This is a genomic window from Neorhizobium sp. S3-V5DH (genome assembly GCF_004343065.1).
Taxonomy (GTDB): Bacteria; Pseudomonadota; Alphaproteobacteria; order Rhizobiales; family Rhizobiaceae; genus Neorhizobium; species Neorhizobium huautlense.
This window is the reverse complement of record NZ_SMCL01000011.1, coordinates 57,672-115,194: the sequence shown is the minus strand read 5'-3', so window position 1 is coordinate 115,194 and position 57,523 is coordinate 57,672. Positions and strand designations below refer to the sequence as shown.

The 57,523-nt window shown below is 59.0% G+C and carries 55 protein-coding genes and 3 pseudogenes (2 of these 58 only partly in view); 24 read left to right on the top strand and 34 right to left on the bottom strand.

Features of this window, described 5'->3' with window-relative positions; all coding sequences use genetic code 11:
- The 4 genes from EDE09_RS16545 to EDE09_RS16530 all read right to left on the bottom strand — a co-directional run.
- Nucleotides 1–265: the 5' end (the start) of an SDR family NAD(P)-dependent oxidoreductase gene (locus EDE09_RS16545; RefSeq protein WP_132411796.1), read on the bottom strand. The gene continues 629 nt to the left of window position 1, outside the view; only the first 265 of its 894 coding nucleotides appear in the window; the start codon lies at nt 263–265; its stop codon lies beyond the left edge, outside the window.
- Between the two features lie 132 nt (nt 266–397).
- Nucleotides 398–1,084: a TetR/AcrR family transcriptional regulator gene (locus EDE09_RS16540; RefSeq protein ID WP_245505170.1), complete on the bottom strand. Its 687-nt coding sequence runs from the start codon at nt 1,082–1,084 to the stop codon at nt 398–400.
- Nucleotides 1,085–1,181: 97 nt separating this feature from the next.
- Complete coding sequence (locus EDE09_RS16535) at nt 1,182–2,369, bottom strand: acetyl-CoA C-acyltransferase (protein WP_132411794.1); 1,188 nt, start codon at nt 2,367–2,369, stop codon at nt 1,182–1,184.
- Between the two features lie 24 nt (nt 2,370–2,393).
- Nucleotides 2,394–3,986, bottom strand: coding sequence for an AMP-binding protein (locus tag EDE09_RS16530; RefSeq protein ID WP_132411792.1), 1,593 nt, complete (start codon nt 3,984–3,986; stop codon nt 2,394–2,396).
- Between the two features lie 495 nt (nt 3,987–4,481).
- On the opposite strand from EDE09_RS16530, the gene EDE09_RS16525 reads away from it, so the two are divergent.
- From EDE09_RS16525 to EDE09_RS16470, 12 genes are all read left to right on the top strand, one after another.
- The gene (locus EDE09_RS16525) at nt 4,482–5,489 is read left to right on the top strand and encodes an ABC transporter permease (protein ID WP_165924200.1); all 1,008 of its coding nucleotides are present in this window, start codon (nt 4,482–4,484) and stop codon (nt 5,487–5,489) included.
- 54 nt (nt 5,490–5,543) lie between these two features.
- Nucleotides 5,544–6,533 (top strand): sugar ABC transporter substrate-binding protein, encoded by a 990-nt coding sequence (locus tag EDE09_RS16520; RefSeq protein ID WP_165924199.1) that lies wholly within the window; start codon nt 5,544–5,546, stop codon nt 6,531–6,533.
- 69 nt (nt 6,534–6,602) lie between these two features.
- Nucleotides 6,603–8,732 (top strand): SMP-30/gluconolactonase/LRE family protein, encoded by a 2,130-nt coding sequence (locus EDE09_RS16515; protein ID WP_132411786.1) that lies wholly within the window; start codon nt 6,603–6,605, stop codon nt 8,730–8,732.
- Nucleotides 8,729–9,772 carry a hypothetical protein gene (locus EDE09_RS16510; protein WP_132411784.1) on the top strand — a complete coding sequence of 348 codons (1,044 nt, stop codon included), beginning with the start codon at nt 8,729–8,731 and terminating at the stop codon, nt 9,770–9,772. The genes EDE09_RS16515 and EDE09_RS16510 overlap by 4 nt, the downstream gene beginning before the upstream one ends.
- A gap of 5 nt (nt 9,773–9,777) precedes the next feature.
- Nucleotides 9,778–11,277: a sugar ABC transporter ATP-binding protein gene (locus EDE09_RS16505; protein WP_132411908.1), complete on the top strand. Its 1,500-nt coding sequence runs from the start codon at nt 9,778–9,780 to the stop codon at nt 11,275–11,277.
- Between the two features lie 698 nt (nt 11,278–11,975).
- Nucleotides 11,976–12,905 carry a LysR family transcriptional regulator gene (locus EDE09_RS16500; RefSeq protein ID WP_165924198.1) on the top strand — a complete coding sequence of 310 codons (930 nt, stop codon included), beginning with the start codon at nt 11,976–11,978 and terminating at the stop codon, nt 12,903–12,905.
- A gap of 118 nt (nt 12,906–13,023) precedes the next feature.
- Entirely contained in the window at nt 13,024–14,313 is a 1,290-nt protein-coding gene (locus EDE09_RS16495) for an extracellular solute-binding protein (protein ID WP_132411780.1), read from the top strand.
- Between the two features lie 2 nt (nt 14,314–14,315).
- A complete protein-coding gene (locus EDE09_RS16490) occupies nt 14,316–15,263 on the top strand; it encodes a sugar ABC transporter permease (RefSeq protein ID WP_132411778.1) in 948 nt (315 codons plus the stop codon).
- The gene (locus EDE09_RS16485) at nt 15,256–16,119 is read left to right on the top strand and encodes a carbohydrate ABC transporter permease (protein WP_245505169.1); all 864 of its coding nucleotides are present in this window, start codon (nt 15,256–15,258) and stop codon (nt 16,117–16,119) included. The genes EDE09_RS16490 and EDE09_RS16485 overlap by 8 nt, the downstream gene beginning before the upstream one ends.
- Before the next feature lie 72 nt (nt 16,120–16,191).
- Entirely contained in the window at nt 16,192–17,250 is a 1,059-nt protein-coding gene (gene ugpC / locus EDE09_RS16480) for a sn-glycerol-3-phosphate ABC transporter ATP-binding protein UgpC (RefSeq protein WP_132411774.1), read from the top strand.
- A 77-nt stretch (nt 17,251–17,327) separates the two neighbouring features.
- Nucleotides 17,328–18,335 carry a Gfo/Idh/MocA family oxidoreductase gene (locus tag EDE09_RS16475; RefSeq protein WP_132411906.1) on the top strand — a complete coding sequence of 336 codons (1,008 nt, stop codon included), beginning with the start codon at nt 17,328–17,330 and terminating at the stop codon, nt 18,333–18,335.
- 15 nt (nt 18,336–18,350) lie between these two features.
- Complete coding sequence (locus EDE09_RS16470) at nt 18,351–19,469, top strand: Gfo/Idh/MocA family oxidoreductase (protein WP_132411772.1); 1,119 nt, start codon at nt 18,351–18,353, stop codon at nt 19,467–19,469.
- Nucleotides 19,470–19,625: 156 nt separating this feature from the next.
- Here EDE09_RS16470 and EDE09_RS16465 read toward each other — a convergent pair whose 3' ends face one another.
- From EDE09_RS16465 to EDE09_RS16450, 4 genes are all read right to left on the bottom strand, one after another.
- Complete coding sequence (locus EDE09_RS16465) at nt 19,626–20,624, bottom strand: helix-turn-helix domain-containing protein (protein WP_245505178.1); 999 nt, start codon at nt 20,622–20,624, stop codon at nt 19,626–19,628.
- 200 nt (nt 20,625–20,824) lie between these two features.
- Nucleotides 20,825–21,538: an SDR family oxidoreductase gene (locus tag EDE09_RS16460; protein ID WP_132411768.1), complete on the bottom strand. Its 714-nt coding sequence runs from the start codon at nt 21,536–21,538 to the stop codon at nt 20,825–20,827.
- A gap of 49 nt (nt 21,539–21,587) precedes the next feature.
- Nucleotides 21,588–22,643 carry a 2,3-butanediol dehydrogenase gene (locus EDE09_RS16455; protein ID WP_207914857.1) on the bottom strand — a complete coding sequence of 352 codons (1,056 nt, stop codon included), beginning with the start codon at nt 22,641–22,643 and terminating at the stop codon, nt 21,588–21,590.
- Nucleotides 22,643–23,176, bottom strand: coding sequence for a 2,4'-dihydroxyacetophenone dioxygenase family protein (locus EDE09_RS16450; protein WP_132411766.1), 534 nt, complete (start codon nt 23,174–23,176; stop codon nt 22,643–22,645). Before EDE09_RS16450 ends, EDE09_RS16455 begins: the two co-directional genes overlap by 1 nt.
- 279 nt (nt 23,177–23,455) lie before the next feature.
- Between EDE09_RS16450 and EDE09_RS16445 the strand changes: the two genes are divergently transcribed.
- The 5 genes from EDE09_RS16445 to EDE09_RS16425 are packed head-to-tail and all read left to right on the top strand — an operon-like array spanning nt 23,456 to nt 28,107.
- Nucleotides 23,456–24,754, top strand: a complete 1,299-nt coding sequence (locus tag EDE09_RS16445) for an ABC transporter substrate-binding protein (protein ID WP_132411764.1) — start codon at nt 23,456–23,458, stop codon at nt 24,752–24,754.
- A complete protein-coding gene (locus EDE09_RS16440; RefSeq protein WP_245505168.1) occupies nt 24,748–25,509 on the top strand; it encodes an ABC transporter ATP-binding protein in 762 nt (253 codons plus the stop codon). The genes EDE09_RS16445 and EDE09_RS16440 overlap by 7 nt, the downstream gene beginning before the upstream one ends.
- A complete protein-coding gene (locus EDE09_RS16435) occupies nt 25,506–26,243 on the top strand; it encodes an ABC transporter ATP-binding protein (RefSeq protein ID WP_132411762.1) in 738 nt (245 codons plus the stop codon). Before EDE09_RS16440 ends, EDE09_RS16435 begins: the two co-directional genes overlap by 4 nt.
- Nucleotides 26,230–27,087: a branched-chain amino acid ABC transporter permease gene (locus EDE09_RS16430; protein ID WP_132411760.1), complete on the top strand. Its 858-nt coding sequence runs from the start codon at nt 26,230–26,232 to the stop codon at nt 27,085–27,087. Before EDE09_RS16435 ends, EDE09_RS16430 begins: the two co-directional genes overlap by 14 nt.
- Nucleotides 27,088–27,096: 9 nt before the next feature.
- Nucleotides 27,097–28,107, top strand: coding sequence for a branched-chain amino acid ABC transporter permease (locus EDE09_RS16425; protein WP_245505167.1), 1,011 nt, complete (start codon nt 27,097–27,099; stop codon nt 28,105–28,107).
- Nucleotides 28,108–28,285: 178 nt separating this feature from the next.
- Here EDE09_RS16425 and EDE09_RS16420 read toward each other — a convergent pair whose 3' ends face one another.
- Entirely contained in the window at nt 28,286–28,816 is a 531-nt protein-coding gene (locus EDE09_RS16420; RefSeq protein WP_245505166.1) for a hypothetical protein, read from the bottom strand.
- Between the two features lies 1 nt (nt 28,817).
- Between EDE09_RS16420 and EDE09_RS16415 the strand changes: the two are divergent.
- Nucleotides 28,818–29,072, top strand: a pseudogene (locus EDE09_RS16415) (carbohydrate ABC transporter permease); the annotation flags it as partial.
- A 294-nt stretch (nt 29,073–29,366) separates the two neighbouring features.
- Nucleotides 29,367–29,471, top strand: a pseudogene (locus tag EDE09_RS28215) (ATP-binding cassette domain-containing protein); the annotation flags it as partial.
- Between the two features lie 58 nt (nt 29,472–29,529).
- On the opposite strand, the gene EDE09_RS16405 reads toward EDE09_RS28215, so the two are convergent.
- From EDE09_RS16405 to EDE09_RS16340, 14 genes are all read right to left on the bottom strand, one after another.
- Entirely contained in the window at nt 29,530–30,777 is a 1,248-nt protein-coding gene (locus EDE09_RS16405) for an MFS transporter (RefSeq protein ID WP_245505177.1), read from the bottom strand.
- Nucleotides 30,778–30,858: 81 nt separating this feature from the next.
- On the bottom strand, nt 30,859–31,659 hold the full coding sequence (locus EDE09_RS16400; RefSeq protein WP_132411756.1) for a xanthine dehydrogenase family protein subunit M: 801 nt from the start codon (nt 31,657–31,659) through the stop codon (nt 30,859–30,861).
- A 16-nt stretch (nt 31,660–31,675) separates the two neighbouring features.
- On the bottom strand, nt 31,676–32,164 hold the full coding sequence (locus tag EDE09_RS16395; protein WP_132411754.1) for a (2Fe-2S)-binding protein: 489 nt from the start codon (nt 32,162–32,164) through the stop codon (nt 31,676–31,678).
- Nucleotides 32,165–32,190: 26 nt separating this feature from the next.
- On the bottom strand, nt 32,191–32,631 hold the full coding sequence (locus tag EDE09_RS16390; protein ID WP_132411752.1) for a carbon monoxide dehydrogenase subunit G: 441 nt from the start codon (nt 32,629–32,631) through the stop codon (nt 32,191–32,193).
- Complete coding sequence (locus EDE09_RS16385; RefSeq protein ID WP_132411750.1) at nt 32,628–34,964, bottom strand: xanthine dehydrogenase family protein molybdopterin-binding subunit; 2,337 nt, start codon at nt 34,962–34,964, stop codon at nt 32,628–32,630. Before EDE09_RS16385 ends, EDE09_RS16390 begins: the two co-directional genes overlap by 4 nt.
- A 51-nt stretch (nt 34,965–35,015) precedes the next feature.
- Nucleotides 35,016–35,792, bottom strand: coding sequence for an alpha/beta fold hydrolase (locus EDE09_RS16380; protein WP_132411748.1), 777 nt, complete (start codon nt 35,790–35,792; stop codon nt 35,016–35,018).
- 3 nt (nt 35,793–35,795) lie between these two features.
- Nucleotides 35,796–36,920 carry an FAD-dependent monooxygenase gene (locus EDE09_RS16375; RefSeq protein ID WP_132411746.1) on the bottom strand — a complete coding sequence of 375 codons (1,125 nt, stop codon included), beginning with the start codon at nt 36,918–36,920 and terminating at the stop codon, nt 35,796–35,798.
- The gene (locus EDE09_RS16370) at nt 36,913–37,767 is read right to left on the bottom strand and encodes a 2,3-dihydroxyphenylpropionate 1,2-dioxygenase (protein ID WP_132411744.1); all 855 of its coding nucleotides are present in this window, start codon (nt 37,765–37,767) and stop codon (nt 36,913–36,915) included. The genes EDE09_RS16375 and EDE09_RS16370 overlap by 8 nt, the downstream gene beginning before the upstream one ends.
- Nucleotides 37,755–38,066, bottom strand: coding sequence for a subunit of meta cleavage enzyme (locus EDE09_RS16365; RefSeq protein ID WP_132411742.1), 312 nt, complete (start codon nt 38,064–38,066; stop codon nt 37,755–37,757). Before EDE09_RS16365 ends, EDE09_RS16370 begins: the two co-directional genes overlap by 13 nt.
- A gap of 16 nt (nt 38,067–38,082) precedes the next feature.
- Nucleotides 38,083–39,216, bottom strand: coding sequence for an alpha/beta hydrolase (locus EDE09_RS16360; RefSeq protein WP_245505165.1), 1,134 nt, complete (start codon nt 39,214–39,216; stop codon nt 38,083–38,085).
- 34 nt (nt 39,217–39,250) lie between these two features.
- Nucleotides 39,251–40,096: a 3-keto-5-aminohexanoate cleavage protein gene (locus EDE09_RS16355; RefSeq protein ID WP_132411738.1), complete on the bottom strand. Its 846-nt coding sequence runs from the start codon at nt 40,094–40,096 to the stop codon at nt 39,251–39,253.
- Between the two features lie 180 nt (nt 40,097–40,276).
- Nucleotides 40,277–40,915, bottom strand: coding sequence for a TetR/AcrR family transcriptional regulator (locus EDE09_RS16350; RefSeq protein ID WP_245505164.1), 639 nt, complete (start codon nt 40,913–40,915; stop codon nt 40,277–40,279).
- Between the two features lie 553 nt (nt 40,916–41,468).
- Nucleotides 41,469–41,942 (bottom strand): hypothetical protein, encoded by a 474-nt coding sequence (locus EDE09_RS16345; RefSeq protein ID WP_132411734.1) that lies wholly within the window; start codon nt 41,940–41,942, stop codon nt 41,469–41,471.
- A 39-nt stretch (nt 41,943–41,981) separates the two neighbouring features.
- The gene (locus EDE09_RS16340) at nt 41,982–42,323 is read right to left on the bottom strand and encodes a hypothetical protein (RefSeq protein WP_132411732.1); all 342 of its coding nucleotides are present in this window, start codon (nt 42,321–42,323) and stop codon (nt 41,982–41,984) included.
- 157 nt (nt 42,324–42,480) lie between these two features.
- Between EDE09_RS16340 and EDE09_RS16335 the strand changes: the two are divergent.
- A pseudogene (locus EDE09_RS16335) lies at nt 42,481–42,622 on the top strand (IS3 family transposase); the annotation flags it as partial.
- A gap of 908 nt (nt 42,623–43,530) precedes the next feature.
- Here the strand turns inward: EDE09_RS16335 and EDE09_RS16330 are convergent.
- Nucleotides 43,531–43,890 carry a hypothetical protein gene (locus EDE09_RS16330; protein WP_132411730.1) on the bottom strand — a complete coding sequence of 120 codons (360 nt, stop codon included), beginning with the start codon at nt 43,888–43,890 and terminating at the stop codon, nt 43,531–43,533.
- A gap of 155 nt (nt 43,891–44,045) precedes the next feature.
- On the opposite strand from EDE09_RS16330, the gene EDE09_RS16325 reads away from it, so the two are divergent.
- The gene (locus EDE09_RS16325; protein ID WP_132411728.1) at nt 44,046–44,477 is read left to right on the top strand and encodes a hypothetical protein; all 432 of its coding nucleotides are present in this window, start codon (nt 44,046–44,048) and stop codon (nt 44,475–44,477) included.
- Nucleotides 44,478–44,575: 98 nt separating this feature from the next.
- A complete protein-coding gene (locus tag EDE09_RS16320) occupies nt 44,576–45,043 on the top strand; it encodes a DUF4375 domain-containing protein (RefSeq protein ID WP_165924197.1) in 468 nt (155 codons plus the stop codon).
- 92 nt (nt 45,044–45,135) lie between these two features.
- Here the strand turns inward: EDE09_RS16320 and EDE09_RS16315 are convergent, their stop codons facing one another.
- The gene (locus EDE09_RS16315) at nt 45,136–45,552 is read right to left on the bottom strand and encodes a hypothetical protein (protein WP_132411724.1); all 417 of its coding nucleotides are present in this window, start codon (nt 45,550–45,552) and stop codon (nt 45,136–45,138) included.
- A gap of 442 nt (nt 45,553–45,994) precedes the next feature.
- Between EDE09_RS16315 and EDE09_RS16310 the strand changes: the two genes are divergently transcribed.
- Nucleotides 45,995–46,963 carry a calcium-binding protein gene (locus EDE09_RS16310; RefSeq protein WP_132411722.1) on the top strand — a complete coding sequence of 323 codons (969 nt, stop codon included), beginning with the start codon at nt 45,995–45,997 and terminating at the stop codon, nt 46,961–46,963.
- A gap of 43 nt (nt 46,964–47,006) precedes the next feature.
- Here the strand turns inward: EDE09_RS16310 and EDE09_RS16305 are convergent, their stop codons facing one another.
- From EDE09_RS16305 to EDE09_RS16270, 8 genes are all read right to left on the bottom strand, one after another.
- Entirely contained in the window at nt 47,007–48,116 is a 1,110-nt protein-coding gene (locus EDE09_RS16305; protein ID WP_132411720.1) for a hypothetical protein, read from the bottom strand.
- 368 nt (nt 48,117–48,484) lie between these two features.
- The gene (locus EDE09_RS16300; protein ID WP_132411718.1) at nt 48,485–48,871 is read right to left on the bottom strand and encodes a transposase; all 387 of its coding nucleotides are present in this window, start codon (nt 48,869–48,871) and stop codon (nt 48,485–48,487) included.
- Nucleotides 48,872–48,950: 79 nt separating this feature from the next.
- Nucleotides 48,951–49,448 (bottom strand): N-terminal phage integrase SAM-like domain-containing protein, encoded by a 498-nt coding sequence (locus EDE09_RS16295; RefSeq protein WP_245505181.1) that lies wholly within the window; start codon nt 49,446–49,448, stop codon nt 48,951–48,953.
- A 559-nt stretch (nt 49,449–50,007) separates the two neighbouring features.
- The gene (locus EDE09_RS16290) at nt 50,008–52,017 is read right to left on the bottom strand and encodes an aldo/keto reductase (RefSeq protein WP_132411716.1); all 2,010 of its coding nucleotides are present in this window, start codon (nt 52,015–52,017) and stop codon (nt 50,008–50,010) included.
- Between the two features lie 30 nt (nt 52,018–52,047).
- Nucleotides 52,048–53,130: a sn-glycerol-3-phosphate ABC transporter ATP-binding protein UgpC gene (ugpC, locus tag EDE09_RS16285; RefSeq protein WP_132411714.1), complete on the bottom strand. Its 1,083-nt coding sequence runs from the start codon at nt 53,128–53,130 to the stop codon at nt 52,048–52,050.
- 13 nt (nt 53,131–53,143) lie between these two features.
- A complete protein-coding gene (locus EDE09_RS16280) occupies nt 53,144–53,980 on the bottom strand; it encodes a carbohydrate ABC transporter permease (protein ID WP_132411712.1) in 837 nt (278 codons plus the stop codon).
- The gene (locus EDE09_RS16275) at nt 53,977–54,840 is read right to left on the bottom strand and encodes a sugar ABC transporter permease (RefSeq protein WP_132411710.1); all 864 of its coding nucleotides are present in this window, start codon (nt 54,838–54,840) and stop codon (nt 53,977–53,979) included. Before EDE09_RS16275 ends, EDE09_RS16280 begins: the two co-directional genes overlap by 4 nt.
- Before the next feature lie 64 nt (nt 54,841–54,904).
- Nucleotides 54,905–56,179 (bottom strand): ABC transporter substrate-binding protein, encoded by a 1,275-nt coding sequence (locus EDE09_RS16270; protein ID WP_132411708.1) that lies wholly within the window; start codon nt 56,177–56,179, stop codon nt 54,905–54,907.
- An 85-nt stretch (nt 56,180–56,264) separates the two neighbouring features.
- Between EDE09_RS16270 and EDE09_RS16265 the strand changes: the two genes are divergently transcribed.
- Entirely contained in the window at nt 56,265–57,176 is a 912-nt protein-coding gene (locus EDE09_RS16265) for a helix-turn-helix domain-containing protein (protein ID WP_132411706.1), read from the top strand.
- A 31-nt stretch (nt 57,177–57,207) separates the two neighbouring features.
- Here EDE09_RS16265 and EDE09_RS16260 read toward each other — a convergent pair whose 3' ends face one another.
- Nucleotides 57,208–57,523, bottom strand: the end of a protein-coding gene (locus EDE09_RS16260) for an AraC family transcriptional regulator (RefSeq protein WP_245505163.1). 527 nt of this gene lie beyond the right edge of the window; the window shows 316 of its 843 coding nt (coding positions 528–843); its start codon lies beyond the right edge, outside the window; its stop codon occupies nt 57,208–57,210.

Genomic DNA, 57,523 nt, shown 5'->3' with positions numbered 1-57,523 from the left:
TGTTAACAAGAATGTCGATGCGGCCGAAGCGCGCCATCGCCTCATCCACCATAACCGCCACCCGCGCCTCGTCCGTCACCGATCCTTCAAAAGCCAGCGCTTCGCCGCCCCCGGCAACAATTTCCTCCACCACGGCCTTGGCCGCGGCTTCGTTGAGATCGTTGACCACAACACGCGCGCCAAGCCGAGCCAGTTGCAAGGCATGGCAACGGCCAAGCCCTCCACCCGCGCCCGTCACAATCGCAGTCCGACCAGCCTGCTCCATATCGCTCCTCCAAAGATCTATCATAGTTTATTCACTCATTAGTGAGTTAAGGAAATGGTTGCAAGAGCGCCAGCCGGTGATGACAGTTGACGTTGTTGCAAAATGCCGTCGCCACAGGCGACCTGACCCACCTTATCGGCAGGCCTTTTTGCAGATGGCTTCGAAGCCCGCAGCCATGAAAGTGGCCATACGCTGCTTCACCGCGAGAAAATCATCGGAGCGGCACAGGCCGCCGGACAGTTTGTCGATGCGGCCCGTGCGGGCAAGCGTCAGCATCAGCGCGCCGGTGACGAAGTGATAGCCCCAGAAAATATCCTCCTCCGCGCAATCGGGCAGCGCCTTCTTCAAAATACCTATCAGTCGAAGCACGACCGGATCGAAATGCTGATCCATCATGTCCGCGCCCCATTCGGGCGTGTTCGCCACCTGAGCACCGAGTGCTGCGTAGTTTTTCCAGTTTTCGCCGCCTTCGATATAAAGGTCGAGGTCGGTATCCAGAAATGCGCGCAACGCGCCTTCGACGGTCGGCTTTCCCTTTGCGGCCAGTTCGTATTCATCGAGCATCTTCATGCGCCGCTCGCTCGTCACCGAGGCGCGACGGGAGAAGACAGCGTCGAAAAGCTGCTTCTTGTCCTTGAAGTAGTAATTGATCAGCGTGTGATGCACGCCGACGCTCTTGGCGACATCCTTGAGCGTGACGCCATAAAGCCCGTGTCTGGAAAACAGATACTCGGCCGTATCGAGGATCTGCTCGATCATTTCAGCGCGTCGTTCGGCCTTCACGGACTTCTTCGGCGCAGCTTTGCGTTCTGCAGGCAAAAATGGACACCTCTCTTCTGTGAAGGCGAGTCATGGCGTAGCGCAAGATGAAGGTCAATTGCCGATGCGCCTGTCGCACCGGCATGACATTCATTCTTCAGGCAGGAATTTCAAACAGGCCCGCGGCTCCCATGCCGCCGCCGACGCACATGGTCACGACAGCATAACGCACGCCGCGCCTGCGCCCCTCGATCAGGGCATGGCCAACCAGCCGCGCCCCGGTCATTCCGTAGGGATGCCCGATGGAAATGCCGCCGCCATTGACGTTGTATGTGTCGGGATCGATGCCGAGAAAGTCGCGGCAATACAGCGCCTGCACCGCAAAGGCTTCATTGAGTTCCCAAAGGCCTATGTCTTCAACGCGAAGCCCATGCTGCTTCAGCAGCTTCGGAATGGCATAGATGGGGCCGACACCCATTTCTTCCGGCGCGCATCCGGCCACCGCCATGCCGCGATAAATGCCGAGCGGTTCAAGGCCGCGCCGCTCCGCCAGTTTCGCATCCATCAGGACCAAGACTGACGCACCATCGGACAACTGGCTGGCATTGCCGGCGGTGATGACCCCGCCTTCCACGACCGGCTTTAGGCTCGCCAACCCCTCGGCTGTCGTGTCCGGGCGGTTGCCTTCGTCGCGATCAAGAACCACCTGCTTCTCGACCACCTCTCCCGTCACCTTGTCCTTGAACTTCATCGTGGTAGCGAAGGGCACGATCTCATCCTGAAAACGACCCGCCTGCTGGGCTGCCGCCGTGCGCTGCTGCGACAGCAAGGAATAGGCATCCTGCGCTTCGCGGCTTATGCCGTATTTCTGCGCGACGAATTCGGCGGTCTGCAGCATCGGCATATAGGCGTGCGGCGCTTTTGCCACGACAGCAGGATCCGCGTCCTTGAAGGCCCAGGAGAAATAGGCATCCTGGACCGCCGAAATATTTTCGTGTCCGCCGGCGGCCACCACATCCATACCATCGACGATAATCTGCTTGGCGGCGGTGGCGATGGCCATCAGGCCGGAGGCGCATTGGCGGTCCATGGTCTGGCCGGGAATGCTTGCGGGGAACCCTGCGGCAAGCACGCCGTAACGGGCCAGATTCATACCCGCCGTACCGCCTGAGAGCACCGTGCCCAGCACGAAATCCTCGATTTCCGCCGGGTCGATCCCTGCCCGTTCGACGGCATGGGAAAGGACGTGGCCGACCATGCTCGGCGATTTCGTCGCGTTCAGCGCGCCGCGATAGGCTTTGCCGATCCCGGTCCGTGCGGTGCTTACGATGACGGCTTCTCTCATCAGATCCTCCCTGGCATCAGGCGTTCAGGCATTGCCGTAGATTTTGCGCAATTGCAGTTTGTCGATCTTGCCGGTTGGCGCGGTGGGCATGGCCTCAAGGCGCACGACCCGATCCGGCATCCACCAGGACGGAATACGGCCTTTCAGCGCCCCCAGCAATTCGTCGTCGCATACGGTTTCCTCTCGCCGCAGCTCGACCAGCAGCAGCGGTCGCTCGCCCCACTTGATGTCGGCGCGACCGATCACCGCCGCAAGCGACACAGACGGCAATGCGCCGATGATGGCTTCGATTTCGGCAGGGTTGATCCATTCGCCGCCCGACTTGATCAGATCCTTGGCGCGGCCGGTGATGATCAGATTTCCATCGTCGTCGATCCTTGCGAGATCGCCGGTGGCAAACCACCCATCCGCGTCAGTTGCGGGCTCGTCCTGACCGAAATACCGCTCCACCACCGCAGCGCCGCGCACATGGAGATGCCCCTCCACATTGCGCTGTTCGGGAAGCGTTACGCCCTGCTCGTCCGTCAGCAGCAGATCAACGCCGATGGCCGGCTTTCCGGCAAAGGCGGCCTGACGCTGACCCCCATCGGGATGCGCGACAGTCCCGGAAGGGGAAAGCTCCGTCATGCCCCAGCTGGTCTGAATGATGACGCCGAGACGGCTTTCAAGCCGTTCCATTAGCGCAGGCGGCAAGGGCGCGCCGCCGACCAGAATGCGTTGCAGCGACGGCACATCGCCGCCGACAGCTTCAAGATGCTCCAGCAGGCCCAGCCAGACGGTGGGAACACCGACCGCGATGGTCACGGCCTCGCTGTTGATCAATCTGGCCAGGCTTTCGCCATCGGTGCGGCGGCCCGGCAGAACGAGTTTTGCACCCACGGCAGGCGTGGCAAACGGCAGGCCCCAGGCATTGGCGTGGAACATCGGCACGACGGCCAGCACCGAATCCTTGCAACCAATAGCAAAGACATCGGCCTGCAGCAGACGCAACGTGTGGAGATAGCTGGAGCGGTGGGTATAGGTTACACCCTTGGGCGCACCGGTCGTCCCCGAGGTAAAGCAGAGGCCGCTCGGCGCCGTTTCATCGAAGGCGCCCCATTCGGGGCCAGCGCCATCGGCCTCGGCCAGACAAGCCTCCAGAGCTTCGATGCGGAGCCGGCTGCCGTCTTGCTCAGAAGGGACGTCTCCATCGATGACCAGGATCGACGTGACCTCTGGAGCGTCTTCCGCCACGGCAAAGGCGAGAGCGACCAGATCGGCGCTGACAATCAGGATACGAGCCTGGGATTGTAGCAGCATGGCCGCGATGTCGGCTGGCGCAAGGCGCGGGTTGAGGGTGTGGCATACCGCTCCCATGCCCATGATTCCGTACCATGCTTCGACATGGGCAGACGTGTTCCACGCAAGCGTTGCGACGCGATCACCGAAACGAACCGAACGCTTTTTTAGCAGGGTGGATACACGCTTTGCGCGATCCCGCAACTGACTGTAGGTGAGACGCTGCACGGCCCCGTTCGCCCCCGCCGTCACCACTTCCGAACGTGCATGCCACTTGGCGCCGTGATCGAGAAACTTGTCGAGCGTCAGCCGAAACGGCTGCATGCTTCCGTCCATCATGTTTTCCTCCGGCGACAGACGCCCTGCGCAACACCCGAAAGTCCATGATCCCGCGATGGCCGAAACCGTCAGGCAAGAGGCAAGGCAGATGTATGCGTCCTTCCCAGCCGCGCTCCCAAGTTGCGGCCCCTGACGCGATAAATGAGCCAGCTTTCTCTTCAAGTCAATATTCACTCTCTTGTGCGTTAATAAAAAATGTGCAAGATGATGACATGCTGAGGATCGAGCGGTGCCCGTGATGGGACGCTCAAGCAGCATGACCGGGAGGCGACATGCTGCCCGGATTGCAGGCGCGGTGGGGAGACCGCGTTGGGAGGTTGGAATGAAGCATCACCAAACCCATGCCTTCGTGCTGGGCCGTTCTTCATGTGTGCAGGTCGGACGGCAAGCCATGGCTGCCATGCCAGGCGGCGTGACGCTCCCCACCCTTTCCCACGGCCGCCCAATCCGACGGGCCACTTTCCTCACATCGAAGCGGCAACAAGGGTGACCTTCATGATCAATCCGGCAAACATTTTCGGTCGTGACGAAAAGCGGACCAACATTCTCGGTGCCGTCGTTCTGGTGGCGACCGTCCTGCTGATCGCTCTGTTTTCGATAAAGATCGATAGCTTCGCAACGCCTGGAAACCTGCGCGTGCTGCTGTCTAATTCCGCCTCGCTGGTCATCCTCAGCTGTGGCATGGCGGTGGTGATCATTTCCCGCGGGCTGGATCTTTCCCTGATCGCCCAGATGGTCGCGGGGGCCGCCACCTTCAGCATTCTCATCAATGCGGGGCTGAACGGATGGGCCGCCTTTGGTCTGACCCTGTTCGCCATGGCGCTGATCGGGGCGATGAATGCCTGGCTGATTGCCTATGTGGAAATTCCGGCTATGCTCGCCACGCTTGCCTCCGCCATGTCGATCACCGGCTTCTTCCGTTTCGCTATCCTGCGCGGCGAGTATCTGCTGTTGCTCGACAAGAGCAATCCGGCCGTGGCGCTTCTGTCTTCCAGCGTGCTGTCCGGCATTCCCGTGCCTTTCCTGCTGATGGCCTCGACCCTGCTCGTCACCTGGGGGCTGCTGCGCTATTCCGTGCCGGGACGGATCACTTATGCGATGGGTGATAACTTCCAGGCCGCGCGTTTGACCGGACTACCGGTGCGCACCGCGACCGCGGCAATCTATGTGTTTGCCGCATTCACCGCTTTCATCGCGGGACTGGTCGTATCTTCCGCAAGCGGAACGGTGGATTTTCGCACCGTCACCAATGGCAGCCTGTTGTTCGATGTCATTCTTGTCGTCGTTCTGGGCGGCATTCCCTTGCGTGGCGGACGCGGCGGTGTCGGCAACATCCTGATTGGAACGGCACTGATCGCCGTGCTGCGCAACGGCATGACGCTGATGGATTTCTCGACCCAGACGCAGGACGTGCTGAAAGGTCTGGTTCTCATCACGGCCATTGTCGCCGACCGGTTCATCAATCCGCGTGACATCGAAACCGACACGGTCGGCGATCTATAAGGGCAGCCTTTCAAAACAGACACCGAAATCATGAATTCAACGGAGGAGGAGAAGATGTTGAATAGAGCTATCGGCAAATTGCGCCGGGTCTTTGCAGCGACCCTGGTGATGACATGCGCGGCCCTTGTGGCGGTGCCGCAGGCGCAGGCCAATCCGAACATTGCCGGCAAGAAGGTTATCTTCGTGCCGATTTCCATGGGCATCTCTCTGACCGAGGGCTGGGCACGGCGCATGAAGGAGCATGCGGCGATCTACGGCTACGCGCTCGATATCCGCGATCCGGCATTCAATACCCAGGCCATGACCGAGCTTCTGGCAAAGGCGATCAGCGAAAAGCCCGACGTTCTGGTCGTGCATAACCCAACGGTTCAGCTGCTGTCACGCCAGATCAAGCAGGCGGAAGCCGCCGGTATCAAGGTGCTACAGATCAACCTGCAGTCCAACCAGCAATCGTCCGCCTTCGTCGGTGCCAACTGGGAACGGATTGGCCGCGAAATCGCGGAGGATATCGTCAAGTCCTGCGGCAAGGACAGCGGCAAATCCGGCAAAGTGGCGATCATTCCCGGCCAGCTGACGGCAGCCGACAGCGTGATGATGAACGACGCGGCCTTCAAGGTGTTCAAGGAACATCCCGAGATCAAGGTCGTATCCAATCAGGCTTCGGACTGGGAGCCGGAAAAGGCACGGCAGATCACCGCCACCGTTCTCCAGCAGAACCCCGATCTCTGCGCCATCTTCGGCCACTGGGACGTGCATACCATGGGCGCTGGCGCTGCGGTAAAGGACGCCGCATTGCAGGGCAAGGCGCTGGTTTACGCCACCGGCGGCGGCGACAACGTCACCTGCAAGGCAGTCGAAGATGGCGTGCTCGACCGCGTCTGGAGTTATGATGCCGACGGCCAAGGCCGCGATGCCGCAACCTTGATCGACCTCTTGCTGCAAGGCGCGAAGTCGGAAGACGGAAAGATGCTGTCGCTGGAATCGCCGATGAAAATCATCAAGGCCGGTAGCGATTATTCGCCAAACCTGTGTTGGAAGATGTGACGGTTTCCATCGATCGGCCGGCCTCATGCGGGCCGGCCCCTTCTTCGCTTCCATTCCACGGACCTTGCAATGACCGCACCGTTTGATTTCTCAGCCTTGCCCAGACAGCGAGTGCCGTTTGCCGTGCTCTCGTTTCGGCGCATCGTTTCCGACATCCTCTCCAAGGGATGGGTCGAGAGCGCAATCCCGTTTGCAGCATTTCTATGCGTGCTGATCGGGGTGCTGCTGACTACGAGCAACTATTTCACCGGTTCGAACGTGAGCAATCTCGCCCAATACGCCGCCGATGGCAGTCTGGTCGTGCTGGCGCTTCTGGTCGTCGTTGCTGCCGGGGGCATCGATCTTTCGGTTGGATCGAATTTCGCCATGTCCGCCTTCGTGGCGCTGTATGGCTTCCATATTCTCGGATTGCCCGTGCCTGCCGTACTCGGCCTCAGCCTTGTCTGCGGCGCACTGATCGGCGCCATCAACGGCTTTTTTGCCGGAATCGTCGGATGCGGCGCGCTGCTGACGACGCTTGGCACCATGATCACCGTGCGGGGTCTTTATACGCTCGCCTCGCAAGCCAGTCTGGTGGAAATCTCCAGCAGCAGTCGCGCTGACGATGCCTGGGACTTCATCGGCTTCGAAACGATTCTGACCATGCCGGTGGGCTTCTGGGCGCTGTTGTTTGTCGCCGTCGGGATTTTCGTCATGTTCCGGCAGCTGCGCTTCGGCTGGCATTTACTTGCCGTAGGCGGCAACCGCAAGGCTGCCCGGCATGGCGGTATCCATGTGACGCTGACGGTGTTTCTCGCCTACGTCCTCGCAGGCCTGATCGTCGGTCTGGCTGGTTTCCTCTACGCAGCGCGTCAGAACAGCGTCGGTTCCGATACCGGCGTCGGCATGGAGTTTTTTGCTCTGACTGCTCTCGTCGTCGGCCTGGGCGGCTTCGCTCCCGGTCGTGGTGCGGTCGTGCCGGTGCTGGTCGGCTTCTTCACGGTGTATATCCTCAATAACGTACTCCTCAATGCCGGTCTGCGGGGCGACTTCGTCCAGTTCTCGATGGGCGCGATCCTGATTGCGATCCTCGCCATCGACGTCCGCTTCCGCAAAAACCGCCACCGTCTGCTGGCAGCGGCCTATATCGATCCGGTAGCGCTGCATGTGGCCCCCGTAACGGGCATGAGCGGGCTGATGCCGCACGAGATGAAGCCGAAGCTTGCCGGTGCGACCCTTCTTGCCATGGGAGAGGTCGACGGTCCGGAAGACGTGGCTCTCGACAGGCACGGCAATCTCTATTGCGGCACCCGCGACGGCTATATCATGCGGCTTCCGGCTGGCGGTGCATCCGGCATCGAACCGCTTGCCAAGATCGGCGGCCGCCCGCTGGGACTGGCCTTCGACCGCGAAGGCCGCATCGTCACCTGTGTGGCGGGCATGGGTCTGGTCCGGGTCAGTCTCGATGGCACGGTGGAATTGCTGACCGATCAAACGGAGCGCTCACTGTTCAACGTTCAGGACGACACCGTCATCCGCATGGCCGACGACCTGGACATCGCCCCGAACGGCGTGATCTATTTCACAGATGCGACGAAACGCTACGACATCGAGAACTGGGGCTTGGACCTTCTGGAAGGCCGTCCCAACGGACGCCTGCTCAGCTTCGATCCGTCCACCGGCAAGACGAGCACGGTTTGCGACAATCTTGTGTTTCCAAACGGGGTCTGCGTTACCCATGACGGGCAGCACCTGCTTGTCGCCAGCACCTGGACCTGCTCGATCCTGATTTTCGACCTCGCGAACATGAAGGCTGGTCCGCGGATCTTCCTCGACGGGCTTCCCGGTTACCCTGACAATATCAACCGGGCCTCCGATGGTGGCTACTGGATCGCACTTGCCGGGATGCGCAACCCGGTGATCGACCTTGCGATGAAGCACCCGGACTTGCGGCGGCGCATGACCAAGCAGGTTCCGCCAACCAACTGGCTGTTCGGCAATCTCAATATTGGCGGCGTGTTGAAGATCAACGGTGGCGGGCGGATCGTCGATGCGCTGTGGGACGAAGCGGATGGGCCGCTCTACATGATCACCTCGATGCGGGAGCACCAGGGTAACCTTTATCTTGGCGGTGTCACCAACAACAGGATAGGCAGATTGACGCTGGATGACGCCGCTTCCGACTGGACCGGACCCGACAGCTATTGGGGCAAACCATGAGTATTTTCGTCAGATCCCGCAATTCGAAGCCTCCGGCCATGCCGCTCGAGGGTGTTCTTGGCCCCAACAGCCTGCTTGACGAGGCCCCGTCGCTTCCGATTGAGAAACCGGACGCCTTGGCCATTGCCGCCGATGGACGCCTGCTGATCTCGACCGGATCATCCGTTTTGTCTCTCGGGCTATGGGGTCAGGAACCGCAAAGGCTGGTCTCATTGAGCCGCCGCGTCACCGCGCTTGCTGCCAGCCCGGGAGGACAGATCGCAGTGGGCGTGGAAACCGGCGAGGTCCATGTTTACGACCGGGGGCAAGACCAGCCCGCCTGGACGCTTCCCGCTTCATCCGGCAACGGCCCGGCGGCGGAATGCATGTTTCTGGGCGAGGATGAACTGGCGGTTGTCAGGAGCGGCTATGCTTCGGTGCAGGAGGCGCTGGCCAGATCGCCCTGGGAAACCACGCAAACGGGAACAGTCAGCGGACACTCAAGAAACGGAACGATCCGCGTGATCGCAAGCGGACTTGTTTGCCCGATGGGGATATGCCGTGACGAGGGAGGAGACCTGATCATCACGGAGATGGACGCGGCAAGCGTTATCGATCCTTCCGGGCGGGTTCGCGGCGCGGGCTTTCCAGCCTATCTGCGCCGGATCCGGAAAACGCAGCAGGGCTATTTGCTGGCCTGCCTTTCGCGCCGCGATCCGCTGATCGAGTTCCTGCGCACGGAGCAGGATTTTATCGAGGACATGAAGAAGACCATCGATCCGCGACACTGGATTTCGCCCCGCACCACGCCTGAGTTCAGCCACGACCTCCCCATTGAACTGGGAGCCACGCGTCTGTTTGGCGAAGTCAAGCCCTGGGCACCCTCCTTCTCCTATGGATTGCTGATCACGCTCGACAAGGATCTGATGCCGGTTGGCTCGGCTCAGTCTCGCGCCAACGGCCGCAGACACACCATCAGCGATGCAATCCTCTGGAATGGCGATGTCATTGCCGTCAGTCAGGCAAGCAGTGAAATTGTTAATCTGGGATGCTGGACATGATGAATATGCAAAAGGTTCCGGTGATCAGCCTGAAGGGTGTCACCAAACGCTATGGAGGCATTGCCGCGCTGGAAGCAGTGGACTTCGATATCTATCCGGGCGAAATCCACGCGCTTGCGGGTGAGAACGGTGCAGGAAAATCCACCCTGTGCAAGCTGATCGCCGGTGTCGTCACGCCATCGGACGGGGAACTCAAGGTGGAGGGCGAGGCGGTCGCCTTCTCCGCGCCCAAGGATGCAAGCCGCCGTGGCATTTCCATGGTCTATCAGGAAACCAGCCTCGTTCCCCAGTTGACCGTTGCCCAGAACATCGTATTGGGCAGAGAGCGTCAGTTCAATTCGGTACGGAAGGTGCGCAATACCGCAAGGCAGATCTTGCAGCGGCTGAACTTCAACGTCGACCCTACCCAGTTGGCCGGTTCGTTATCCGCCGCCAAGAGGCAGATGGTCGAGATCGCGCGTGCGGTTCTGAATGAAGCGCGGGTAATCATTCTCGATGAGCCGACGGCTGCCCTCACCCCCGAGGAAACCGAGCACCTCTTCGAGCTGATGATCTCGCTGAAGAAACGCGGCGTGGCGATGATCTTCATTTCGCACGCTCTGGAGGAGGCTCTCACCTATGCCGACCGCATCTCGGTGTTGCGCAATGGACGTCTCATAGCGACAGGGCCAGCCGCAGAGTTCGACCGGCCTCGCCTCATTCATCATATGGTCGGCCAGGAATTGCTGGAATCGCCCGCTGATAAATCTCGACCGCACCGACGTTCGGGGTCTGCCGTGCCTGTCCTTCGGGTGGAGAACCTGCGCATGGGCAGTATCGTCAACAACATGTCTTTTTCCGTCTTTCCGGGCGAAATCACCGGCATTGCCGGGCTGATCGGCGCGGGCCGCAGCGAAACGGCCAAGGTCGTGATGGGCCATACGAAACGCAACCTCAACGGCGGCAGGATCTGGCTGGATGGCCGGGAGATCCGCTATTCTCTGCCAGCGCACGCGGTGGCCGACGGCATTGCCTATATCAGCGAAGACCGTAAATATGACGGTTTCTTCGACACCATGAGCATTCGCGACAATATCGAGCTTGGCTGGCTGGCGAAATTCGGCAAGGGCCGGTTTCTCATGCCCTTCGGCAAATTGCGCGACATCGCAAAAGACTGGTCGAAGCGGCTTTCGATCCGCTCCATCGGAGAGAACCAGTCGGTGTTGCATTTGTCCGGCGGCAATCAGCAAAAGGTCGTTATCGCCAAATCGCTCACCCAGAAACCGAGACTGGTCATCTTTGATGAGCCGACCCGCGGTGTCGACGTCGGGGCGATCGCGGAAATCCGAAAGATCATCCGCGATTTCGCAGACAGCGGCGCGGGCGTCATCCTGATTTCGTCCTACCTGCCGGAAATCCTCGACCTCTCGGACCGGATTCTGGTCGCCAAGGGCGGCACGATTGCAGCCGAATTCTCACGTGAGGAAGCTGATGCAAGCGCCATTCTCAACGCGGCCATCCATTGAAACGGAGCCAAGCGGAGCGCCATTCGACGGAGTCTTCTCGGCGATCTTTGATCGCGGAAACTATAACGCTGCTCATTTGGCGAATTAAACGATCTCAAAAGCGAATATGGCAACGTGCCCGTTATTGACCAGAACCCGGGCTTGATACCGTAGGTTTCTTCTGCACGATCGCACGAAGGATGCAACGATCGGCTTGAACCCAGACATCCAGGAGATTGGGCGGTACCGTTGCAGCCACACAGTGCCAGTATTACATGAAGGTCTCGAAGAATTGCGCTTCGATTTCTAGCCACCGAGCCGCCTGCTGGGGATTGTATACGTGGCTATCATGCACATCAGAAATTACCGGTTCGATGCCGGCAGCTGGGTTCGAAACTATCTGGTATTGCAGGCAATCAATCTTAAGCATCTTGCTCAGAACCGGGTGAGAACCGCGCCATGAAGGGTGACGACGGGTGACCGGTTCGGTTGCATCTCCGATATGAGCCGGCTGGTGGCAAGTTTGAGTCCTCTGCCTTGCCCCAGATCGCGTCGTGAATCGGAATCCAAAATGGCTTGCGCGAGGGAAGGCTTGATCCCAGTGCATGCACGCCTTGTCGCCTATCCTATGTCATCTGCCGGACGGCTGGAAAAATCCTACGAGCGATTGTAGATCGGTAGCGAGGAACGTTTGCGCCAGTTCCCTCGAAGGAGGAGATATGGACAAGATATTGCAGCAATTTCTGGCAATTGCGGAATGCGGGTCATTCAGCCGGGCGGCGCAGTTACTGAACGTCACGCAGCCAACTCTGACTTTCAATATCAAGAAGCTCGAAGAAGGTCTCGGCGTCACGCTCTTCAAACGCACACCTCGCGGCGTCGCCCTCACGCCCTACGGGATGACGCTCTTCGAAAACGCTCGTATAATGCGCAAGCTGTACGATAACACTATCGGCCGAATTGACCGTCAACGCATACAGGCCGAACACGCTATCAGTATAGGCGTCGGTTATACATGGTGGCTTCTGTTCCTTCGCGACTGGGCGTTCGAACGCCGACAAACCTACCCCGACGCGCCAATTCATATCAGCGTGGGGAATCAACTGCGCTGTATGGACCAGCTCCTCGCTGGCGAAATTTCCATGTTTCTGGGACATGAGACGACCGGGATGGCCGCAGAGTTCAACACGCGGTTTGTGCCGTTCGGCTATGCAAGGCAAGGTTATTTCGTGCGGCGTGGCCATCCCTTGAGCGATAAGCCGCAGGGGTTTGAAGACATCCATGCCTATCCGTTTGTGGTGATCGGCTCGCCGGAACAGCGCTACGAGCGATTGTTCCTGCGTGATCCCGATATGCTGAGTAGCCCTCACCTCAAAATGGAAACAAGCTTCTCTTCAAATTCCATGTCCGCCTGCGTCGACTATGTTTTAAAGAGCGATGGTATCCTGCGCTTCACTTCGGTGTTGGCGAAGGAACTGGCGGAAAAAGGTCTCCAGCAGATAACGTTGCGGGCTGATCTGGAAGAGCGGCCGGCGAGGGTCGGTATCTATGCCACGAATAGCACTGAACACAGCCCTTTACTTGCTCCTCTGATAGAGGAAATTCGCGCCCTCGGAGCGTCAAAGCTTGCCCAAATAGAGCTTCACTGACGGAGGCGCTATAGAAGGGATCTATATCTGGACGGATAAATCGTAATTTTAATATGCCTCCCCGGCTGATAGCCTTCTGAACGCCGAATGAGGAGACTTCGGCGCTAAGGAGGAGCACATGATCAATCTTCTCGGCCGCCGCCGCTTCTTGGAGGTCGCGGGTATCGCAGCACTTGTCGCCAGCTTTGACGGAGCCACAGCGCGCGCTGCCGCCACCCGCCTTCGCCTGATCTACTGGGGCGGACAGGCTCGTGCGGAAAAGACGGGCAAGGCAAGCCAACTTTTCTCCGACCGGACCGGCATCGCGGTTCAGAACGAATTCCTGGCCTGGAGTGACTACTGGACCAAGCTCGCGACGCAGATTGCGGGCGGCAATGCGCCCGACATCGTCCAGATGGACTATCGCTACATCGCCGAATATGCCTCTCGCCAGGTGATCTTGCCGCTTGATGAATTCATCGGACAGCAACTTGACCTCATTGGCTTCGACCAAGACCAGATCGAGGGAGGCAAAGTTGGCGGAAAGCTCTATGGCATCAGCCTCGGTGCAAACTCCGTCGCGAACATCGTCAACACCGCGGTATTCGAGAAGGCCGGGATTACCCTGCCGGCAAACGGGTTCACCTACGCCCAACTCTACGAATATGCCGAGTTGTTCAAGCAGGCAAAACTTCCGAATGGAGTTCGGGTGATCAGTGACGCTTCGGGCCATGAACAGATGTTGGAAAGCTGGCTTCGCCAGCGCGGGAAGGCCCTTTACACCGCCGATGGCCAACTTGGCTTCGATGTGGACGATGCCAAGGAATGGTTCATTTTGTGGTCGAAGCTGCGCGAAGCTGGTGTTTGTGTCACGGCCGAAGACAATGCGCTTGCAACGGGGCAGATGGAATCGAGCATGATCGTGATGGGCAAGGCGGCGCTCCAGCCCGACAACTCCAACCTCCTCATTGCCTACCAAGCCCTAATGCAGGACCGGCTGGCACTCGCTCCCTATCCGCTGATCTCAGTTGATGCCACGGGGGGGCAATACCGCAAGCCGTCAATGTTCTTCTCCATCGCGCGTTCATCGCGCGCCAAGTCTGAAGCTGCCCAGCTTCTCAGCTTCTTTATCAGCGATCCCGAAGCCGCCAAGGTTCTCGGCACGGAACGTGGCATCCCCTGCTCCGAGAAGGTCCGTACAGCCCTAGTCACGACTTTGACGCCGCTTGAGCGTGCCGGACTCGAGTATGTATCGGGGCTCGGCAAGATTCTCGGCCCGATCCCTCCCTCCCCGCCGACCGCCGCCGGCGAAATCTATCAGTCGGCGCTTACCAATATCAGCCAGCAAGTCGCCTTCGGAATGGAAAAGCCGGAGAACGCCGGAGAGATGTTCGTTCAGCAGGCAACCGAACTTCTGAGCCGGGGCTGATCATGGAGATCGCCCGCAATTCAGATGCCATCCCGCTGCACCGCGAAAGGGCGCGGAGCAAAGGACCTCGCTGGTATTCCTCTCCGCAGGCCGCCGGCTACATCTTCCTGCTGCCGTGGGGAATTGGCTTTCTATGCCTTTCGCTTGGCCCAATTCTCTGGTCTCTCTACCTGTCCTTCACGGATTTCGATCTTCTGACTGCGCCCGAGTGGATTGGTACCGCCAACTACGTGCGCATGTTCACCGCCGACACCAAGTTCATGACCTCGGTGAAGGTGACGTTCGTCTACGTTCTCTTCTCCGTGCCTTTAAAACTCGCCTTCGCGCTCGTCGTTGCCATGGTCCTCAACCGCGGCATCCGCGGCCTGCCGCTTTACAGGGCGCTTTTCTACCTTCCCTCGCTCCTCGGCGCGAGCGTCGCCATTGCGATTCTGTGGCGGCAACTTTTCGCAGGCAACGGGCTGGTGAACCAATTCCTCGCCCAGTTCGGCATCCAGGGTCCCAGTTGGATCTCGAACCCGAACTACTCACTGTGGACCTTGATCATCCTGGCGGTCTGGCAGTTCGGATCACCGATGATCGTCTTCCTGGCCGGGCTCAGGCAGATACCGGCGGATGTTTATGAGGCGGCCCAGATCGATGGCGCGGGCCCCTGGCGGCAATTCGCGCGCATTACCGTGCCGCTCCTGACGCCCGTAATATTCTTCAATGCTGTCATCCAGACAATCGACGCGTTCAAGACTTTCACCCCGGCCTTCATCATTTCGAATGGATCGGGCGGCCCGGTGAACTCGCTGCTCTTCTACACCCTCTATCTCTATCAAGAAGCCTTTGGCTACTTCCGAATGGGCTACGCATCGGCGCTAGCATGGGTGCTCCTCATTATCATCGCGCTGTTCACGGCCTTCGCGTTCCTCACCAGCCGCTATTGGGTGCACTATGATGAATAGCGCCACGCTCTCGGATGCCACCACGCGTTCGCGCATTGTCAGCATCGTCGTTCATGTGCTCCTCATCAGCGCCTCTGTCGTGATGATCTATCCTCTGCTCTGGATGCTGTCGGCTTCATTCCGGCCCGAGAACGAAATCTTCACCTCAGCCAGCCTGCTTCCGTCGAGCTTCAGCCTAGATTCCTATATCGAGGGCTGGAGCGATCTGCCCGTGAGCTTCGGCCGCTTCTTCAGCAATTCGTTCCTGATTGCGATCCTTTGCGTTGGCGGCAACGTGGTCAGTTGTTCTCTCGCTGCCTTCGCGTTCTCGCGGCTCGAGTTCAGAGGGCGGCGGACTCTATTCGCACTGATGCTGATAACCCTGATGTTGCCATATCACGTGACGTTGATCCCACAGTATGTACTGTTCCGCGGGCTTGGGTGGGTGGACACCTTTCTGCCGCTGGTGGTCCCGAAATTTCTCGCTGTCGATGCCTTTTTCATCTTCCTGATGGTGCAGTTCTTCCGCGGAATTCCCAAGGAACTCGATGAAGCGGCAATGATGGACGGTTGTTCGCCTTGGCGGATTTACTGCCGGGTGATCATGCCGCTGTCGATGCCTGTACTAGCAACTGCCTCGATCTTCACCTTCATCTGGACCTGGGATGACTTTCTGGGGCCGCTCATTTACCTGAACGACATGGAGCAATACACGGCGATGCTCGGCCTCAGAACTTTCGTGGATTCGACCGGCGTGTCGAATTTTGGGGGTCTCTTCGCCATGTCCGTACTGTCTCTGGTGCCGATCTTTGGCTTCTTCCTTCTGTTCCAGCGGCTGCTCATCGAGGGTATCGCCACGACGGGGATGAAACGATGACGCGATCTATATAGCGCTGCCGAAGAGGCGAATACCGAAAACCCATATCCCCACTCATTCAGGAGGCTATCCTTGTCCTCTACCGTTGAACTGCGCAATATCACCAAATCCTATGGCGAACTGCAAGTCGTTCACGGGATCGATCTTGAGATTGAACCGGGCGAATTCGTCGTCTTCGTCGGACCGTCAGGCTCCGGGAAATCGACGCTTCTGAGAATGGTGGCCGGCCTGGAAAAGATCACCAGCGGCGACCTTATGATTGATGGAGAAAAGGTCAATCATGTTGCGCCTTACGAGCGCGGCATCGCTATGGTGTTCCAGTCCTACGCGCTTTATCCGCACATGTCGGTCTACAAGAACCTTGCCTTCGGGCTGGAGACCGCGAGGATGTCGAAGGACGAGATCAGAAGACGGGTTCAAGAGGCGGCAGAAATCCTCCAGATCCAGCAACTCCTTGCCCGGAAGCCTCGCCAGCTTTCGGGCGGCCAACGTCAGCGCGTAGCAATCGGCCGAGCGATCGTACGCGAGCCAAAGCTCTTCCTGTTCGACGAGCCGCTTTCCAACCTCGATGCCGAGTTACGTGTCCAGATGCGCGTCGAAATCTCCAAGCTTCACAAGCGGCTCGGCAATACGACGATCTACGTGACCCACGATCAGGTCGAGGCGATGACCATGGCTGACAAGATCGTAGTACTCAACAATGGACGCATCGAACAGATCGGCTCCCCCCTGGACCTCTACAACGCCCCCAGCAATCGCTTCGTCGCCGGTTTCATCGGATCTCCAAAGATGAACTTTCTTTCAGTCGGGCAATCTTCCGACGGCGCCAAGGTTGGCGACGTTTTGATGCCATGGTTAGTTTTCGAGACGTTGCCAACGACCTTCGGCATCCGGCCAGAACACCTCTCGATCGTGGCGGGCACGGATAGTACCAGCCTTGGTACTGCCGCAGTCGATCTAGTGGAGAGCCTCGGAGGCCAGACGGTTGTGTATGTCACCCTCCCCGATGGCCAGCCGCTGACGATTTTGCTCGAAGGTCAGCCGAGAATCTCCGACCGCGTGGAAGTCTTCTTCGATGTTGAAAAGGCCCATTACTTCGATCCAGCCGGACGGAGAACGCTACCGAAGTAGGTTCACCGGCATGATTGTCAGGCGCAAGGAAGATCATGAAACGGCCGACGGAGCCGACCGATTATGAGGAGCGAGAAATGTTGAGATTTGCAGCCGTCGGTCTCGATCATGGCCATATTTTCGATCATGTGAAGGGGCTTCTGGTGGCAGGCGCGGAATTCGTCGGTTATTGTCCGGAAAGTACCGCCCCCGGCGTCATCAGGGCGATGGAGCAGAGCTATCCCGAGACGCCAAAAATCAGTCGCGAGCGGATTTTGGGCGATCCGACGATCGACCTCATCTGCATCTCCGCGGTGCCGGCCGACCGGGCTGGCCTCGCCGTGCGGGCGATGAAGGCCGGCAAGGATGTCATGGTGGACAAGCCCGGCATCACCACCTTCGATCAGCTAGCAGAGGTCCGCAAGACGGTGGAGGAAACGGGAAGGATCTTCTCCATCTGCTTCACTGAACGCCACTGTGTCCGCTCGGCGGTGAAGGCGGGCAAGATTGTGCAGGAAGGTGCCATCGGGCGAGTAGTTCAGACTATCGGTACTGGCCCGCACAAGCTTCAGCTCGCCTCCCGCCCTGATTGGTTCTTCGATCCCGAACGTTTCGGCGGCATCCTCGTCGACATCGCCTCCCATCAGATCGACCAGTTCCTGTTCTACACCGGCTCGACCACGGCCAACATTGTTGCCAGCAGCATCGGCAATTTTGCCATGCCGGAAAAGCCGGCTTTCCAAGATTTCGGCGATCTTCTTTTGCGCTCAGACACCGCCACCGGCTATGTCCGGGTCGACTGGTTTACACCGGAAGCGCTGGGGACGTGGGGCGACGGACGGTTAACGATCCTCGGCACCGAAGGTTACATCGAGCTGCGCAAGTACATCGACATCTCCGGCCGGCCGGGCAAGGATCACCTGTTCCTCGTGAACAAGACCGAAAATCGCTACATCGACTGCAGTGGGGAGGACCTCACCTATTTCCGCGCTTTTGTCGATGACGTCCACAGTCGCACCGAAACCGCGATGCCCCAGGAGCATGTCTTCGAAGTCTGCCGCCTCTCGCTGGAGGCGCAGGCGCGTGCAGTACGTATTGGCGGATAAGAAGGATATTTCACCGTGACCCAGAAATTTCGCGTCGGCGTCGTCGGAGCCGGCATCGCCGCACGGCATTTGACCGGCTTCGGTTGGAACCCAGACCTGTTCGAGGTCGCAATACTTTGCTCGCTTGACAGTGACCGCGGCCGTGCGCTCTGCGCGGAGCATAACATTCCTGAGTACACGCAGGACGTGGATACGCTGTTTGCGCGAGACGACCTCGACATTATCGACATCTGCACGCCACCGCATTCGCATTTCGAACTCTGCGAGCGCGGCATCAAGGCCGGCAAGCATATCATCTGCGAAAAACCCCTCTACGGCTCGATCGCCGACGTCGACAAGATGAAGAGAATTGTCGATGCAACCGACCGGGTCCTAATGCCGATCTTTCAATATCGCTACGGCACCGGCCTGCAGAAGCTGAAGTACCTCATCGAACGTGGTCTAACCGGACGCCCTTACCTCACCACAATCGAGACCCACTGGTGGCGTGGGCCGGACTATTACGCCGTTCCTTGGCGGGGTAAATGGACAAGCGAGTTGGGCGGCGGCCTGCTCGGTCATGCCATCCACGCCCATGATATGCTGAACTATGTCCACGGTGCCTGCGCCGAGGTTTTCACCCATGCCACCACCTTGGTCAACCCAATTGAGGTCGAGGACACAGCGACGCTCTCGGTGAAGATGGAGAACGGTTCGCTGGCGGCGCTGTCGATGACGCTCGGTTCCCGCCAGGAAATCTCGCGCCTGCGCTTCTGCTTTGCAGACCTTGTGGCGGAAAGCGTTCTAGAACCCTATACGATGGGCCGCGATCCGTGGAAATTCATTGCAGGCACAAAGGAGCATCAGGCTCGCGTTGATGACGCGCTCGCCGTGTACAAAGAAGAGGAGGATGGGTACACTCGCCAGTTCCAACTCTTCCATAAGGCACTCGTCGAGGGCACCGAACCGCCTGTGACTCTGGAAGACGCACGCCGCTCCCTCGAGCTTGTCACGGCAGCCTACCACTCCCATCGAACCAAGAAGCCCACCGAAATGCCGATCACGGCCGATCACCCGCTTTACCGCTCTTGGCTGCCTCAAACAGTGCTGGCACAGGCCCAGGCTGATGGCCGACTTGCAAGCTTTCGTATCTGAACGCGGTGAGGTCGTCTGATGCGCTCCGTCCCTTGTTGTGAGCCGTCCGGCTCCTGTTACATGAGAGCGCATAATTTGCCCCCGAAGCGTAGCACCTCTGTCTCTGATATCGGACAGACCCAGTTCCCCGGAAAGCACCCAAATCCTTCGACACTTTCAAGTTTCAGAGGGGAGCCCTCTCCGACAGTGCGACGGACTGACATCGTATCGCTCGCTGAATCTGCGAGAGAAATGTGCAAGGCTCTTGAAGCCCCATTTGTAACAGACGTCGGAGACACTCACGGAGCAGGCGCCCCTCTGAAGAAGGTCGCGACGAGCGCCCTCGAGCCGCTTTTCCTGGATATGAGCGACCAGAGACAGCGGTTCTCCCTGGAAAAGTCGGTTCAACTGACGAAGACTGATGCCCATGAAATTGGCGATCGTCGCCGGGCTGAGTTCTGGATCTCCAAGATGGTCCTCGATATATTTTCGCGCCCGCAGCAGCAACTGTGCGTGATAGCTCGAACGCACGCCACCATTGACGAGGCTATAGGCGGTTTCCATGACGTCCCACACTTTTTTTTCCAGCGCCATCCCCGCCCTGTCGCCTGCTAGGCCGGAAGACTGCGCCTCGCGCATCACATCCTGCAGCGCCAGCGGGATCATTCGGGCGGGATTGGTCGTCCCGCCAAAGTGAACCACGTCCCGCAGGCTCCATTCGCCGAAGCGGCCGCGGAATTCTTCCCCCGGAATCTCGAAGATCACCTGTCGCGCGAAGGCCGGGAAGCCGTGCATATAGGCTTGGTTGGTATCGTAGAGCACTACGTCACCTGCTTCCGCCACCACGCATTGACCGGCCCGGTTCACGAAGACCTTGCCGTTGAGGATCATCGTCAGGAACGCACTGTCTTTTTCCCGTCGACGCAAGAGATGCGGAGTCCGCTCGATAAAGTGCTCGTCCCCGGCGATGTCAATCATCTTCACACGGCCGAAATCGAAGTAGTGGTAGCGCGCCTCAAGCCCCTTCTCGGAAAGACAGGAACAGCGCAACCCGACCACCTTCTCGGCGCAATGCTCCTCCCAGAAATCGATCCTCTCGTGGGGCGCGACCACGCGTGTGTCAAATGTTACCGCTCCCGAGACAAAGCTCGGCTGCGCGACGAAGCCCGGCGTCATATTCAACTGTTCCTCCCTGCCCCGACCTGCCTCCAGAGGAGACACGGGGGCGGTGAGAGTGTGACAAAACGCAAGTCTTCCGTCAAACCCTCCGCATGCCGCACTGCGGGAAGCACTGCCGTGCCTCGGCGCTGCGCATGGGCCTCCAGCTCGCGCCCGATTGAAGGATCCGGTCTTGTCCGCGGGATAGGCTGCATGCCTCAAACGGTCAGGTAGCCGCCATCGACCGGAAGGACGATGCCGGTAATGTAACCGGCCGCGGGACTGGCAAAATAGAGGATCGGATCCGCAATCTCGTTCGGTTGGCCCCAACGGTCGAGGGGAATGCGGGCTAAGATCGGTCCGGAGGCCTGCGGATCGGAGAGAAGTCTCTGCGACAGGGGCGTAACGATCCAACCCGGCGCGACGGCATTGACCCGAATTTCTGGCGCATACTCTTGCGCCAGCGACTTTGTCAGTTGCACGACGGCTCCCTTGGAAGACGCATAAGCCGGCCGATCCGCCGCGCCAAAAGTGGAATACATCGACGCGATATTGATGATAGCACCGCCAATTGGCATGCGTGGACGGGCGGCCCGGCAAGCCGTCATGACCGAAAACAGGTTGATCGACATGACTTCGGCGAAGGACGCAGCTGTCCATTCCTCCCGGTCGCGGCTCACGCCGGCGCAATTGACCAGCACGTCGATGCGCCCGAAGGCACTGATGTAATTTTCAAGATCGGCCGGCGAACGCACATCGAGTTCAGTCGAGCTGATGCCATCAGGTACATCCTTCGCTCTCGCTGCGAGGCCGGCGACATGCGTGCTGGCGCCGAGCGCAGCGAAAGCCTCGGCCGTGGCGGCACCGATGCCGGACGTCCCGCCGATGATGACGACCGCCTTTCCGGCAAACAGATGTGGTTCAAATGACATGGAGCTCCTCCGACCAAGCCATGGGTGAGACAGAATGTGTGCTGGTCGTTTACGGGACGACCAGCACCTTCACATCGTCGTTCGGCACTGCCAGGCTCTGGAAGCCACCGGTGACGACCCCAGCCAGAGGCACTTCCCGCGTGATGATGAGCGAGGGATCGATCACCCCGCCGGCAATCATGCCGATCAAGTCGGCATAGACATGCCTGTAGCCGCACGAGGGAATGATTTCCACCTCCCGATTGACGAGGTCGAAGGCATCGATCCGGGCGGGCGCGCCGAACAAACCCACCAAGACCACCTTGCCGCCCTTGCGGACCGACTGAATAGCATCGTCGAGCGCCGGCTGCACACCGACAGCTTCGAAGGCCACATCGACGCCATGGGCTTGTGTCGGCAGATGTTCAAACGTACTGTTGACGGTGTCGGTCGCGCCGAGCGCTCGCGCTCGTGCGAGCCGTGCATCCGACACGTCGCTGACGACGATCCGTTTTGCACCTGCAACAGCTGCAAACTGTACGAGCAGAAGTCCGATCGGTCCGGCGCCAACGACCGCGACGCTCTGTCCCGCCATCAGGCCCGAGCGTCGCAGCGCATGCAATGCGACAGCCGCAGGCTCCAACACGGCCGCCTGACGGTCGGTCACAGCATCCGGCAAGACGTGCAGCATGTAATGCGGAACCACCGCTTCTTCGGCCATCCCGCCGTTGCCCATGAGCCCGGCGAAGCCCATTTTTTCACACAGATTGTAGTCGCCACGCAGGCAGGCCGTGCACTCGCCGCAACGATATTCCGGCTCCACCGCCACCCGCTGCCCGATCTTAACGGAGCCGCAGCCGACGCTGGTCTCGATCACCTCCCCGGCGAACTCGTGGCCGAGCACAAGCGGTGCGACCACACTCGAGATCGGGTGCGGCGCATTTACGGGGATGGCATGCGGACCATTGAGATACTCGTGCATGTCCGAACCGCAGATCCCACAGCGCGTGACGCGCAGGCGAACCTCGCCCGACGCCAGGGTGGGGCGAACCCGCCGCTCTATCCGGATGTCCTTCGCTGCGTGCCAGACCGCGGACAGGATGCCCGTGTCATTCAGCCGATCCATCAGCGGAAAAGCCCGTCGACATAATTGGCGCCGATGCCGACCTTATCGTAGTGAGCGCGGGCCAGCGCGATATAGTCATGGACATCGAAGGTGCCCGCCGAATTGCCATGCTCGTCGAGCCAGATCAGCGGCCCGGTGACCTTGAAATGGACGCGCATGGGTTCATCGCTTTCATAGGCGACGAGTGTATGTCCCTCGCCGGGCGTTTCGTAGACGAAATCACCGGCCGTGGCGGTCCAGTCATGCTCCAGGTAGCCCCACTTGCCCGAGATCGTATAGGCGAAGACCTCGTGCGGATGATAATGGCGGTTCACCAGACCAGCCTTCTTCGCCATCAGGATGTCGCACCACATGTTGCGCTCCGGCGAGATCCACAAAGGGCGAGACGATACCGTTTCGGTGAAGGGCACATAGTAGCGTTCGTCATCAGTCGCAGCGTTGGGGAGATAGACTTCAGGTTTCGCGTCCGGCTTGAACACGTTTTTGATGGGCTTGATATCGCGCCAGAACTCGTTCGTTGCGGCTTCGGGCATGTTAGTTACCTCCCAGTAGATCCGAGGCAAAGGCGCCCCAGCCATCAGAATAATGATTGCGCCGGAGGGTGTTTGACGGGCCGGGACAGATGTTTTGTCTCTCAGTGCCCATTCGTCCTTGAGGGTGGGACAGGGCAAATTGTCGCGGCTACAGTCCCTTCATCGCAATGTCTGGAAAGGCTGCGGTTCGCGCTTGGAGGGCGCGGTATCTGGGTAAGCTTTGGATTGCCGTGACGCGCGAACCGCGATGACGGGCGATCGGCCAAGGGAGGTTTCGACATGACATTCAGGCATCAGAGTGGCAGGCACGACGGTGGGTTGACGCGGCGCACGGCCCTTAAGGGACTGGCTGCGGGCGCGACGGTCCTTGCGGCGCCATCCTATCTGCGCGCCCAATCCGCACAGACCATCAAGATCGGCTACATCAGTCCGCAGACGGGGCAGATGGCCCCCTTCGGCGAAACAGACGCCTTCGCGCTCGATTTCATCCGCAAGCATCTCGCCACCGGCCTTGAGATCGGCGGCAAGACCTATGCGCTGGAGATCATCGAGCGGGATGCTCAGTCAAACCCCAACCGTGCGGCCGAACTGGCCGGCGAGCTGTGCCAGAATGACGGTGTCCACATACTGATACCTGCCTCCACCACGGATGTGACCCTTCCAGTCTCAGAACAGGGCGAGCTCTTCGAAGTGCCGACGATCTCGTCTACCGCGCCCTGGCAGGCGGTCATCATGCCGCGCGGCGGCGCCGACCAAGCCTTCAACTGGACCTACCACTTCTTCTGGGGTCTGGAAGATATCATCCAGACCTTCGTCAACATGTGGAACAGCGTCGATAGCAACAAGAAGGTCGGCCTGCTGCTGCCCCGCAACGCCGATGGCGAAGTCTGGGGCGACGACACGATCGGCTTGCCTCCCGCCATGCGCGCAGCCGGTTTTGAGGTCATAGCGCCGTCGAAATTCGAAATCCGAACCAATGATTTTTCTTCGCAGATCAATGCCTTCAAGGAAGCCGGCTGCGAAATCCTTGGCGGCCTCGTCTTCCCCGCCGACCTGCGGACTGCCACCATCCAGATGGCACAGCAGGACTTGAAGCCCAAGATCATGACCGTGGCAGCCGGCCTGCTCTTCCCCTCCGCCGTGGAAGCCATGGGTGACCTGGGTGCCGGCATGTCGACCGAAGTCTGGTGGACACCGGCCTTCCCCTACAAGTCGACGCTCACCGGCGAGACATCCGCCGATCTGGCCGCGACATGGGAACAATCGACCGGCAAGCAGTGGACGCAGCCACTCGGCTACAGCCACGCCATGTGGGAAATCATCGTCGATACGCTGAAGCGTTCCGGCGACCCCCTGGACCGTACAGCCATCCGCGATGCGCTGAAGGCGACCAACCTCGACACGGTTGTCGGCAACGTCAACTGGAGCAAGGGTCCGCATCCGAACGTGTCGAAGACGCCGATCCTCGGCGGGCAGTGGCGCAAGGGCGAGAAGTGGCCCTATGACCTGAAGATCGTCGAAACCCAGCTTTATCCTATCATGCAGCCCGAAAGCGGCCTGGAGATGAAGTCTTGGTGACGGCATCCGAACAGCAGAGACAGGTGGACGGGAAGGAGGTTCTCCTTTCCGTTCGCAGTCTCTCCAAGAGTTTCGGCGCTCTGAAGGTGGTGCAGGATGTGAGCTTCGAGCTTGCCCGGGGAGAGGTCCTCGGCATCCTCGGCCCTAATGGCGCCGGCAAGACCAGTCTGTTTAACCTGATCTCCGGCGACATTGCCTTCGATACGGGCTCAATCACGTTGGACGGGGTGCAGCTCGATCGGGAACCATCCTATAGGCGAGCTACAAGAGGAATCGGGCGGACCTATCAGATCCCCCGCCCCTACGCCAAGATGACGACCTTCGAGAACCTGCTGGTCGCATCCCGCTTCGCGGCCGGTCGCAGCGAGCGCGACTCCTACCTCTCCTGCGCAGCACTGCTCGAGGATTGCGGCCTCGCCGGCAAGGCAAACCTTCCCGCTGGTGGCCTGACGCTGCTCGATCGAAAGCGGCTAGAACTGGCTCGTGCACTGGCGGGCGAACCAAAACTTCTTCTTCTCGACGAGATTGCGGGCGGCCTTACCGAGGCCGAAGCGGGACAACTGGTTTCCCTAATCCGTCACGTACGTGATCGAGGCGTGACCATCATCTGGATAGAACACGTGCTGCATGCCGTGATGGCGGTGGCCGAGCGCCTGCTCGTGCTGAGCTTCGGCGAAAAGATTGCTGACGGACCACCGCAAGAGGTCATCGACAATCCCGACGTGCGCCGCATCTACATGGGGATCGAAGCATGAGCGCGTCGCCTCTTCTGGCAGGCCGGTCCCTTTGCGCCGGCTATGGCGACTTTCAGGCTCTGTTCTCGATCGACTTCGAGATCCAGACCGGCGAAGTGGTCGCACTGATCGGGGCCAATGGCGCGGGCAAGTCCACCCTGCTCAAAACCTTTGTCGGTCTCGTTCCGATCCGTGACGGCTCGATGACCTTCTGCGGGACCAACGTGTCGAAGACACCGGCACATGCTCTGGTGTCGCGCGGTCTCGCAATGGTTCCGGAGGGCCGCCGGCTTTTCCGGGGCATGAGCGTCGAGGACAATCTGAAGGTTGCGGCAGACCACGCTGGCGATCCGGCAGCGGGTTCCAGCCCCTGGACTCTTGAGCGCCTCTACGACCTCTTTCCCATCCTCGCCGAGCGACGAGCCCAGCCGGTCGAGAACCTGTCTGGCGGACAGCAGCAGATGGTCGCCATTGGCCGAGCGCTAATGACACAGCCGAAGCTGCTTCTATGCGACGAAATCAGCCTCGGCCTCGCGCCGAAGGTGATCGCAGAGATCTACGAAATGTTGCCGGTGATCCGTCGATCGGGAACGGCAATCCTGCTCGTCGAGCAGGATGTCGCCCTGGCGAGCCGGAGCTCGGACAGGGTCTACTGCATGCTGGAGGGGCGGATCACGCTGACGGGAAAATCGTCGGAGGTGACGAGGGAAGAGATAACGCAAGCCTATTTCGGAGTGAAACATGAAGTGGGTTGACGCCGTCGTCCAGGGGCTGCTGCTTGGCGGCCTCTATGCACAATATGCGATCGGCATGTCGTTGATGTTCGGCGTGATGCGCATCGTCAACATCGCCCACGGCGACCTCGTGGTCCTCCTGGCACTCATTGGGATCTCCCTCGCCGCAGCCTTCGGCCTCGGCGCCGGCTTCATCATGCTGATCCTGATCCCGGTGGGAGCACTGATCGGATGGGGGTTGCAACGCGGCATCCTCAACCATCTCGTGGGCAACGATCCGCTGCCCTCTCTGATCGCGACCTTCGGCCTGTCGCTGGCGTTGCAGAACCTGATGCTGACGATCTGGCAGGCAGACACCCGCTCGCTCGATGCCGGTCCGCTGGCGGTCCAATCGGTTGACCTGGCGGGCATCCATGTCGGCGTCCTGCCACTCTGCATCCTGGCTGTCGCGACGTTCCTGACCTGGGGCATGCATGTGGTGTTGAAGGCCACCCGCTTCGGCCGCGCCTTGCGCGCATCTGCCGCCGACAGGGACGCAGCCACCCTGAGCGGCATCGACACGAAGATCGTCTATGCTAAGGCGACCGCCATTGCGGTTGCGATTCTCGGCATCGCTGCCGTTTTCCAGGCAGCCCGCACAACCGTTTCTCCGGCTGATGGCGGAGCCCAGCTCATCTATGCCTTCGAGGCCGTAATCATCGGCGGCATGGGGTCCATCTGGGGCGCCTTTGCTGGCGGCCTGATCCTTGGCGTGGCCCAAGTCGTCGGGTCCCGCATAGATCCCGGCTGGGGCGTTCTGATCGGCCACCTCGTCTTTCTCCTGGTGCTGGCCTGGCGCCCCCAGGGGATTATGTCCCGTCGGTAGGAGGTAGACTTGACCTCACCTAACATCCTCGTGCACCGGCACACGCGATCCAGCCGCATCGCCATCGCTGTTGCCCTGCTACTTGTCCTTGCGATTCCCACCATGCCCTTCTGGGCGTCGAGTGGTCACATCAGACTGATCATCGAACTTTCCTGCCTGATCGCCATCGCTCAAATGTGGAACCTGCTGGCGGGCTACGGCGGCATGGTCTCCGTCGGGCAGCAGGCCTTTATCGGTGCAGGCGGCTATTCGCTCTTTGTGCTGTCGATGTATGGCGGCTTGAATCCCTTCCTCGCGGTACCCTTGGCCGTAATCCTCCCCGCCCTGCTCGCCGCGCCCTCCTATCTGCTGCTGCGCAAGCTCGACGGCCCCTATTTCGCCATTGGTACCTGGGTTCTGGCGGAAGTCTTCAGGCTCGTGACCGGCAATCTCTCCGTGGTCAATGCCGGATCCGGCATGACCTTGCGGGCCATGGGCCAATTCACTGCGCACCAGCGGGAGATCGGCCTCACGATACTCTGCGCCCTGCTCCTGCTCGTCACGCTCGGAGGGACGTTCGTAATGCTACGTTCGCGGCTGGGGCTTGCCATGACGGCGATGCGTGACGATCCAGTGTCTGCGGCGAGCCAGGGGGTGAATGTCGGCCGGATCCGTTTCGGCATCTTCGTGGTCGCCGCCATGGGAACGGGGCTGGCGGGGGCAATCTACTACATGGCGCAGCTGCGCATTTCCCCCGGCAGCGGCTTCGACCCCTACTGGTCCTCGATCTGCATCTTCATCGTGATGGTCGGCGGCATCGGCCGCCTAGAAGGTCCGATCATTGGCGCGCTTCTCTACTTTTTCGCCACACGCCTCTTCGGCCACTACGGTGCAAGCTACATGATCGTGCTCGGCCTGCAGACGCTGCTCGTGGCCCTCTTTTCGCCAGGCGGTCTCTGGGAGCTGTTCAGAAAGTACCGCGACTGGCCCTGGTTCCCGGTGGGGCACATGCTGGCACACCAACACTCAGGTAACCGCTGAACGCATTCACTCCACATTTGCCCACCAATCGTTCCTTTGTGCCTAATCTGGCGCGCCTCTCATCGAATCTCGCAGGACTGCCTGGCCTCTTTCAAGCCATGCGTCGAGTGGAAGCGTTGTGCCGCCCGCTTTCGGCGGCAGATTTGTCCCCTGCGCCCGAACCTGGAACTGGCGGGCTCTACATCACCGCCTGTGCCTCGTAGACTTCGCGCGCCGGGAGGGGGAGTAAACGATAAGCCATTTCGGCCTTCAATTCCTCGTGGCGGGCGATCTCCTCGGGCGTCTTGTCCTTCTTGGCGCCGAGCGTGACGAATTCCTCCTTCATATGGCCCGGCTTGATCACCGCTTCGGCGGTGCGGCCGCGATATCTGAAGCGGAACACGTAAGGTCCGGGCGGGTCGGTGATGATGTCCTTGCCGCCGATCGACTTGTCGACGGTCAGCCGCCCCTCGGTCAGCGCCCGGGTCACCATTTCCAGAGCGTCACGTCCGCCGGGGCCGGAAAAAGCGGTCACGATCATCACCTCGCGCCGTTCCAGCGGCGTGTCGGACAACAGCGGAAACGCCGCCTGCATGGCTTTGAGCGCATGCGCGACACCACCGGGAAAGCCGCCGCCGTGACAGGCGTTGATGCCTGTCGAAGGTGAAGCTGATCGGGTGGCCGTTGTCGAGTACGGTAATCTCGTTACTCTGTTTGTCTCGTAAGCCAACCGCTCGATTTTCCTACCTTTGCGCCTCCCGGCGCTCTCGATCGTCTCGCGTCTGATGGGTATCCAGACCTGGCCCCGGTACCTATAGCCGATATTACGCACACCCGATCTCGGTCGCGATCACCACCTTCTTCGGTCAGGACAGCATCTATTTGATGGCGCAATGGCAGCATCGGTTCTGATGATGATCCCGATCCTCTATCTCGTGTTTCGACGCTGGTTTGTGAGTTCCTTCGTGGGCTCGGAAGTGAAAGGTTGTTTGATGACAACGCATCCAAATCCCCCGCGCTTTCTGACGACTGAAGGGACATTCAGCGTGCTCCTTCTTGCCAGAAGCATAGTGCACGCATGGCTGGAAGCCGCGCACCAAGACAGACCGCCCGCGATACGGGTGGCGCCGGGGGCGCGGGAAATCGGACACCTGGCGGCACACACCAGCGAAGAATTCTCGGCGACTCCGCTTGAGAAAGATGCGTTAGTGGAGTTGGAGGGGAGGGGACAATGGCATCCGTACGATCGAACAGGTTCGCAAGCAGTATGGCACTGCGATGGTCCTTCCGGCTGCGGCAAGTCGACCCTCTTGCGCATGCTCCCGGGGATCGAGGACATCTACGGCGAAGAAATCCGCATCGACGCTCGCGTTGCCAATAGCATAGAGAATGCTCAAGTCAGGGATCATCCGCAATAGTCGGCTTGAGCACTCGCGCCTCCCGTTATTGTTTCCTTTTAGCGTGCTCCTTTAGCATTGCAAAAAGTAGCCCGCTGACCAGCAACGCGATGGCAAAGGCGGTGAGGCCGGGGCCATAGCTTTGCCAATATGCGCGGCTTAGCGGCAGCAGAGTTGCTCCCAAGGCCGCGCCCAGCTGGAACACGGCGAAGATCGTGCCATAGATACGCCCGAAAGCGGCGAGACCGAAATTGCGCTTGATGATGTAGCTGAGCACGTCGAACTCCGCCCCGTAGACCATGCCGATCAGGATGGCGGAGACAAAGACCAGAGGACCGACCTGTCCTGACCCATAGATAAGGCAGGCAATCGCACCTCCAACGCATACGGCACTCATCAGGCGCTTTGCTGACATATAGTCCAGGAGAACGCCCGTGAGGAACCGCCCGACAAGCACCGCAATGCCGAAAACGGATTGCACGACAGCGGCGTTTTGCGGCGTCAGGCCGCCATCGATCAAAAGCGAGATCTGGTTCGTGACAAGCCCGGTATTGACGAAGCCAAGCAGAAAAAAGGCGAGAGTCAGAACGATGAATTCGCGGGTTTTGACAAGGCTTTTGAAGTCCGTTGTCTCGCGCGATGCAGCGACGTTTCGGCTGCCGGCATCGGCCACAGCGGGTGCCTCACGCAAAAGCAGCGCGTTGATGGGCAGAACCAAGAGCGCAACAATGACACCAAGGCTAACATAGGCCCATTGCACCGACCCGTTGAAGATGACGAAGGTGATCAGCGGCGGCAACAGCGCGGCGCCCAAGCCAATGCCGCCATTGGCAATGCCAATGGCCAGCCCAAGTCGCCGTTCAAACCATGTGCTGACCACGCGCAGATAGGAGACAGGCCAGAGACCGATGCCCAGCAGGGGCAGAACCGCATACATGACGTAGAAGGCGGTGATATTGCCAGAAAGAAAATACATTCCCGCCAGGCCAAGCGCGAAAGTGACACTGGAGGCCAGAACGATGGGCCGCGTGCCAAAGCGATCGATCAAATAGCCCTGAATGGGGGAAATCACCATGATCATTAGCGACACGATGGTCGCTGCAAACAGAATGGACGGCTTCGACCAGCCGAAGGTGCGCGACAAAGGCTCCACGAAGACGCCGAACAGAAACAGCAGGATGGTACTGGGGCCGAAAACTAGCCCTACCGTGGCGGCTGCGGTGGCACCCACTGCCTGACGGCTGGTATCTTTCAACAGGGGAGCCCTTCCACTCCCCGGCGCGACTGCAATCATATTGTCGGTCATATTGTCTCCCTCCCGATGACAACTGATGAACTGGCAAACGGGCCGGCCAGTCCTGCGGCCTGTTTTGCGTCAAACCGTCAGGTAGACCGCCGCCCTCCGCGCCAGAACCCGGATCAGATTTTCGCGGTAGGCCCGTGACCCGAAACGATCCTCGAATATGTCGAGGTCATCGAAACGAAGGCTAGCGATTTCCGCCATCGGCGAGCCGGCGTCCAGCAAGCGCTCCAGGTCCTCACAACGAAAGGCCCCCTGCCCCGATGCGCCGGTAACCCCTGCCCGATACGCGCCGCTTATGCGGGAAAGAAAGACGCCCGCCATGGCATAGCCGGATGCCGGATGAGGGAACTTTTCATATCGTGCCGTGTCCGGCGCATCGAAGGTGATCGCGGTCACGAGTTCATGCTCGTCAAGCGTGGTTTCGAACATGCCAAGCAGGAAATCCTCAATAGCAATCGTGCGGGATTCGGTCTCAATGCTGGAATCAAGGGCAACCAACGCCGCCGGGTAATCTGCTGCCGGATCGTTATTAGCAAGCGAACCACCAATGGTGCCGCGATTGCGCACATGCCGGTCGCCGATCTGGCGGGCGAGATCGCAAAATGCCGGACAGATGGCTTGCAGGGCCGCATTATCGGCAATCCGCGCATGAGTGACGGCGGCACCGATGCGGACACGGCGAGCTTCAACGGTTATATCGTTCATGCCGGGAAGTGCCGTTACATCCAAAAGGTCGGACGGCAAGGTGAGACCGAGCTTTATCGAGGGCAGAAGGGTCATCCCGCCGGAGATATATTTTGCATCATCACAGGTCTTAAGTGCGTCGAGGCGCGCTTCATGCGAAAGGAGGCGGTGATAGGTGAAGGGTCTCATTCTCTTTCTCCGCTTGTCATTGTGCCGCCTGTCCGGGTGTCTCAAGGCAACCTGCCGCATCCAGAATGGCGGTGATGATGTTTTGATAGCCCGTGCAGCGACAGAGATTGCCCTTCAACGCATGTGCCACAGTCTCCCGCGTCAGCTTCCTGCCTTCCCGCGCGATGAGATCAATGGCCGTGATGACGAGGCCGGCGGTGCAATAACCGCACTGCAGCGCATGATGACGGTGGAAAGCATCCTGAACCGCATGAAGGGCCGCGCCGTTCGAAACACCCTCGATCGTCGTGATCGCTCTCCCATGCGCCTGCACGGCAAGCATGGTACAGGATTTGACAGTGTCGCCATCAACGGAAACCACGCAAGCGCCGCACTGGGTGGTATCGCAACCGATATGAGTTCCCGTCAGCCCCAGGTCTTCCCGCAGGAAGGAGACAAGCAGCCGATGATCCTCACAGGAGCGCCGAACGGTCTTGCCATTGATGGAGAGTTCAATGTCAGTCATGGATTCTCCTCCTCCCGCTGCCGTTCTCACGCCGCCGTGGCGATGTCCGAAATGCGGTCAAAGAATTGCTGGGATAGCTTGCGGGATGTGGATTCGATCAGTCGCCCGCCAAGTTGAGCAAGCTTGCCGCCCACGCTGGCATCGACCGTGTAATGCACCACGGTGCCACCCTCTTCTTCCTGCAAACGAACATTGGCGCCGCCTTTGGCAAAGCCCGCTATTCCGCCATTTCCCTCACCGGCAATCCGATAGCTTTCCGGTGCCTGCACATCGAGAAGCTGCACGCGACCACTGAACCGGGCCTTCACAGGGCCAATCGAAACAGTGACCGTTGCCGTATAACCCTCGTTGACTGCCTCAAGCGTCTGGCAGCCTGGAATAGCCTGACGTAGCACTTCAGGGTCGTTGATCAACGCCCAGACCTGCGCGCGGGGACGCGGCACGAAGAAACTTCCTTCAAGCTTCACGATTGCATTCCTTTCATTTCGGCCCCATGCAGGGCATCCCAAAGACGGCCAGCAGTAACTGGCATCTGGAGATCGGTAACGCCGAGCGGGCGGACTGCATCGAGAATGGCGTTGATGATAGCGGCAGGCGTTCCAATGGTGCCGGACTCGCCTATGCCCTTCACGCCCAGCACGTTTGAGGCGCTGGGGATTTCAATAAGTTTCGACTGGATGAACGGCATATGCTCGGCGCGGGGCAGGCAGTAATCCATCAACGAGCCGGTCGTGAGCTGACCGGCTTCATCATAGACCATCTCCTCATAGAGCGCCTGACCGATGCCCTGCGCGCAGCCGCCATGGATCTGCCCCTCGCAGATCATCGGATTAAGCGCCCGCCCCACATCATCGACACAGCTAAAGCGGTCGATGCGGATCTCGCCTGTCTCCGGCGTCACCTCGACTTCGCACACCTGGCAGCCGTTTGGAAAATTCGGTTGCGCACCCGGTTTGCCCGCCGAAGTGCCTTCTCCGTAAAGGCCCAGCGAAAAGCGCATGACCGGACCAGCGGGCAGGTAGAAGAACCGCGCCACATCCTTGAGCGAGATCGTCTGGTTGGAGGTGCGAGTGCGAAACAGCCCATCGGCAAACTCAATATCGCTTTCCTCCACCTTCAGAAGGACGGCAGCCATTTTCGAGGCCTTGAAAATGAGGTCGTCGGCTGCCTTGCGCAGTGCGGTGCCACCCAGCATGGAACTGCGGGCTGCAAACGTGCCACGGCCTATCAGCACCTTGTCCGTATCGCCCTGCACAAAGCGAATGTCCTTCATGTCGAGCGAAAGCCACTCAGATACAAGCTGGCTGAACACGGTGGCGTGCCCCTGGCCGTGCGAATGGGTTCCTGCAAGGATCGTCAGCGTGCCGGACGGTTCGAAACGGATCTCCATGCGCTCGTTCATGACGCCCGCCACCTCGATGTAAGAGGTGATCGAGCGGCCTCGCAGACGGCCCGCGTTTTCGCTTTTCGCGCGGCGAGCGGCAAAGCCATTCCAATCGGCAAGCGCGGCGCATTCATTAGCAAGACGCGGAAAATCGCCGCTGTCATAGGTCAAGCCAGCGCAGTTGGCATAGGGCATCTGCTGCGGCGACACATAGTTGCGCACCCGGATCTCGCGAGGATCAAGCCTGAGCGTCGAGGCCGCCTCATCCATCAACCTTTCGATGACAAACGCCGCTTCCGGCCTGCCCGCGCCACGGTAGACGGAGAGCGGCGCGATATTGGTGAAAACAGCATTGGTCTCCAGATCGACCGTGGGAATATCGTAGGTGCCCGGAAGGAGCTGCATGGAGAAGAAGAGCGGCGGCGTGGCCGTGCCCCAGAAATAGGCACCCAGATTGTGATAGGCGCGGACGCGAAGCCCAAGGATACGGCCCGTGGCATCGAGTGCCATTTCGGCATGCGCAGTCTGGCCGCGCCCTTGCGTATCCGTCTGCATCGCTTCGCTACGCGTCGCGACCCACTTAACCGGCCGACCCACACGCCGCGACGCCCAAAGAACCAGCCCGTCTTCAGGATGCATATGCGCCTTGAGGCCGAAGCCGCCGCCAACATCAGGAGAGATAACGCGCAACGCGGATTCGGGAACGTTCAACACGGTGGCGGCAAGCACGCGTCGAAAACCGTGCGGATCCTGCGAGCTGGTATGCAGCGTATAGTGATCTTCACCTGCGGTATAATCACCGATGCAGCCACGCGGCTCCAGCGAAAACGGCGCGACACGGGGACTGACGAAGCGACGGCTGACGATGACATGCGCCGCCTCGAAAGCCTTCGCCGTCTGCCCGGCGTCGCCGAATTTCAACGTGACTGAGCGGTTTCCAGTCGGGCAATCCTCCCACAGAATCGGCGCTTCGGGGTCCAGTGCTGCTTGCGCGTCCACCACGGCGGGGCGCTCTGCATAATCCACCATCACTGCATCGGCACCAGCGCGGGCCTGATCCGCCGTTTCGGCAATGACCATGGCAACGCGCTCGCCAACGAAGCGGACCCGGTCCTTCACCAGCAAGGGTCGCATGGTGGCATAACCGGCCGGACCGCCCCAGAGTTCGGGCATAAAAAATGGCGGCACACTACCGAGCCCATCCGCCTCAACATCATGCCCCGTCAGCACCGCCAGAATGCCGGGCATCGCCTCAGCTTCACTGACATCGATGGACAGGATATCGGCATGGGCATGCGGAGAAAGCACCATGGCCGCATGACATTGGCGCGGCAGCGTAATGTCATCGACATAGCGCCCCTGCCCCGTCAGAAAGCGTCGATCTTCTATCCGCAATGCGGGTTTAGCGATCGTCATGATTTGTTATCCTCCCTCTCCTGCCCGTATCCGTATGCCCGCCTCGTTGCGTCAAGGCTCCCGGATCGAGCGGGCGAGAACAGCGTTGACTGCCTCCGCCTGCTCGAAGAGCGGAATGTGGGCGGCTCCCGGAATGATCGTGAACCCGGAACCGGCAATAGCATCCGCCAGCGCTTTCCCCGCCGCAGGCGGTGTTGCTTCATCCAGCTCTCCCACCGCGACTGAGACCGGCATGGTGAGGCGTGCAGCGTGTTGACGGCAATCGGCAATGGCGAGCGCATCGCAACCGGCGGCATAACCTTCCGAGGACATACGTGAGAGCATGGTAGCGAGCCCTCGGCCAAAGGGTGTCTCAACGGCTTGCGGCGTAATCCACCGCGCCAGGACGCCACCGGCGATGGAAGCCAAGCCCTCGGCCCTGATCTTTGCCGCCCGGTCCTTCCACATTTGCGGGGCTAGGCTGACGATATTGCTATCGAACATGGTCAGCGTCTGCACACGCTCCGGCAGTCTGGCTGCAACACATTGCGCCACCATACCGCCGATGGAGATGCCGGCCAGATGAAAGCGTTCCACGCCAAGTTCCAGCAACAGGGCGACAATATCGTCTGCAATTACCTCGATTGTAACCGGGGTTCGGGAAAGGTCGCTGAGGCCGTGGCCGCGAAAATCCGGACAGATCACAAAATGCGTGCGACTGAAGGCGCGCACCTGCTCCTGCCAGACATCGTGTGAGGTACCGAGCGAATGGAGCAGAACCAATGCCGGATCATGTTCGCTACCGTGGAGCGCGACATGAAGAGTGTGGTCGTTGATACTGAGGAACATTGGCTAGAACTCCTCGTTCAGCGCTGCAAGCGCCTTTTCCACAACGGCGGTCTGGGCTTGCGGGGCGGCGCGTTCACGTTCGAGTCGGCTGATTTCCAGCGAGGAATCGACCACCAGCTTGCAGCGAGCGTAGCGGCGCTGCATGAAGCTCCGAAGTGCGGCGGGAACATGGGTCTGTCGAGCGATTTCCTCGCCCAGCACCAGCCCGTCCTCGATGCCCATTCCTGCACCGGAGGCCAGTTGCGGCGTGGTGGCATGTGCCGCGTCACCTATCAGCACCGTGTTTGACCGCACCCAGGTTTCACCGGCCAGAACCGTTTCCAGCGGGCGGCAGATGATATTGGAGCGTTCATTCAAACCATCGGCGACCTCGCGCAGAATGCCGCCATAGCTCTGCAACAGGTCACGAAGCACCACATGCTGATCTACCTCGTTGCGCCAGACCGGCTCCGGCTGGGCTTCCAGATAGAACATGTACATCTGGTCCGGCGCGACCGGATTGAGGCCGACCTTGGCGGAACCGCCCAGAAAGAAGGTACGCCGCACGATGGAAGGATGGCGCTCCATCATCAGCCGCCAGCACATTTGCCCAGCATAGCGCGGTACCGGCGCTGTCTCGAACATCTGCTGACGTGTGCGGGAATAGATACCATCGGCACCGACAACCAGATCGTAGGTCGCGGAGGCATCATTGCTGAAGCGCACGGTGGCAAGATCGCCGTGCCACACTATCGATTCCACCGTGACGCCGAGCATGACTATCGGGTTCAAGGCCAGCAGGCGCTCGGACATGATGCGGTGAAGCACTGGCCGCAAAATACCACCAGCGGTTGGAATGTCGCCAAGGCCATCATTGCGTGTGTCGATACTGAACAGCGGCTTGCCATCGGCAGAGCAGATATCGATTCCATCCGCCGTATAGCCATGTTCAAGCACCGCATCGAGAATGCCGAGCATGCCCATGGCCCTCAGCGTTGGCCCGGTGATGGTGATGCCCGCCCCATAGACCCGCCATTGCGGGTCCTGGTCGCAGAGATCAACCGTCAGGCCTGCCTCGCGAAGCGCGATGCCCGCCGACATGCCGGCAATACCGCCGCCAATGATGAGGGCCTTGCGTGTTTCAGCCATGGTTGCCCGTCGCCGCTGCGAGTTCGCTCTGGCCGAAATGACCGATGCCGATACCGGTGTACCAATCATTGACGGCGCGATAATAGGCGCGACGGAACGGCAGGCCGCCTGCGGCACCCATGGCTGCCATCCACATGCGGATTTCTTCCGCACCGTTGCCCGCAGTGTGTACCTGTTCGGTGGCATATTTGACCACGGCATCAGGATCGCCCGCTTCGAAAAGCTGGAGCAGATTCTCGTCGAATTCCCGGTTGACCATGCCCATGCGCGGGGTAGCAATATCGTGGCTGATGCCGCCGGTTGCCAGAATAGCCACGCGCTCTACACCATCGTAACGGCGGACGGCATCGCCGAGGAACTTGCCGAACTGGTAGCAGCGGCGCATGGTGGGCATAGGCGGCTGCACGCAATTGAACAGGATCGGAACGATGGGCAGATCCGGGTCAAGTCCTGCCAGCTCAAGAGGCGTCAACGAGCCATGATCCAGCACCATTTCCATGGAGAAGGAAGGATCGAAATCTGCCTGCAAGGCTTCCTGCAGCAGATAGGCACCGAAGGCTTGATTTCCCGCAAAAACCCGCCGCTTTGCTTTCAACCAATGTTCGATGGGACTTTCGTAGCTTTCACCCACGCCGATGCACAAAGCCGGGAAGTTATTGAGGAAAAAGTTGTGCAGATGGTCGTTCGACAAAACCACCAGCGCATTCGGTTTTCCGGCTTCGAAATCGCGGCCCATGGCTTCATAGGCCCCGAAGATCTCGTTGCGCAGATCCGCCGGAATACGATCCGGAAAATTCAGCATGACGGGCGTGTGGCTTGCCGCGTAGATTCCGGTCAGTTCAGCCATTTGTCGTCTCCTTCTTTCATCAGGCTGCGCAGGGCGGCAAGCGATACATCTTCTGGAATGCGCACGCCGATGCAGTGGGCGCGCAGCAGGTAGGGGTTGACACCGGCCTCATAGAGACCGGCCACGTCATTGCCGGTGATCATCGCCGCCATTTCAGGAGTCAGCTTGAAGCGCGCCAGATAAGCTTGAGCATCCGCATTATACGCGGCCAGATCATCGGGCTTGTGGTGGAGTTCGTAGAGAACCTTATCCAGCAGATAGGCCTCCGTGGTTGGCATCATCAGCCGCCAATTGCTCATGGCAGTCTCCCTCCCATCATTTCAGGTAGTTGCCGACCCACGAAACAATCGTGGGTACCGTGTGCGGGCCAAAGCCCATGTGACCGCCCGGAAACAGGCGAACGGATTTCGGGCTGCCGTGCTCCAGAAGCAGGTGGATGTCGGCAATCGGGCACTGCTTGTCTTCCCTGCCATTCACCAACAGAAGCGGTGCGCAGGGTTGCGAAAGAAGGCCCTGATCCAGCAGCGAAAGAACCCGGAAGCCTTCCACATATTCGGCGTCGTTCTGTGCCCCCAGCATGCGGCTACGGGTTTCGACCAGTTCCATCAGGTAGCTATCCGGGTAGCGGGAGGCCTCGATCCATTCCGGCTGGAACATGTAATGCACGCCGCCGCCCCAATTGACCGCGCAGCGCAGCTTTTCCGACATCAGATGGGCAAGCTTGGTGGCCCAATGACCGCCGAAGGAACGCCCGATCAGCGCAATACGGCTTCCATCGAGATCTGCCGCCTGCATGACCCAATCGATAACCGGCACGAATTGAATCTCACCATCGCGATGCGCCTTGATCGGCGATTGCCCCGTGCCGACATTGTCCATGGCAATGGTTGCTATGCCGCAGGAGACGAGCTGGTTGGAAAGCTCGGTCATCTCCTCCTTCCAGGCATCAACACCGCCCCACATAATGACCACCGGCGGCTTTTCGACCCCCTTCGGCTTGCGGAGGTAGAAGCGGATCTCGTTGGAAAGCGCATCCGGCGCATCGAAGGGAAGGCTGACCGGCGTGATCGGCGGATCGGCAAGTGCGCCGAACCTGGCATAGGCCTCCAACTCAAGCCGATAGCTTTCCTCCTTGTCCGGATGGTTCGGGCAGGGAAAGCGGCCGAGGAAATAGAAGCCGTAAGCCTGATAATAAGCGTTGCGCGCCGCGACCCCATCACCAGAGGCGGTCGCGGCGTCGGCCTTTGCCATGTACATGTTGCCTGTCGCAATCCAGGCCTTAGCCCAGAGCGCGCCATCCAACCCTTCCAGCCGATCGATGGCTTCCATCGTGGCCTGCGGATCGGTCAACCCAAGCGGATGGACCCGCCTGGCAACACGATCACGCATCCAGACCTTTGCGTCCTCCAGAGATCTTGGTCCTGTCAATTCGCCAGCAGGTGCCGACATCAGCATTCTCCATCATTGTGTCCGGTCGTGTCGATCACCAGACCGCCTCCAGCGCCGCGCGCTGCGTTTCCGCTGTTTCAATCTTTCGCCCCAGCAGGCGCAGGCTTTCCCGTACCGGCGCTATCAGTGCGGCATTGTTCGCCGCCACCGTGCCGTCCGGCAAAAGAAGGTTGTTTTCGAAGCCAAGGCGCACATGGCCACCCATAAGGGCCGCGGCGACGGCGCAGGCCGCCTCGTCCTTTCCGAAAGCGCACATGCTCCAATGGGCGAAGAAAGGCGCCACCTTCAGGAACTCCTGAAGATCCGCCGAGCTGGATTGCTGATGCGTCGTGTATCGCCCCAGCACGAAAAGCACCGGGATATCCTCTGACGGAATAAGCCCGCGCCGACGCATATCCTGCAGGCGCTCGACATCGCCGTGATCGTAAAGAATGATCTGGGGCGTGATGCGCACGCGCCGCATCCATTCGAGCACCGCTGCAAAATCACCCTCATAAGACGCGTCCGGCACGATTTCGCGCAGCGCCATCGAACAGGCTTCTGGCTGCAGCATCCGGATCAGGTCGATTTGCTCGGGCGGCATAAAAAGACCAAGCGCCTCTGTCGTCACCTGAACGATCAGCCGATCCGATACCAGCGCTCGAATTGCCCCGATGGCTGCACGATAGCGTTCGACATCAAGGCAATGGCGCCCGTCCCCGTCGCGCACATGCACATGGATCATGCTGGCGCCCGCTTCGAGGCAATCAGCCGCGCAGCCTGCCAGTTCCGCGGGCGAGAGCGGCAAAGCCGGGTGATCGGCCTTCAACCGGCGGCCACCATTGGGCGCAATAGCAATCGCCACGCCGCGCTCACGCGCGGATGTGTTCAATGCACTCATTCATATCCTCCCGATGGAACACGCCTCCAGTGTTCCCGCGCCGGCCGCTTCTTGCCTAGCGGCCGCCTCAATCACCGACCTTTCCTCGGAAAATTGAGCATGATCAAAAATTACACAAGGCAGTTATCATGTCAATTTGATCATGCTCACTTTTTTTCAGATTGAGACAAGAATCGGACGCTAGGCCGAAAGCTCAAGCGCGGAGGCGTGTGGAGAGAGGCCTTTCAACACGAGTTCGATCTGCCGCCTCAGCCTGTCTGTGCCCTTATCGAGATCCGGATCGTCCTCAGACAACCAGATCCGCAGGTCCACTTGATAAATTGCAAATACCGCCTGCGCGATGAGTTCCGGTGCTTCGGTTGACTTAATGATGCCCTTATCCAGCGCTTCCGTGATCAGGTCGATCAGCAGGTGGCGAAGGGCGTGCCTCGTTCGGTTGAAGCGTTCCGCCTGCTTGCCGGACTGATAAAAATACATTTCTCGCAGTGCGGCCCGCGAGATCACCGGATTTTCGGCGAAGTACCGGTAGTGACGGCGAAGGATAATCAGCAGATTATGCAGCAGGGAGTAATCGGGGCTGATCGTTGCGCGAGACTCTGAAATACAGGCTTCCAGCCCATCATTGACGATCAAAAACAAAAGGTCGCGTTTCGTTTCCGCATAAACAAACACGGTCCCCATGCCTACCCCTGCCAGGCTGGCAATCTCGCGCGTCGTGGTGTCATCGAAACCTTTTGAAAGGAAAAGACTGAAGGCAGCTTCTTTGATGCGTAGAAGTTTGTCTTTCTTATTTTTTTCCCGCAACCCAACCTTATTCATCCGTCCTCCGATACCAAACATTGCCAGCCGGCCGCTCAGCGTTAGCGAAATCGGACTTGCTGGTGAACGTCGACAACAGGAGCCGACAAGTCGTCTCTAGAATGAATAGATTCGCCACGCCAACTTGGCTAGCCCCGCACCGTAACCGGGGTGGTACTCAGCGATGTCAGCCTCTGACTTGAAGGGCGCGCCAATCGCACCGGTTGCTGGAGGGATACCAACTGGCGGCGCGTCTCCAACCCGACACAGGGGATCGGCCGCGCATCAAATAATCGGATCCGCGGCGGTGCTAGGGGTATGCGATGGTACTTTTTGCGAGCGCAATGCGGATTCGACCGACCTTTGCGATGGAGAATGCGGCGGAATGCAATGGCTTGCGTGTGTCTCGCTTAAGCCGGCTTATCTCATTCCCGAAGGAACCGCCGCGGCATCCACCCACACTACAAGTCGACGACACGTTCATAGCGTTCAAGCCGGTGGACTGACGGATCGCATGGAGGTGGATATAGGATTTCCAGTCACCGTTCGCCTCCGCAGCCAACCAGTCTTTTAATTACTCCGGGACACCATTCGGAAAAATCGCCCGCACGTCGGAAGAGCGGTAGGTTTTTGAACCACACTCCTCGGCAAAGGCAAAATATTCCTTGAAAAACTTGGTCCTGAGCAGCAAGAACTCGCGAGTGTTCTTCATCAAATTATTTTGTTCGGCAACCGACCTTTCAATCTCGTCCAACTGCCTGTCCAAATCATCTTTCGGGGCGCTTTTTTCACGCTGCTGCTTGTTGATGACACCGGATGATTCTTCGACAGCCAAGGTCGCACGTTTCACACCCAGATGCAGGCGCTGCCTTTCCACCGCAGCGTATCTATTGAAGCAGGCCAGCAGCTCTTTCGAGGTAAGAACCGGCGACCGACCGTCAGCGAACTCGGATGGCACGCCAAACGGAAGCAAATCTTTCGAGAGGGAGAAGCAATCCGAGTTTAGGTCTGTGGAAAGTAAGGCAAAAATCAAAAGCGGCCCAAGCAAGCTTCACCTCAAGTTTCGAACCGGCAAGCGGTCTTGTCTCTATATGTCCAGCAAGCTGGCGTCGAACCACACGTCTTCATAATCTGGTGCGATTAAAAACCGCCATCCAGGAGGAAGCCCTAGATAAGGTACAACAGCCGGGCAACTCATTGACAAATGAGACACATGCATCGGCTTGAAGAAATCCGCGTCCTCAGGAGGAAAATCTCGCCCGCCCCAAATGTACCAGCCGCAGGTGCCATTCTCCGGCGGATGCCTCAGGCCGTTTAGCGGCTGCTCGCCCTGCAGTGCGCCTTCAGAGATGCCCAGTTTCGAAGACGGTTCAGCAACGCTAAATTCGACATTGTGGCGTAGACATACCTCAACTTGATCTTGATCCACGGCTTGCTCCCTGATCGTTGGAGCGTAAGCAAAGGCTAGATCGGGAGCAAGAGGCGTGAATTGGGCTTTAGACCCGGAACGAGCCAGCTACTTAAATCCAAAGCAGGCGGAAACTTTGCGCCGATGTGGACAATGCCGCGATGGAAAGCTCGTCCCATCGCTCAAAACAGAAAGGACGGCATGCAAGGTCTACAGGGCCCGAGACAATAAAAAAGGCCGACGTGTTCGATTACATTGAGCGCTTCTACATCCGAAGTGTCGGCATTTCGACACTCGGTTATCTTAGCCCGATGGATTGAAAACAAGGTGGGATCAGCTTAGCTCGGTGTCCCAAAACCGGCAGCAGGCAGAGCGCTTGCAGAAGCTAAACAGGTGGTATGGTTGCCGCGTTCATGACCAGCTTTGGTGTGGACGAGAGACTTCTGCCGAATTTCGCCACTACCTGGCATTGCGGTCTTCTTGTTACTGTGCAGCTAAAGCAAAAGGTGTAGAGCGATGAGTAGCAAATGGCAGTCAGAGCAAGTTTGGCGTGACGCACTTTTGTCGGCTCGCGAGCAACTGCGTAGCATGAAAATAAAAGGAGAAGGTGCCCAGCGAATTTCCCGGCAGCGTAGACAGGTCGAGCGTATTCGATCCGCTGGACTTCCAACCTGGCAGGAGAGAATTGAATGGGGAGGGTTTAAATTTCCTCCTTCTTCGGACTAGGAGATCGGACTACCGTCTGTACCCTTCGACCTTTATTCCCAGCTCGGTTTCGATGAGAGGGAATTGGCCTAGTAAAGCTATAGCCCTACGGAACGCATCCAGCTCTTGGACAACCTGTCGTGCGGCAAGCTTGTTTGGTTTTGGCCAAGAGGCGACAGCCGGTATTTCAAGCCATTCGATGGCGCGTAGCTCCACCGGACCGTATTCGCAACTGTCTATATAGGCCGTCGGACACCGAAGCGCATCCTGGCCCGGAAGCCGCATCACGCGGACTTCTGGAACATCCAGAAACTTCACAAGCATCTGGATTTCTGCGGTTGAGACTTTGGCCCATGCTTTGAGCACCTTGCGCCATTTGGTGTCTGACATCAAGGCGACAGAAAACTCACGCCTAGCTCGGCGCGAGATACATTGCAGTTCTGGTGAATGAGCGCTCATATCAAAGCAATGTGCATGACAAAAGAAGGCTCGGCAAGGCGGATGTCCTATGAGCCATTTGCAGTCATCGGTCCCAGTCGTAAACCTCGCCACAGGCGGAACCGCCGCGCTCCTCGGCAACACGCCAACCCAACCACGTGGGCTCTTCTATCAAACCCCGAGCTGTCAACGCTCGAAAAATATCTCGCGCCAGTTCCTCTGGTTTGGGAACGAGGTCACTATCACTCACGAAGCAATCCAGCCCTCCGTGGGGAAAGTATCCTTCGGGTGGAATTCTCGCTTGGGTGACGAAGAATCGGGGAACCCCCTTCGACAAAGAGCCCCCATGCTTGTTTGTCTTGATATGGTAGATGCGGCCCGAACTGAAGTCCTCGTTGGCCGACCATTCGACGTAAAAATTATCGGACAACTCCAGGTCGATCATTCGGGTTCCTTAGTGAGCAGAATAGCGGATGCCTCTCCCAGTAATCAACAGCTCCGAAAGCTGAGCGTGAGTGTTTCGGGGCTGAAGCATTCAAGATACAGAGGCGGTGGCTGCTGCCCTTTACACCCTTTCCGCCAATATGTGATGCCAGCTTGATGACGAGATCGCCTGAGATATCACTGCCCGAAAAACTACGGGAAAATGGTCGCCTGCGCGGAAATGAGTGGGCATGGCCGGTTTGTGACATCCCTGCCGTTATCGAAGCAGCGCGGCTCGCTGGCCTGGTGAGCATTGGTGGGCAATTGCAGTTCCGATTCCCCGAGGCTACCTGTGAGCTTTATTGGATAGGGGTCGATACCTTCCCATTCATTTCATCTGACCTCGCATGGCGTGAACGGGTCGAGAAAACAGCAGTCGTCGCTCTGTCGCAGTTTCGAGCGCTGCAGAAGGATTGCGATTTCCTTGCTGAAGGCCAGTCCAGCTTCGGCCAACACCTGGATTCTTACAGAGCCGGCGGCGGCGATCCACGCGACGCAATGTGCTTCGTTTGGTATCTTGAGGCTACCGGAGATTTGGAACAGGTCTAGTCCCGCGCTTCAGATGCATGTGGGGGCAGCTTGGGGTCAGGTGTGGACGGACATTTCAAATAGAGGTTAACGATGGGAACCCGTTTTCTGGAAGCGCGATGACAACGACCTACGATGATCTTGGTTCACTCGATGATTGGCTTTTACGGCAAGCCATAGAACAGGCCGAGCATGGGATTTCCATAGAAGATCAGCTCATCCCGCAGACGGTTCTTCGCCTCGGCCAGCCTCATGTATATCTCTACGCCACCGTCATCTTCGACGGCGAGGTTGCAAACGGCGGCCTCCAGCAGTTCTTCGATAATTCCTCCGGTGCTCTGGCTCCGACTGTTCGTGATGCGCTGCAGGAAATGCGCTTGCCCAAATACGCAGCTACCATCGGGCAGATCATCGGGGGATTCGGGGAGCAATTTCCTCGCAATCAAAATGATCGGATGGATCAAGTCGACCGCGATCCAAGGCTCCAGATCATGCTGGACACCGGCTCCGATTCCATCGACGTTTGGAGCAAAGAATACATTCTGGCGCGCGAAACCTATGCGAGGAAGAACCGCTTATTGAAGTGATTTGCTCACCGGTATGTCGAAGCCCCGTTGCAGCCCCAGGCAGGGATCGGTCCCAGGGCGGGCTAGACACGCCTCACGCCTCAACCATACGTCTAAGAAACCCAGGAGAAGGAAGGTTCGTCTGGCGAAATGACGTCGAGGCAGTTTCCTCCGGTGACAAATCGATAATGTGTCGATCCTGGCCGCACGACTGCGAGAACCTCGCGCTGCGCTGCCCGGAATGGGCTCCCCTCCACCCGATAAGCGAAGTAGTTGGGCACATGTCCAACCGTCTTTTGCCCGTGCTCCTCCAGCGGCAGATGGACGTCATCGATGACGTGGAAGATGTCGACGTGATGAAAGAATACTCTCAATAAGTGGTCTTCTCCGCTGACCGTGAAGTAGGCTTCCAATTCACTAGCTCCGACGTCTGAGAGCGGCGACGGCAACCGCACCACCTGCATCGTCAGCCACACCGCCTCGTTTGACAAGGCGGCCCCGAAGGGGTCTTTTGATATCCAAATGGTCAAGGCCAGAGCCTACGAAGAAGGCGAGATGGAGTTCGTGAAATCTCCGTCCGGCTGGAATGCGAAGCGCTATCGGGCGATCAAGCAGGAAGCGCGGTAGCTTCCCAGATTTGATCCGGGCAAATTTTCAAAATAACAGATCGGTATCAAATACTTGCATGGAACCCCCAATTATCGGGGTTGCAACCCTCATCTTTTCCCGCGATGGTCATCCATCACTCGCTAAGCGAATGGCGTTTGTAATTCTTATATCAAGTCATCTCACAGCATTTGGATCACGTCCCGCCCAAGCGATTTCAAACCACAAGCTCGACATCTTCAGTGCGGCTCACCGTCTCTGCGAAGGGCTGACCGCGCTTCTGGTGCAGTCAACACGTCGGTTTGCAATCGACCGCTCAATGACTAGCCGGATAGATATCCACCAAGCACATTTGAGGAGAAAGAAATGCCAACATTCATTACCCCTTACTGGCAGTATGGCAGCAATGGCGACTACGCTCCCGACGCGTTCGTAGGTACCAGCGAAAACGACACATTCCAGCTTGGTGGAAGTGAGGCTGGCACCTCAGGCGGCATCCGCAACGGCTGGGATACGTTCAGCGGTGGCTTTGGCACGGACCGAATTTATATTGCCCCGAAGTCCGGCTTTTCCTGGACTGCGGCGTATATTGACACAAACGGGCTGGACAGCGTGGAGAGAATTGAGTTCCACGACTCGCTGTCTGTGCGTCCGGTCTATTTTCAAAGCAGCGTGAATTTCTCGAGCGTGACATACATGAGCTTGAACACCAAGGTCTACGGGAGCGGGTTCAGCGATACCTTCTTCGGGGGCAGCCTCGGTGAGTACGTGGAAGGAGATGCCGGTAACGATACGCTCTACGGAAACGGCGGCAACGACAACCTTTATGGTGACACCACCTCGAATAACCCCAATCCGGCCCAAAGGAACCCGATCGGTCATGACAACCTGTACGGCGGAAATGGCGACGATTTCCTTTATGGTCAGTGGGGCAACGACAGGCTTTGGGGTGAAGCCGGCAATGATCGGCTCGACGGTGATGTCGGCGCAGACGAATTGCGCGGCGGGCTTGGCAACGACGAACTCTTCGGCGGCGTGAGTTCTGACCTACTCGATGGGGGTGCCGGCATCAACCACATATGGGGCGGCGTGAGCACTGAGCTCGATACCTTCCAATTCACATCCACCACGGATCAAAGCGTCATTGAAGACTATGAAATCGGTGAGGATCTGCGTTTCAGTCTGGCTATTGCTGACGATCTTAGTGATCTGACATTCTCGGATGACGTCAACGGAAATGCCCACATCACCGTGGGCTCCGTGGATATCACCTTTACCGGTATTTCATCCGCATCGATCGCCACATCTGATATCTTCTTCGGTGCCTACTCATAAGCAAGGGTGAAGAGCCCCGCTTCCCGGAGGAAACGGGGTTCTCTCAGTGTTCGCCATAAGCCCGTGCAGCGGGGTTTACATCAGCCGGGACGAGATCGATGGTGGTCCCATCCGCAAAGGAAAGGCTGAGTTCGCCCTTGGAGAGATTAACGGTAATGCGGTCACTTTCGCTACCGGCAAAGCTGATCGTCGCCGTCGTGCCATCAAACTCGACTTTGGTTTTGTCGGACGTGATCCCAGGCTCGAAAGCCAATAATGCCGAGCCGCGGATCTTGATGCTGTCCGCGCCATCACCGACCCCGTAACGCATCGTCGCGCTGCCGTTGATGCTGATCTTGTCGTCGCCGCGGCCGGCATGAATCTGGTTACCGTCACGCCGGGCATCAATAAAATCATTGCCATCCCCAGCGTCGATCAAGCTGCTTTCAGCTTCGATACGATCATCCCCGGCGCCGGATTCGATCATAGAGTGTCCGCTCTGAATCCAGTCTTTGCCACTTCCCGACTTGATGTTGTTTTCAAAGCCCCCGAAAATCATGTTGTCGCCATCGCCCGCGTCAATGGTGTTCTGCCCGAAGGCCTGGATCAAATCATTCCCCGCCCCTGCCACGATCGTGTTATCGAAATTGGCGGAGATCTTGTTATCGCCGTCACCGGCATTGATTGAATTTCCGGTATTCGAGGAGATCACATCGTTACCGGCGCCGCTTCTGATCGTGTTTTCCGAATTGCTGAAAACGCTGTCGTCGCCATCCCCAGTATCGATGTCGTTGCTGGAATTCGCCCAGACCACATCGTTCCCCGCACCGGAGCGGACTCCGTTGGAGGAATTCACCAGGATCTGGTCGTTACCCTTACCGCTCTGAATCAGGCTATCTGAGCCACCCCAGATGGTATTGTTGCCATCACCGGCATCGATCGTGGCCTTCCCGCCACTTTGGATGTGGTCGTCCTGATCAGTACCTTTGAAGTTCTCACCCCTGTTTAAAATAATCCTGGTGATGGCATCGAGAGCTGCTAGAGAAGTTGCCGATCCGTCAGAGACTGCGGGCGGCTGGGCGACGGGCGATGATGTTTCCGTCGTATTCGGTTGCGCCATGCTTTTCAGGATGGTCAATGCCGCTGCATTCCCAATCGAGCTGATCGATGTCATGAAAAATGACCTTTACCAAACGATGTTTTGGAGTTTTCAAGAGGGCACTTAAGCTTGGCATCATGCCTCGCGCAGGAAGCTACAGCCTGCATGGATGCAACCTAGATGTTGCATGGTTAACGAATGGATAAGGTGCGATTATAAGTTGTAGGATGCGAAGGGGATACAATGCGAATATCCGTCACCTCGGCCTCTTTCCCAGCTCGGGCACTGGTTGGCTTTCGGAACTCCCCTAATACAGTTCATCGAGCTTCTACCGCTTACGATAATAGACATTCCACGCATACTTAATATAAACAATCACGGTGACCGGATCGCGGCAGCCCTAAAAGCGTAAGGCCCTAGATCATATTGTTTCGATGGAAAGATCATGCCGGAACCGCGCAGGCACGCGCGACAGCGGCGATCCTGGCGGCAGACGCGCCTTCTTCAAGACGTATCGTGACCGCACCGACGATGATCTCGGGACGGCTTGTCTTTTTGAACGGAGATTCCGAAATAGGTGGCTCGACAATCAGCGCTGCGAACTCCACCGCATTCTCGGGTGCAGGCAGAACCAGCTTGCCCTGCCGCGCCATTGTGCGCCAGGTGGAAAGGTGGTTCGGCTTCAATCCGTGGCGCTCTGCGACCTCGTTAACCATCGCCCCTGGCCGAAGGCTCTCCGAAACGATCTGCGCCTTCATCTCGTCCGGCCAATGCCGATGGACCTCACGTCCAGACTTCCTGGTCGTGAGAACCTCCAATGTACTCTCCATGGAGAAACTCCCATTGCTCGTCCATGGATAGGCGATCACAGATCAGAGCGGCGAGCACAACGTGGGGGTGGAACACCGGTTACGCCTTTCCGAGGGCACGGTACTCTTTTGCATCGAGGCGCCGCGTTCTCTTTCCAACTGGCGGCCTCTTGATGCCGCGTGCCGGATTATGCGCGATAATTCCTTCTGAAACGGCGTAGGTCAGCACAGCGCTTAGGAGTGTCACAGCCTGCGAAGCCGTACCAGGGCCGCCTAGGACAATCGCCCTTCCCCTCACCTTGTCGGTCTTCTCGTTTATCGCCGTCTTGCCGATGGTAATATCCCGCATCATTTTCACCGTGTCGGCGGTAGTCAGGTCCCTTACCAGCTTAGTACCGATCAACGGGATGATATGCCGATTGATCCGGCCGCGATCGACATAAAGGGTGGATGCCTTTTTAGGTTTGCCCCGCCTGCCGAAAACAAGGCCCTTGTCGGCCGCGTCGAGATAGGCTCCGCATAGTTCCTTGACCGTTAGAGATTTGCGGCGGGTGGCACGATCTAATTGAGGATCGTCGCCACGGGCGACATCGCCCAAGACGACCTTCGCCTCCTTCCTGGCTTCCTCGACGGTCAGCGGGCCATGGACGCCGATCTTGAAGCGCCTAATCTGCTTACCGGATCGGTTCAAACAAGAGGAAGCACCAGAAAACCGGTTAGACCTGTTTTCCGATCCCAAGGGAAAACTATCGGGCATGCCGAATGCCCGCGGCGAACATGGTCGTCACGGTGTCAAAAGGGATGGGCAGGCAGTCGGTGTGTTAGATGGGTGTCAGGTTTTCTGCCTGCCCGATCGCTTCGGCTTTTCCGGGGAATATGGCTGCGGAGGGTCCAAATTCCGAAACCATTTCGTCCCGGCGGTTGGCGCCCTGACGGCGTTGCCCTGCCTTAAACGACCGCCATCGAGCGCCGGATGCTCCCCGTTTGCGGAGACCGGTTCGCGACCCGGCTCCCTGCTCGATGACGCGATCAATATAACCGCGCCCGAATGCGGGGATGGAAGGGGGATGTTTTTCGCAGTTGGTCGCTGAAACGGGACGGCAATTTCTTCGCTGTCCGTCGAAAACATCCCCCACCTCGGGGATATTGTCGCGCGCTTACGAACCGTTCTCCAGCCATCGGATCTGCTCCGGCGAGAGCCGGATATCGAGCGCCGAGAGACTGTCCTCAAGCTCGCCCACGGTTCGCGGTCCTATCAGCGGTATGACGGGGAATGGCTGCGCGATGACATAGGCCAATGCCACGTGGATCGGGTGGCGACCGAGTTTTCCGGCAAGTTCGATTGCCCGGTCGCGGCGCTCGAAGTTCCGCTCCGAATACCAGACGCGCACCAGTTCCTCGTCGTCTTGCTTGTCGCGTCCGGCCCGGTCCGTGAAGAACCCGCGTCCCTGGCTCGACCAGGCGAAATTCGGCATCTGCTTTTCCGTCAGCCATGCCTTCCAATCATCGTCAGATGCGGCAACACATCCTGCCCAGATCGGGTCGAGCATCTCGGCGAGGGAAAAATTGTTGGAGAGCGCCCCTGGCACCGTCTTCCCATTCTTCCGGGCATAGGTGATCGCTGCGTCCATCCGCTCGCGGCTCCAGTTCGAGCCGCCGAAAATGCCGCGGATCCTGCCGCGCCTAACTTCCGCATCCATTGCGTCGACGAATTCGCCGACCGGTATGTCAGGATTGTCCCGGTGCATGAAATAGACGTCGACATAATCGGTCTTGAGCCTGTCAAGCGATTGATCCAGTTGCCTGGCGATGACGTCGGGATAACAAAGCGGCGAATGCGCGCCCTTGCCAATCAGGACAAATTCTTCGCGCGGCACCTGCCGGCTCGTGTGCCAGTCGCCAAAAATTTTCTCCGTCTTGCCGGCGCCATAGACATAGGCGGTATCGAATACATTGCCTCCCGCCTCGTAAAAAGCGTCCATGGTCAATGACGCCGCGGCGAAATTCGGGAAGAACTCGAAGCCGAGGCTGATCGCTGAGGCCTCCTTCGCAACGCCCGGAATCTGCCGCTTCGGAATGCCGCTGCCAAGACGCACCTTTCCGCCGGTTATGTTGGTGGAACGCCTGGCGGCCGTTTCCACGGCGTATTCCAGGCCGACCGAGGCGCGCCATTGGTCAAGAACGCGCAGATTGCCGAGCGAGTCCGCAGCGGTCATCCCCGGCCAGGAAAATTCACCACGCCCCCCGCGGATCGCCTCGCCGACCGCATCGACCTCGAAGGAATAGAGGTACCGTTTCTCTTGAAGTTCGATGGTTTCGCGCTCGTCGCCTTTGATGATCTCGATCCGTCCGGCGCCGCCCTGGCGGCCCGAGGCGAACCAGAAGTCCTTAACCTCGATCCGCCCCTTGGAGCCGATGATGCGAAGCGTATTGTCCTGCTGCGCCATGATCGAGCAGGAAACTTCCGCGACGATGCCGTTTTCGAACTTGAGGACGGCAGAAGCCCATTCGTCGACACCGGATTGGCCAAGATGGGCCGCGCCGGCCACGGTCTTGGGCTCCATGAAATCCCTGCCCTCCACAGCTCCCGCAATCAGCCGGGCCATGGATACGGGATAGCCTCCGACGTCCAGAATGCCGCCGCCCGCCATGTCGCCATTAAAGAGCCGGTGCTCCGGCTTGAAGCTTCCCATGTTGAAGCCGAAGCTCGAGCGGATGATCCTGACGTCTCCGATGACGCCGCTCTTGACCAGCTCCACCAGTTTCGCCGTCTGAGGGTGCAGGCGATACATGTAGCCTTCACCCGCAAAGACCCCGGCCTTTTTCGCTTCGTGGAAGATCACGTCGGCGTCGAACGCGGAAAGCGCCATCGGCTTTTCGACCAGCACATGTTTGCCGGCGCGGATCGCCTTGATCGCCCATTCTGCATGTCCGACATGGGGGACTGCGATATAGACTGCGTCAATCTCGGGATCCTTGAGCAGTGCGTCGTAGCCCGCGACGACCTTCGCTCCCGGAAAGGCTTCCGAAAGACCGGGCTTGTCCGGATTGCGGGTGGCAATGGCGGCGAGCCGGCCGGTCTGCGAATGGGCAATGCCCTCGGCGAAGGCCCGTGCGATGGTGCCCGGGCCGATAATACCCCAGCGGACATGGTTTTCTGCAGTCATGGTTGTTCCTCTGATACTCTTTGAAATCGCTTAGCGAAGGCGATTGCCTGCTTGATCGAAAAGAAAGACGCGTCGAGCCGGCACGCCCACAGTCAGGTACTGGTCGTCGCCCCTGTGACGGCTCTCGGGCTGCTCGATGACGACTGTCTCACCGGAAAGGCGTGCGTGGACGTAGCTGGTATTGCCGAGATGCTCCGCCACCTCGACGGTCACCGTCAGGTCCGCATCGCCTTCCCCGGCCTGGGTAAAATGCTCAGGTCGAATGCCAAGCGTGACAGGTGTGCCGGCGTCGATCTCACTCGAAAGCGGGAACGTGAACCGGATATTCCGGTCGGACGAGAGTGCAACGACCGCTCCGTCCGGCGTCTTCTCCACCACATCCGCCTTCAGGAAGTTCATCTTCGGCGAGCCGACGAAGCCGGCGACGAACTGGTTGGCCGGATCGTCATAAAGATCCAGCGGCGCACCCACCTGCTCGATATGCCCTGCCCGCAGCACGACGATCTTGTCTGCGAGCGTCATGGCCTCGGTCTGATCGTGCGTCACATAGATCATCGTGGTTCCCAGCTGCTTGTGCAGCTTGGAAATCTCGACCCGCATCTGGACGCGGAGCTCTGCATCGAGGTTCGAAAGCGGCTCGTCGAAAAGGAATACCTGCGGCTCGCGAACGATCGCTCGTCCGATGGCGACGCGTTGGCGCTGGCCACCCGAAAGCTGGGCAGGACGCCGGTCCATCAGTTCGTTGATCTGCAATATGTTTGCAGCGAGCGAGACCCGGCGGGCGGTATCGGCTTTGGGGTTGCCGTTCCTTTCCAACCCGAAGGAAAGGTTCCGCCGGACGGTCATATGGGGATAGAGCGCATAGGATTGAAAGACCATTGCGATGCCGCGATCGGAAGGCTCGGTGTCGTTGACCACTTTTCCGCCGATGCTGATCGTGCCGGCGGAAATATCCTCAAGGCCGGCGATCATGCGCAGCAGGGTCGATTTTCCGCATCCGGATGGTCCGACGAAAACGGCGAACTCGCCGTCCTCGATCTCCAGGTTTGCTCCGTGGACCACCTGATAGGCCCCGAAACTCTTAACGACATTTTCGAGTTTGATTTTCGCCATGATCCCTTCCCGACTATTTGACCGCACCGGCCGAAATCCCGGCGATGAAGTGGCGCTGCAGGAAAACGAAGACGACCAGCACCGGGGCCGTTAGCAGCACCGCCCCTACCATGATGCCGCCCCAGGAGACCCTGGTGAGGCCGATCAGGGTTCCGAGCGCCACCGGCGCCGTCATCATGTTCGGCCGCGAATTGATCAGCAGCGGCCAGAGGTAGTTGTTCCAGGAGGACAGGAACAGGATGATCGCAAGCGCTGCCATCGTCGGGCGCGCCAGTGGCAGGGCGATGTGCAGAAAGATCCGCCACTCCCGCACGCCTTCCACCCTCGCCGCATCAAAGAGTTCGCCCGGCATCATCGAAAAAGCCTGGCGCATGAACAGGACGCCGAGCGAATTGAACAGCGGCGGGACGATCAGCGCGATCCATGTATTGGCGAGCTTGAACTCACGCGCGACCATGATGAACTGCGGAATGACGACTACCGCGAAGGGCAGCGTGATCGTTCCGAGAATGATCGCGACCACCATGGTGCGGCCGGCGAACCGGTAACGCGCCAGCGCCCAGCCGGCCATGGAGGTCAACATGACCGACAAGGCCGTGTAGATAATTGCGACTGTGATCGAGATGAACATCGCGCGGATGAAATTCGTATCCGCCTGCAGATTGCGGAAGTTGGCCGCGAATTCCGCCGAGGGCCAGAGCACGATTTCGGGGCTGAAGATGCCGTGGTCTGGCATGGTCGAGAACACGACCATCATCCAGAGCGGAAAGAGCCAGATAATCGCAAGCGGGGTCAAGACCATGTGCAGCGCGATCCTTTGCACCGTGAGCGAGCGGGATTTCGATCTCATTTTTTCTTCTCGCCTCCGAGCATGAGGTTGAGCAGAGAAATCGCCACCGCCAGACCGGCGATCGTATAGGCGATTGCCGAGGCGTAACCGAAGTTCAGCGAGGTGAAGCCTTGGCGGTAAAGCAGCAGCCCGAGTGTCTCGGTTCCTCCGCCCGGTCCTCCCCGGTTGGTGATCAGGAAGGGTTCGGTGAACAGCTGCATCGTGCCGATGACCGAGAGCACGACGCAGAAGCTGATGATCGGCTTCAAGAGCGGCAGGGTGATGTGGACGAATTGCTGGAACTTGCTCACTCGATCGAGCGTCGCTGCTTCGTAGACATCGTCGGGAATGGATTGTAGGCCGGCGAGGAGGATGATGGCGTTGTACCCCGCCCATCTCCAGGTGATCGCGATGATCACCAGCGCCATGGCCGCGTTGGCATTGTCGAACCAGGAGACGGGCGACAATCCGACCGAGGTGATCAGCTTGTTGATGATGCCGAAATCGGCGCTGAACATTAATCTGAAGACTGCGGCATAGGCCACCTCGCCGACCACGACAGGAGCGAAGAAGGCGAACCTGTAGAGCGGCCGTGCCTTCAGAAGCGGAGAATTGAGAAGGACCGCCATGACGGTCGCGAGCGCGATCATCACCGGCACCTGGATCACCAGGATGATCAGCGTATTGTAGAGCGCGTTGTAGAAGGCCGGATCGCCGAACAGCCGCCCCCAGTTTGCAGACAGGCTGAACCGCCACGGATTGACGCGCGTGTTCTGGAACGAGATCAGCAGCGAGTTTATGATCGGCCAGAGCCAAAAGGTGACGAAGATCAAAAGGTAGGGGGCAAGGAAGGCATAGGCCGCCCTATTCCTCGAAAGCATCTCGTTCTCCTGTCAGGAATTGCCAAGCGGGAATATCGGGCGGCTTGACGCCGCCCGATAATTCTCATTGCGCAACGGGCAGTCCGGTGGCTGTCGCAATCTGCTTCGCCGCGTCATCAAGAGCAGCCTTCGCGTCCGGGTAACCGCCGGCGAAGTACTTCGTCTGTGTCGCCTGGTAGATCGCATCCGCATCGCTCTGGAAGGCCGTGCCCCGGCTTGGAACGATTTGCGGCAGAGTGACGAGGATATCCGACCAAACAGCCTGGCCGCCCCAATAGGATTGCGGCTCCTTCACAAACGGATCCTGCACCGCCGACAGAAGCGACGGAACCAGCCCGAATGCTTTCAGCATCGTGACCTGGCCCTCGTTGGTGGTCAGGGCATATTCGATGAACTTCCAGGCGGCTTCTTTGTTCTCGGAAGCGGCGCTGAGCGCCAGGGACGAACCTCCGAGGTTGGCTGCCCGAGGGCCGTCGGCCGTCAGGCTCGGCATCCGGTAGACGCCCCATTTGCCCGCCAGATCGGGAGAGTTGGAGCGGATAGACCCTTCGAACCACGCGCCATACATCTGGCTCGCGGCCTTGCCCGCGGTATTGGATTGGATTTTCTCATCCCAGATCGCGGCCGTGATCAGGCCGGCATCCTTCATCTCCTTGATCTTCTCAAGTGTCGCGACGCAAGCGGGCTGGTTGATGGTGATCGTCTCGCCGTCGGTCGAGAAATAGCCGCAACCCTGCTCGTTGGAAATCATCCGGAACCATTCGCTGTCGCCGTTGAAATCGGCTTGTGCCATCACGGTTCCCGGATTGGCAGCCATGACCTTCTTCCCTGCGACAATGAAGTCGTCCCAGGTCTTGATCGTCGCGGGATCGACGCCGGCCTTTTCATAAAAATCGCGGCGATAGAAGAGGGCAACCGGTCCGGAATCCCACGGCACGGCGTAAGGAACGCCGTTCAGTTCAAGCTCGGTTCGCTTGAATTCGGGGAAGAGTGCCTGGATTTCCGGCGTATAGCCAACCTCACTGAGGTCGGCGAAACAATCGGGGAAGCGGTTCCAGAAGACTTCCGCTTCGAAGTTTTCAACCGAGACGATATCCGGCAGGCCTTCGCCTCCCGCCGCGCAGGCTGCGAGCGTCTTATCGTAGACCTGGTCGTTGCCGAGATCCTCCACCGTCACCTTGATGTCGGGATATTTCTTGTTGAACCCTTCGAGCGTCGCTTTGAGAGACGAGGCCGCGACGTTCCAGCTCCAGATGGTGATTTGGACGGACTCTGCGAATGCCGTGCTCGATGCTAGCAGTACGACCGCGGCCGTCGGGCCCGCGAGTTTGAAGCGCATTGAAAACCTCCCTTTTCCAATTGCTGTCCCTTCGGAACGTGCCTAAATTATCGCCTGCGAAACATCTGTCTCCGAAAAAGGGAACATGGATTTGGCGGAAAGTAAGGTAGTCAGCAAAGCGATCTACCACCCAGGCGCAAGCAGCATAGAAGGCCTGCCGACTGCCTTGCAGATGTTTTTCAACCACCCGCCGATCATGCTGATGGCGCACTGGCACGCGCAGGTGGAGGTGAATTATGTGATCCGCGGCACGGTTCGCTATCGTATGGGCGAGCATGATATCCGGCTCAGCGCCGGCCAGATGTGCCTCTTCTGGGGTGGCCAACCGCACCGGATGGACGAATCCTCGGACGATTCTCTTTATGCCGGCGCGCATCTCCCGCTGGTGCATTTCTTTCGCCTGCGGCTGCCGGGCGACCTCTCAAGCAAGCTCATGCATGGGGCCACTTTGCTGACATCGGCCACAGATGCGGCGGACAAGGAGAACTTCGCGCGCTGGTTCGAATATGTGACGTCGGGCAATTCCCTCAAACGCCAGCATGCCGTGGACGAATTGCTGCTTCGGATCGAGCGCATCGTTCTCGATTCCTATTGTATGATACCCGAGGTTCCCTCTGGCGCTGACACCGCCGGCCCTGACCAGCCCTATGCGCAGTCGGCCAAAAGCGTCGCCCGCATGTGCGACTTCATCGCCACCAATTTCATGCAGGATATCGACACGATCGACATCGCCCGCGCCGCCGATCTCCATCCGAAATACGCTATGAATATTTTCCGGCGGTCAACCGGAATGACGCTCAGCAAATACGTCAACCTCCTGCGGCTCTCCCGTGCCCAGGCGCTTCTGATGCAGGACGGAGCCAATGTGCTGCAGGTCGCCATGGACAGCGGCTTCGGTTCGATCAGCGCGTTCAACAAGTCCTTCCGGCATATTTCGGGCATGTCGCCCTCCGATTTCCGGCGGGATAGCCGCTTTGCCGCCCACGCAATGTCCTAAGCGGAAATGCCGTCTCGGGCAGAGACCAACCCTATCTCATCTTGCCGATGCTGGCATACATGCCGGTGGTCCGAAACTCGGTGGGGGTAATTCCGTAGACGCGGCGAAATACCTTGGCGAAATAATTCGGGTCGTCGAAACCGCACATGATCGACACTTCCTTGACGGGCAGGAAGTCGCCTTTGGTCAGAAGTTTCGCCGCACGCTGCAGCCGTTGCTGCAGCACGTATTCTGCGGGTGGAACCCCTTCGCTCTCGGCAAAGCTTCGAGAAAAATGCGCGCGGCTGAGCCCGACGATTTCAGCCAGTTCGCCGACAGGAAGCGGCTTATCCAGATTGGCATTGATA

Coding starts and splice junctions, on each gene's coding strand:
- EDE09_RS16370 (WP_132411744.1), bottom strand. CDS start 37,767: ATGGCTGAACTGACCGGAATCTACGCGGCAAGCCACACGCCCGTCATG.
- EDE09_RS16525 (WP_165924200.1), top strand. CDS start 4,482: ATGATCAATCCGGCAAACATTTTCGGTCGTGACGAAAAGCGGACCAAC.
- EDE09_RS16275 (WP_132411710.1), bottom strand. CDS start 54,840: ATGCTTTCGAGGAATAGGGCGGCCTATGCCTTCCTTGCCCCCTACCTT.
- EDE09_RS16455 (WP_207914857.1), bottom strand. CDS start 22,643: ATGGATCGGCTGAATGACACGGGCATCCTGTCCGCGGTCTGGCACGCA.
- EDE09_RS16360 (WP_245505165.1), bottom strand. CDS start 39,216: ATGTCGGCACCTGCTGGCGAATTGACAGGACCAAGATCTCTGGAGGAC.
- EDE09_RS16505 (WP_132411908.1), top strand. CDS start 9,778: ATGCAAAAGGTTCCGGTGATCAGCCTGAAGGGTGTCACCAAACGCTAT.
- EDE09_RS16530 (WP_132411792.1), bottom strand. CDS start 3,986: ATGATGGACGGAAGCATGCAGCCGTTTCGGCTGACGCTCGACAAGTTT.
- EDE09_RS16500 (WP_165924198.1), top strand. CDS start 11,976: ATGGACAAGATATTGCAGCAATTTCTGGCAATTGCGGAATGCGGGTCA.
- EDE09_RS16380 (WP_132411748.1), bottom strand. CDS start 35,792: ATGTTCCTCAGTATCAACGACCACACTCTTCATGTCGCGCTCCACGGT.
- EDE09_RS16325 (WP_132411728.1), top strand. CDS start 44,046: ATGACGAGATCGCCTGAGATATCACTGCCCGAAAAACTACGGGAAAAT.
- EDE09_RS16350 (WP_245505164.1), bottom strand. CDS start 40,915: ATGAATAAGGTTGGGTTGCGGGAAAAAAATAAGAAAGACAAACTTCTA.
- EDE09_RS16490 (WP_132411778.1), top strand. CDS start 14,316: ATGGAGATCGCCCGCAATTCAGATGCCATCCCGCTGCACCGCGAAAGG.
- EDE09_RS16495 (WP_132411780.1), top strand. CDS start 13,024: ATGATCAATCTTCTCGGCCGCCGCCGCTTCTTGGAGGTCGCGGGTATC.
- EDE09_RS16465 (WP_245505178.1), bottom strand. CDS start 20,624: ATGACGCCGGGCTTCGTCGCGCAGCCGAGCTTTGTCTCGGGAGCGGTA.
- EDE09_RS16395 (WP_132411754.1), bottom strand. CDS start 32,164: ATGACTGACATTGAACTCTCCATCAATGGCAAGACCGTTCGGCGCTCC.
- EDE09_RS16365 (WP_132411742.1), bottom strand. CDS start 38,066: ATGAGCAATTGGCGGCTGATGATGCCAACCACGGAGGCCTATCTGCTG.
- EDE09_RS16330 (WP_132411730.1), bottom strand. CDS start 43,890: ATGATCGACCTGGAGTTGTCCGATAATTTTTACGTCGAATGGTCGGCC.
- EDE09_RS16280 (WP_132411712.1), bottom strand. CDS start 53,980: ATGAGATCGAAATCCCGCTCGCTCACGGTGCAAAGGATCGCGCTGCAC.
- EDE09_RS16405 (WP_245505177.1), bottom strand. CDS start 30,777: ATGATTGCAGTCGCGCCGGGGAGTGGAAGGGCTCCCCTGTTGAAAGAT.
- EDE09_RS16445 (WP_132411764.1), top strand. CDS start 23,456: ATGACATTCAGGCATCAGAGTGGCAGGCACGACGGTGGGTTGACGCGG.
- EDE09_RS16510 (WP_132411784.1), top strand. CDS start 8,729: ATGAGTATTTTCGTCAGATCCCGCAATTCGAAGCCTCCGGCCATGCCG.
- EDE09_RS16400 (WP_132411756.1), bottom strand. CDS start 31,659: ATGAGACCCTTCACCTATCACCGCCTCCTTTCGCATGAAGCGCGCCTC.
- EDE09_RS16305 (WP_132411720.1), bottom strand. CDS start 48,116: ATGACATCGATCAGCTCGATTGGGAATGCAGCGGCATTGACCATCCTG.
- EDE09_RS16310 (WP_132411722.1), top strand. CDS start 45,995: ATGCCAACATTCATTACCCCTTACTGGCAGTATGGCAGCAATGGCGAC.
- ugpC (WP_132411714.1), bottom strand. CDS start 53,130: ATGGCGAAAATCAAACTCGAAAATGTCGTTAAGAGTTTCGGGGCCTAT.
- EDE09_RS16475 (WP_132411906.1), top strand. CDS start 17,328: ATGTTGAGATTTGCAGCCGTCGGTCTCGATCATGGCCATATTTTCGAT.
- EDE09_RS16290 (WP_132411716.1), bottom strand. CDS start 52,017: ATGACTGCAGAAAACCATGTCCGCTGGGGTATTATCGGCCCGGGCACC.
- EDE09_RS16270 (WP_132411708.1), bottom strand. CDS start 56,179: ATGCGCTTCAAACTCGCGGGCCCGACGGCCGCGGTCGTACTGCTAGCA.
- EDE09_RS16485 (WP_245505169.1), top strand. CDS start 15,256: ATGAATAGCGCCACGCTCTCGGATGCCACCACGCGTTCGCGCATTGTC.
- EDE09_RS16520 (WP_165924199.1), top strand. CDS start 5,544: ATGTTGAATAGAGCTATCGGCAAATTGCGCCGGGTCTTTGCAGCGACC.
- EDE09_RS16430 (WP_132411760.1), top strand. CDS start 26,230: ATGAAGTGGGTTGACGCCGTCGTCCAGGGGCTGCTGCTTGGCGGCCTC.
- EDE09_RS16265 (WP_132411706.1), top strand. CDS start 56,265: ATGGATTTGGCGGAAAGTAAGGTAGTCAGCAAAGCGATCTACCACCCA.
- EDE09_RS16435 (WP_132411762.1), top strand. CDS start 25,506: ATGAGCGCGTCGCCTCTTCTGGCAGGCCGGTCCCTTTGCGCCGGCTAT.
- EDE09_RS16300 (WP_132411718.1), bottom strand. CDS start 48,871: ATGGAGAGTACATTGGAGGTTCTCACGACCAGGAAGTCTGGACGTGAG.
- EDE09_RS16375 (WP_132411746.1), bottom strand. CDS start 36,920: ATGGCTGAAACACGCAAGGCCCTCATCATTGGCGGCGGTATTGCCGGC.
- EDE09_RS16355 (WP_132411738.1), bottom strand. CDS start 40,096: ATGAGTGCATTGAACACATCCGCGCGTGAGCGCGGCGTGGCGATTGCT.
- EDE09_RS16460 (WP_132411768.1), bottom strand. CDS start 21,538: ATGTCATTTGAACCACATCTGTTTGCCGGAAAGGCGGTCGTCATCATC.
- EDE09_RS16450 (WP_132411766.1), bottom strand. CDS start 23,176: ATGCCCGAAGCCGCAACGAACGAGTTCTGGCGCGATATCAAGCCCATC.
- EDE09_RS16320 (WP_165924197.1), top strand. CDS start 44,576: ATGACAACGACCTACGATGATCTTGGTTCACTCGATGATTGGCTTTTA.
- EDE09_RS16515 (WP_132411786.1), top strand. CDS start 6,603: ATGACCGCACCGTTTGATTTCTCAGCCTTGCCCAGACAGCGAGTGCCG.
- EDE09_RS16535 (WP_132411794.1), bottom strand. CDS start 2,369: ATGAGAGAAGCCGTCATCGTAAGCACCGCACGGACCGGGATCGGCAAA.
- EDE09_RS16385 (WP_132411750.1), bottom strand. CDS start 34,964: ATGACGATCGCTAAACCCGCATTGCGGATAGAAGATCGACGCTTTCTG.